We start from the raw sequence: 56,532 nt of genomic DNA, 5'->3' as shown, positions 1-56,532 counted from the left end.
TTGATCTGTGCTGCCGCAGCGGCAGTGGTGTTCATCGTCGCCGCCGCGCGATTCTCCTCGACCTCGAGGAAGGTCCTCGCGATCGTCGTCGCGGCGTCGGCGATGATCATCAGCGTCGGTTACGCGTTGGTCGTGGGATCCGCGCTGCTGCAATCGAATACCGACGAACCGATCTCGCCTCGCTACCATCCGTGCGAAGCGTTCTTCTGACAGGGCTTCATCATGACAGACGTTTGTATCGACCCGGCCACCGCGCAACAGGCCGGGGTGGACATCTCCACCAACAGCAATGAATCCCGAACCCGGCTCGAGCAACAATTCGATGAGATCGAACCGGCGCGGCAAGCGAACGAAGGCTGGCAGAGCGGACCGGCGCTCGTCGATTTCGCGTCGGCGCGGAAACAGGACATCCTGTCCAGCCTGGCGGAACTCGAGAGCATCGGAAAGAAGATCGTCGAGGTCGTCAGCGCGCGAACCAGCGTCGACGAACGGTATGCGGCCAGTCTCGGTCGAATCGGGAAGGCCGTGGACTCCATGTCCGAATAGCAGTGGTCGCGCGATCCTCGGCCTGCTCGGCTCTCACCCCGGCATTGCCGGCTTGTTGTTCAAATTCAGCGGCTCGGTCCGCGGGAATGTCACCGGCAGGGCCGTCAAGGCCCGGTGGAACGGTCCCGGCCGCCAGCTCGGCGCATCCGTCGCGAGCTCGATTTCGGGGAGGGCGTCGAGGAGTTGGTCGATCGCTTCCTGGGCGATCAGATACGCGATCGACTGCGCGGGGCAGGCGTGCGGGCCGATGCCCCAGGCCAGGTGCGATCGGTTGCCCGTCATATCGTCGCTGCGAATCACGGGGTCGTTGTTGCAGGCGGCCATGCTGATGACAACCGGCTGATTGGCGGGTAGCCAGACGTCGTCGATCAGCATGGGCTGGCGGGGGTAGGTGATCAGGAGGTTCGCCAGCGGCGGGTCGTTGAACAACACCTCGTCGACCGCGTCGCGGGAGGAGAGATTGCCGCCGAGCACACTGCCGCCGAATCGGTTGTCGGTGAGGACCAGCAGCAACGTGTTGGCGATGAGGTTCAGCTCGAATTCGATTCCGGTGCCGTAGATCTGGGAGACGTGGTGGGAGACCTCGGTGTCGTCGAGGGCGGCCGGGTGTTGTTGCAGTACCGAGGTGATGTCGTTGCTCGGGGTGGCTCGTTTGAGGCGCACCAGACTCATCAGCGCCTCGCCGAGGATGCGGTTGCCCTGTTCGGCGTCGACGCCTTCGAGCAGTTTGGCCGTTCCGGCCGCGACCTGCGCGCCGATCTCCGGCGGGCAACCGAGCATCACGTTCACGAGTTCGAATGCGAGGGGGTAGATGTACTGGGTGATCAGTTCCGCCTTGCCGTCCTGGCAGAAGCTGTTGATCAGGGGAAGCGTGGCCTTCTCGACCGCCGCGCGCAACGAGTGCAGGTCGACGGCGTCGATACCGGCGGTAATGGCCTCACGGTAGCGGTGGAAATCGGCACCGGAACTTCTGCTGGCCATCGGGCGCCATTCCAGCAGCGGAAGGATCGGGCAATCCGAGGGCACGGTCTGCTGCCACACGCGCGGGTCTGCGGGAAAGTGTTCGGGGTCGTTGAGAATTCGCACCGCGGTGCGGTAGCCGATCACCAGCGTCGCGGGCACGCCCGGCGCCAGTTCGACGGGCGCGAGCGAGCCGTATCGGCTGCGCATTTCGCGGTAGACGCGGTGCGGGTCGTCGGAGAAATCCGGGGTGAACAGCGGGACTCGCGGGCCGTCGGAACTCGTCGGAGAGCCGTGGGCAACGGGACACATCGTCGGGCGGGTCGGGAACTGTGACGTAGTCATCAACCACTCCAGTTGTCGTATCGCACGCTGCGTCGAACTGCATGACGCGATGTCGCGCGCGTCGAAGGCTGCGGTAGTCGCACCGGACGACCCTGGCCGGGACGACCATCGGCAGCACGATGATCATTCGTGGTAAAGCGTTGGTGCGTCAGACGCCGAGGGCGCCCAGCGAATCGTTGTCGTCGATGGCCGTGGTGATGCGCCGTAACAGGGTCAGGCAGGTTTCGTTCGACTGCATCTTGGGCTGATAACTCGCACGCCCGATGGTGAAAGCCCATGCGGCGTAGGCGAACAGCGACTGCTGCCGGTAGAGCAACCAGGCGTCCTCGAAGGCCGGGGGCTTGCCGCCGGCCTCTCCCAGTTCGTCCAGGTAGGCCGCCAGCAGGTCCCTGTCCCATAGTCGGCGGTCTTCCGGCTCGCATCCGGAATTGACGGTGTAGGCGAAATCGTGTGCCCATCCGCCCCGCATCACGACCTGCCAGTCCACGAAACCCATGCGGCCGGCGCTCGTGCGGTAGGTCTGCCCGATGTGGGGATCGCCGTGCAGCAGTGTCGGCGGAACCTCTTCGGTCGCGATGGTGACCGCCCGCTCGACGCCGGCCCACAGCCGTTCGCTGCTGCCGTGCAGGGCGGGCGGAACAACCTCTTCCGCGCGGCGCAGGCCCACTTCGCACCGCTTCTTCATATCGATCGCGGACAGATACACGTCGAGCATGTACGCCGGGGTGTTGAGGACGTCGATCGCCTCGGATTCCCAGAAGGTGCCGTGCAGGCGGGCGAGATTGCGGACCAGATCCTCGGCTTGCTCGCGGGTGATCGAGGCGGTGGGTTCGCTGAAGACGGCGCCGCGAGTCGCGGCGATGTCCTCCATCAGGGCGATCGACCGCCACGAGGCCGGGTCGGACGCGCCCCAGTATCCGATCGGCGCCTCGATGTCGACGGCGGGGCGGAAGTCGCGGAAGAACCGGGTTTCCCCGTCGATCATCTTTCCGCCGCCCAGCAGGATCCGCTGGCTGAAACTGGTGGTGGTCTTGGCGAACAAGCGGGTCGGCAACTGCGCCCGGGTCCCCACATCGTTGTATTCGACCGTGATCGCCACCCTCGTCGAGGTGCCGCTGCTGCCGTTGGACGTCTCGAAGCCCGACACCTCGGCGCCGGGAACATCGCGGCACAGCACCGCGGTCAGCCATTCGGGGGTGATCTTGTCACCGGAGATCGGCACGTCGGCGAGGGAGCGCAATCTGGGTCCGTGAATCTTCTCGCCCAGCATCCGGGTTCCGACGGTGACAGAACGACCGAGCAACCAGAGCTTGTGATTCACGCACGTATCTCGATTCCACTGTAAGACAACGATTATCCGAGCGATCCGACGCCTCCACCGATCGCGGCGCCAGAGGCACAGTACCTTACATCAGTCGAAAGCGTTGTAAGACAATGAATTACCGAAGCCGTCGTTACTCATCAGTACATACGGACGAGTCGGGTTTGAGATGCGGCTCCTCTCCCGCGACGGAGCGCACGCCAGGAAGCGATCATGCGGAGCCGGAGTTGCCGGCGCCGACCTGATCGGATTCGGATTTCCGGTCGCCTGCCACCCCGAGCAGAGTTGCGAAGAGGAGGGGCGCGAGTGTCTGATAACCGATCCAGAGTTCGCCGGCCGCCCTGTTCCCCTGCCATGCCAGCAGCAGCGCGACGAGGGTGACAACCGTCCAGCCGGTGTCGTAGCCGATCATGAGCCGCATAATTGTGCTCATCGGGCGGCTGCGCAGGTATGCGAATTCACCGGCGCCTGCGATGAGCAGGGCTGCGGCGCAGGCGATCATGAGCCAGGTGGCGACACCGAGTCGATGACTCAGCGATTCGGCGCCGATGATGTAGACGGCGGCGAGCACTATTTTGACGGTGCCGTCGGCAACGACTCCCAGGGCATGCCCGGTGACGGGCGTAAACGACGTGCGGATCATTGGTTCCTCTCCGAATACAGCACCGGCGACGACATTCGGCCTCAGGAGACCGGCTCGATGCGAAAGACGGCGCAGCGGCCCGCCGCGTCCGCGAAGCTGTCCGGCGAGCCGGATTCGACCAGACCATTCCTGACGAAAGCTTGTGCACCCCTGGGATTTTGCACAGGAAACGCACGCAGCATGGGTTGGCGCTGCGGTTCGGGCACTTCGATCAGATTCACGACCCGGGATTTCCGGCCGCGAGCGAGCACACCGCGTCCTGCCGCGCGGGCATTCTCGACCCATTCGGCGTTCGGATAGGCCTGCACGAGGTACCGGTCGCCGTCGAGCTGTATCGGGGCGACGGGCGTGGTCCGGGGAATTCCCGTCGAACGACCCGCAACGGTGAGCAGGTGGATGGGGCCGAACGGCAGGCCGATGCGATGGGCGGTGACGACGATGCGATTGCGGAAGTCGCGTCGCGAGGGTGACCGATGCGGATTGTCCTTCCGGCGGATGCCGTCGTCGGCCGCGGCGAATCCGACCACCGCGACGATCACCAGAACGAATGCGGCTACGGCGCAACCGGTTCGGGTGAAATGGAACAGTTCCCAGCGTCGCAGGATATCGGCGTAATTCGCCGGCGGGGTGCCTACCGCCCACCGTTTGATCTGCTGATTGATCGGCACGTTCCCGAATCGCGTCACCAGGAAGGAGAGCAACACCAGCACCGTCGCGCTCGCGGCGATCCGACGCTGCCCTCCCCGCGATCGCACCGCGAGCACCAAGGTACCGAGCACCGCCAGCGCCATCAGCGATTGCATGACCGGGCCGTTGACTCGCATGAGCGCGACATGGAACGTGAACCGAACATCAAGGGGCACTTCACGAAACGCGTACAGCACATTGACGGCGCCGTAGCCGAACGCTCCGGCCAGCAGACCGGGGAACAGGAGTGCGGCTCCCCGGACAAGTTTCGACAGCATCGAGACTCCCATCTGAGTATCGCAACATCGAGTTGCGATATCGTCAGCATGCCCGCCCGTCCGCGATATCGCAACTAGGAGTTGCAATGAGTTCGTCTGCGCCTCTGGGACGTGGACCGAAGGTCCGCGCCGCCGTGCTCGCCGCCACCGTCGACGAGCTGAGCGAACGCGGATACGCCGCGTTCACGATCGACAACGTCGCCCAGCGCACCGGAGTGCACAAGACCACCGTCTACCGGCGATGGCCCGACCGCGACAGCCTGATCGCCGAGGCGCTGGCCGAGAGTGTCGCGGCGGAAATCCCCATTCCCGATACCGGTTCGGTCGACGAGGATCTCCGCGCGCTGGCGCGCAGCCTCGTCGCCTGGGCCGACAGCGCCTCCGGGCGAGCCATTCTGGCCGTGCTGGTGTCCACCGCCGCGGGCCTGCCCGCACCCCCGAACTCGGCACGCCATGTCTTCCGCGATCGGATTCGGCAAACGCTGCCGGTGGTGACGCGCGCGATCGCTCGTGGGGAGCTACCCGAAGGCACCGATCCGGCGGAGATGATCAAAACGCTGGTGGCGCCGATCTACTTCCGCGTTCTGATCACCGGAGAGCGGGTGGACGACGGCACCGCGGACGCCGCCGCGAAGGTGGCTCTGACGGCCGCGCGTGCCGCGCTGTTCACCTGAACGGGCGAGTGGGTCGCGCCCCGCTCACTCGTCGATGGTCCCCGGCATCGTCTTGTCGCGCGCGGATGTCGTAATGCCCCATGCGGCGAGCCGCAGATGGTGCTCGCCGTTGTGCCAGTGCGTGATCGAGGCGTTCGGCACCGGCGGCATATCAGCCGGTGGCGTCGCACCCACACCGGCCAGGACGTGTGCTGCGGTGACGACGATCGCGTCGTGGGCGACGATCAGAATCCGCTCGGCGGTGGTCCGGTCGAGTTCGGTGAGCAGATCGCGCATCCGCAGCGCGACATCTGCCGGCGATTCCCCACCCGGCGGCCGATAGAACCATTCGCCGAGGCGGGCGCGGCGCTCGAACTCCTGCGGCGCTCGGCGTCGAATGGCTTGCGGCGGAAAGAGTTCGAAGATTCCCATCTCGCGGTCACGGCAGCGTTCGTCGGTCACCATGGGTAAGGCGCCGGCGCCTTCGGCAGTGCGCGCCATCGCCGCCCAGGTCTGTTGCGCGCGCAGATACGGTGAGCACACCACCAGCTGCGGCGCTCGCTCCGGGTCCAGCCCGGCCAGCCAGCGTCCGAGCCCGGCGGCTTGCTCGTACCCTGTGGGCGAGAGCTCGACATCGCAGTCGCTGCCGGGGAAGGGCTCGTCGGCGCCGGCGCTGAACGCGGCATTGGCTCGGCTTTCGCCGTGGCGGATGATCCAGAGGTCGCGCAGGCGATACTGCGGCGGGATCCCGGCCGAGCGGTCTCCCGGAGCCGCACTCGTCGGGTCCGGACCCCTTGCCGTCATCCGATCCTCCCTGTTTCGGTCCCCTACTTCGACCAGGATGCGCGTGCTCGGCGCGCCGAGTTCGATGGTTCTACACGAGCCGTTTCAGCGGGTTGCTCCGATCGAGAAGACGATCTCGATCAAACGGGTGAAGCGGGCGGTCAGGTCGGCGGCCGATTCTTCGGGATGTGCTCGCGCCCAGGCCATTACCGCGTCGACCGCGGCGGTCCAGATGCCGGCGAGGGCTTCGATATCGCGTTCGTCGGTGTCGCCCAGGGCGTCGAGGAACCGGCGTACGCCCGAGTCGGCGTGTGCGGCGATCCGGTGGCGGTAGCCGTGTACCAGGTCCGCCACCGCACCGGTCGGCGGTGCGGTCGGGTCGTGGATGATCCGCCAGGCGGTGCGATCCGGGCCGAGGGTGTCGAAGAGGCCGCGCAAGGCGTTGCCTGGCATCGCGAAAGGTGCTGTGGCGGGGTTCATTTCGTCGTCGAGGCGCTCCAGGAGCGGGTCGGCCAGCGCGGTCAGGCACTCCGCGTAGAGCTGTTCCTTCGAGGTGAAGTGCTGGTAGACCAGGGCCTTGGAGATGCCCGCGCGCCCGGCGATGGACACCATCGACACTGCGGCGAATCCGCGTTCGGCGAACTCCCGCATGGCGGCGATCAGGATCTCCTCGCGACGGTCCTGCGCGGGCATGCCCTTGGTTCCGAGTCTGGCGGCCGTTGACATGCGCCCGAACTTACCCTACGGTCACTTTCAATGAAGTGACCGTAGGGTCATATAATCGTTCCGGAGAGTGCCTGCGATGACCCTGTGGGAACAGATCAACCAGCCGGTGACCTACGCGGTTCCGTTCTTCGTGCTCGCGATGGTCCTGGAGATCGCCGCCCTGCGCGGTCACGCCGAGGGCCGCGCCGGCTACGACGTGATCGACGCGCGGACCAGCCTGACCATGGGCTTCGTCTCACTCTTCGTCAGCGGTGCCGCGAAATTCGCCGCACTCATCGGCTATGCCGTGCTGTACGTGCACGCCCCCTGGCACGTCGACCCGCGCAACCCGCTGTCGTGGGTGGCAGTCATGCTCGCGGTGGATCTGCTCTGGTACGCCTATCACCGCCTCGCGCATCGAGTCCGGGTGGTCTGGGCGGCGCATCAGGTGCACCACAACAGCCGGTACTTCAACTACGCGACCGCACTGCGCCAGAAGTGGAATCCGTGGTTCGAACTGTTGGCCTGGGTTCCGCTGCCGCTCCTGGGTGTGCCGCCGTGGATGATCTTCACGGCCTGGTCGTTCAACCTCGTCTACCAGTTCTGGGTGCACACCGAGACCATCGGAAAACTCCCTCGCTGGTTCGAATTCGTCTTCAACACCCCCTCCCATCACCGCGTGCACCATGCCAGCGATCGGGAGTATCTGGACCGTAATTACGGTGGCATCCTGATTCTGTGGGACCGCATGTTCGGCACCTTCCGCGCGGAGACCTTCCGCCCCACCTACGGACTCACGAAGAACATCGACAGCTCGAACGTCCTCACGCTCCAGTACTACGAATTCGGCGCCTTGTGGCGGGATCTGCGCTCCACCAAGCGAATTCGCGAATGGGCCGGATATTTGTTCGGGCCGCCCGGATGGGAACCTGGCACCGCACGCACGGGCGAGATCGGCGATCGAATTCCCGAAGCCTGACCGCATCGGCATCGTATTCCGGGCGACAACCATCTGCCCGAGCGCGGCCGGCAGCCGCGTCGATGACGCTCCTGTTACAAATCGGCTCTTGCCACGGCAGCCGAATGTTAACGGCGGGAGAGAAATCCCAGCACGCTGATTACGCGGCAGGGCATCCGCCTTCCGAAATTCCACGTATTCGGATGCCGGGTGCGTCGAGACATGTTGCCGCACAACCGATTATCAGCGCTGAATCACGATCGTAGACGGTGAAGACCCGGCAACGTCGTATTACTCCGGATGTGACCATCACGAAACACCTGGGGCGTGAACTGAACCCATCGGTGAATCACCTCGATTCCTCACCGGTCCTCGTCACATCCCCAGGAGACAAGCATGTCCGCACCCACCGAAACCACCTCCGAGATCGACAAGGCGATCGAGGAGAACATCGCGAAATCGCTGTCCGAGATTCCGCATCCGGCGCTGCCGAAAGGCACCAATATCTATGGCGCCACCAAAATCTTTCCCGACTATCAGGCCGAGGCCGGGGAAACATACTTCACCCTGGTGCACGGGATCGCGCACGAGTCGTCGGTGAGTTTCGTGGCCGTCCTGCAGGCGACTCGGGCGCTGCGCAAGGGGTTCGAGTCGGCGATCTACTTCTATGGGCCGGGTGCGATCAACTGCATCGCCAACCGCGGATTCCCGACCACCGGGGACAGCGGTTTTCCGGGTGAGCAGAACATCAACGACGCGCTGTCGACCTTCATCAAGGAGGGCGGCAAGGTATTCGCCTGCCGCTTCGGTCTGGCTCTGCACGGGGCCCGCGAGGAGGACCTGATCGAGGGGGTCATTCCCGCGCATCCGCTGGATGTGCAGGATGCGCTGATCTACTACGCACGCAAGGGCGCGATCATCAACTCCACCTATCAGGTGTAGGCGGTCGGCATGACCGAGGTATCCACGCGAGTAGACCTGGCGCTACTCGGTATTCGCGTCGATGTGCCGGTGCAGCGCCGTTCCGGAGCCGGGCCCAGCGACGACGGTCATGTGTCGTTCGGGGGTGCCGGCGCTGCCATTCCCATCCGATCCGACAGCCCCTACACGCTGAGCGGGGATCGTCTGCTGCGCGACGGCACCGATCTCGGCGTCATCGTCGAGCCGGTGCGGCGGCCCAGGTTCTACGACCTGCGCACCGCCGAGGGCATCGGCTACGAGCAGATCGCGAGGCTGCACGGCACGGATGTGCTCGCGACGACGGTGGTCCAGACGTGCATTCGATACGGCGAGGACCAACGTTGCCGATTCTGCGCGATCGAGGCGTCGCTGGCGGCGGGCACGACCGTCGCGGTCAAGCGGCCCGAGCACCTTGCCGAGGTCGCGGCCGCCGCGGTCCGGCTCGACGGGGTGCGGCAGATGGTGATGACCACCGGCACCACCGCCGGAAAGGACCGTGGCGCACGACATCTCGCGCGCTGTGTGCGGGCGGTGAAGCGCACCGTGCCGCAGCTGCCGATTCAGGTGCAGTGTGAGCCACCCGGGGATCTGTCGGTCCTCGCGGAGCTGCGGGCGGCGGGAGCGGAATCCATCGGCATTCATGTCGAATCGCTGGACGATCGGGTCCGTGCGCGCTGGATGCCGGGCAAATCGACGTTGCCGCTCGCGGATTACCGGGCGGCGTGGACCGAGGCGGTGCGGGTGTTCGGGCGCAACCAGGTGTCGACCTATCTCCTGGTAGGGCTCGGCGAGGATCCCGACGAACTGGTCGGTGGGGCACGGGAATTGATCGCGATGGGTGTGTACCCCTTCATCGTTCCCTTCCGGCCGCTCGCCGGAACCCTCGCCGTCGACGTCGACAACGCGAGCGCACCCTCACCGGCGCTGCTCGAGGACGTAACGCGAAGGGTCGCAACCGAACTGCGGCGCGCTGGGATGCGCGGCGCCGATCAGGCGGCCGGGTGCGCGGCATGCGGCGCGTGCAGTGTGCTGCGCACCGCGGGAGGCTGAGATGACGACGATCGACACGCCGCGCTGGTGGCTCGACGGATCTGTGGCATCCGGCAGGCCGTCTCCCGATTACTGTGTGCTGTCCGGGCATCCGAACCCGAAGGAACCGCCCGGCGGCTTCCTGATTCGCCCGGCGGATTCCCGGCAGCTGGCCGCCTATCGAACGCTGCGGCGCGAGAGCTTCGTGGTCGAACAGGGCCTGTTCCAGGGTAGCGATGCCGACGATATCGACGATCATCCGCGCACCGTCGTGCTGGTCGCACTGGCGTCGGACGGCACTGTGCTGGGTGGTGTGCGCCTGGCGCCCGCCACCGCCGAGGATCTCGGCTGGTGGGCCGGCAGCCGGCTGGTCGTGGACTGTGGCCGCCGCACGCGCGGGGTGGGCAATGCCCTCGTACGCGCGGCCTGCGCCTACGCGGAGAGCAACAACGTGCTGCGCTTCGAGGCGACGGTGCAGCACCGATACGCCGCGCTGTTCACCCACCTCGGCTGGATTCCGCTGGGAGACACCACGTTCGGCGGCGCACCGCACGTTCGCGTGCGCTGGCCCATCGACCGCATCGACCGGCTCACGCGCTCGACCAAGGCGATGCTGGGCCCGCTGCTGACCACCCTCGGGAATGATCCATCTACCCTGGGCGGCAGACACTTCCGCGGCGATGACGGTGCGCCGGTGCCGGGCAGCGATCTCGTCGCCGCATGTGACGCCATCTTCGCCTCGATGGTCGAACGCGATCCGGAATGGGCGGGCTGGTGCGCGGCCCTGGTGAATCTCAACGATCTGTCCGCGATGGGCGCCGAACCCGTGGGGTTGCTCGACGCGGTCGCGGCACCGACCCGTTCGCTGCTCACCCGCATCCTGCGCGGCCTGGCGCGGGCCGCCGACACTTGGGGTGTGCCCGTATTGGGCGGGCATACCCAGATCGGCCCGGCCGCACTGGCAGTGACCGCATTGGGTCGCACCGCCCGGCCCGTTCCCGGTGGCGGGGGCCGGGCAGGCCACGAACTTCGGCTCACCGCGGATCTCGGTGGCCGCTGGCGCGCCGGATATACGGGGCAGCAATGGGATTCATCTTCCTACCGCACCGGAGACGAGCTGCGGGCGCTGGGCCGGTTCGTCGCCGACACCGCGCCGGCGGCCGCGAAGGATGTCAGCATGGCCGGGATCGCCGGTACGGCGGGCATGCTGGCCGAAGCATCGGGTGTCGGCGCGGTGCTCGACGTGGCCCGGATGCCGCGTCCGGCGAATACCGCGCCGGCCGAATGGATCACCTGCTTCCCCGGCTTCGCCATGCTCACCGCCGACCGCCCCGGATCCGCGACCGGCCCCACCGGACCCGCCACCTCCGCGGTATGCGGCGTCCTCACCTCCGAACCCGGCGTGCGTTTGCGCTGGCCGGACGGAACCACCACCACAGCGGTGCCCGGCACCGTGACCGGATTGGGTATCTCATGACCGAATTGACCATCTCCGTGGCGGCCGCCGAATTCGGCCGCGATATGGAAGCCTGCTACGACACCATCTCGGCACTGATCGAGCAGGCTCGTGCTCGCGGTAGCCGGCTGCTGGTCCTGCCCGAGGCATGTCTCGGCGGCTATCTGCCCAGCCTGGGCGGCGGCGCCGAGAACGACGAGGCCCGGCAACGCCGGTTGCGCAGCCTGCCGCCCGCCCTCGCCCTGGACGGGCCGGAGTTGGCGCGGATCGCCGCCATGGCGGGTGATCTCGTCGTCACCCTCGGCTTCTGCGAGGCCGACGGCGAGCTGCGCTACAACGGCGCGGTGACCCTGTCCGGCGACGGCATCCTCGGCTCCTACCGCAAAGTGCATCAGCCGCTGGGCGAAAACCTCTGCTACGCCGCCGGTTCGGAGTATCACGCCTTCGACACTCCGATCGGGCGGATGGGGATGCAGATCTGCTACGACAAGGCCTTCCCCGAGGCCGCGCGCGCCCTGGCGTTGGACGGCGCGGAGATCATCACCTCGCTGTCGGCGTGGCCGACCGCCCGCACCGCTACCGCAGAACGGCTCGAGGACGACCGCTGGACCCAGCGCTTCGACATCTTCGACCGCGCCCGGGCCGTCGAGAACCAGGTGGTGTGGATCGCTTCCAACCAGGCCGGCACCTTCGGCTCACTGCGGTTCGTGTGCAGCGCCAAGATCGTCGGGCCGGGCGGCGACATACTCGCCACCACCGGCACCGCGCCGGGACTGGCGACCGCCACGGTCGATGTCGGCCGGGCACTCGGGCTGGCCCGCGGCGGCGGCATGTACAACCTGCGGGACCGGCGGCCGGAAGTCTACGACAGCGTGGTCGCGCGCCACGGGGTCGTCGGACAGCCGTCGCTGCCGGAGGAATTGGCGGCCGCACATGCCTGAGATGACCCCGCCGTCCGTACCCGCCGCGACTCCCGGAGGAAAACCGTGACTCCGCAACCCTTTTCGATCGAACACCACGAGGTGGTGGTGATCGGCGCCGGGCAGGCCGGGCTGTCCATCAGCTGGCATCTGACCGCGCACGGGATCGATCATCTCGTGCTCGAACGCGACACCATCGCGCACGAATGGCGCGACACCCGCTGGGACAATTTCACGCTCGTCACTCCCAATTGGCAGTGCGTGCTGCCCGGATACGGTTACACCGGCCCGCAGCCGCACGGTTTCATGACCCGTGACGAGGTCTATGCCTGGGTGCGCGGTTACGCCGACACCTTCGATCCGCCGGTGCGCGAAGGGGTGGCCGTCACCGCGGTGACTGTGGCCGCGGGCGGCGGGTTCGATATCGAAACGACCGGTGGGCCGGTGCATTCCGATCAGGTCGTGGTCGCCGTCGGCGGATATCACATCCCGACCGTGCCGCGCTTCGCCGAACGGCTGCCCGGCTCGATCCGGCAGGTGCACTCCGCCGAATACCACAGTGCCGCAGATCTTCCCGAGGGAGCCGTTCTCGTCGTCGGCACCGGACAGTCCGGTGCCCAGATCGCGGAGGACCTGCACCTGGCCGGTCGCGAAGTCCATCTGGCGGTGGGCAGCGCGCCTAGAGTGGCCCGCTTCTACCGTGGACGCGACTGTGTGGCATGGCTGCAGGATATGGGCCACTACGACATTCCCATCGAGGATCAGCCCGGCGGGCTGGGCAAGCGCGAGAACACCAACCACTACGTGACCGGCCGCGACGGCGGGCGCGATATCGACCTGCGCCGCTTCGCACTCGAGGGGATGCAGCTCTACGGGCGGATGACCGATATCTCTAGCGGCACAGCGCGTTTCGACCCGTCGCTGGAATCCTCGCTCGACGCCGCGGATGCCATTGCCGAGAGCATCAAGGATTCCATCGACGACTACATCGATCGTGCGGGTATCGACGCGCCCACCGAACCGCGCTACCGGCCGGTGTGGCGTCCCGAGCACGAAGTGACCGAAATCGACCTGACCGCAAGCGGAATCACGTCGGTGGTGTGGTCGGTCGGTTTCCGGACCGACTACCGGTGGCTGCGCGTCGGGGTATTCGACGGCGAGGGCCATCCCTGCCACAATCGCGGTGTCACCTCCGTCGAGGGCCTGTACTTCCTCGGCCTGCCCTGGCTGCACACGTGGGGATCGGGCCGGTTCGCCGCCGTCGCCCGCGATGCCGAATATCTCGCGGATCGGATCACTGTCACCGCCCGCGCGACCGCCGCCGCCTGAACCGGATTCTCATGGCCGTCACCCGGATCGCCGCCGTCGCCGCTCATTTCGGCACCGGCATCGCCCGCGCCCTCGACAAGATCACCGGCATCGTCGACCGGCTCGCCGCCGACGGCGTCGACCTGCTCGTGCTGCCCGACGCGACGCTCGGCGGCTATATCGGCGACCTCCGCAACCCGGATCCCGCCACCGGGCCGGAGGCCATCGATCCCGAGGGTCCGGAGATCCAGCTGCTGTGCCGGCTGGCCGGGGCCATGACCATCTGCGTCGGCTATGCCGAACACTGTGACGGCACGCGCTACAACGCGGCGGTCTGTCTGACCGGCGACGGCGTACTCGGCCGCCATCGCAAGGTCCACCAACCCGCCGGTGAACACCTGGCCTATTCCGCCGGGGATCGCTTCTGCGCCTTCGACACCCCGGTCGGCCGCCTCGGCATGCTGATCGACTACGACAAGACGTTCCCCGAATCCGCGCGCACCCTGGCCCTCGACGGTGCGCGCACGATCGCGGCGCTGTCCGCGTGGCCGGCCAGTGTCACCGACCGCGCCTCCCGGATGCCCAACGACCGCCAATCGCGTCTGTTCGATCTCTACGACCAGGCTCGCGCGGCCGAGAATCAGGTCGTGCTCGCGTCCTCCAATCAGACCGGCATCACCGGATCGCTGCGGTTCCTCGGCCAGGCCAAGGTGGTGGGCCCGGGTGGCGACATCCTGGCCAAGACCTGGTCCAAGGGCGGCCTCGCGGTGGCCGATATCGACGTCGACGCGGAGGTGGAGCGGGCGCGCCGGGTGCTGCGGCATCTCGCGGAACGCCGCGTCGACGCCTACCACAATCTGATGACCGGTAAAGGCGGTTACTGATGCGCATCGCACTGCTCACCTACTCGACCAAGCCGCGAGGCGGGGTGGTCCACACACTGAATCTCGCCGAGGCGCTCGCGCGTCTCGGTGCGGAGGTCACGGTGTGGACGTTGGGCCGGGGCGGCGACGCGGGATTCTTCCGCCCGGTGGATCCAACTGTGACGGTACGTGTGGTGCCCTTCGAAGCCATCGACGGCGAAGCGGTCGGGACGCGAATTCTGCGTTCCATCAGTGTTTTACGCGCCGCGTTCACTCCCGTGGACTACGACATCGTCCATGCCCAGGACTGCATCAGCGCCAACGCGGTCGGCCGATGCGTTCGCACCATCCATCACCTCGATACCTTCACCACACCCGAACTGGCCCGCTGCCACGACCGTGCCATCACCGACCCCTATGCGCATATCTGCGTCTCCGCCGCGGTCGCCGCGGAGGTTCACGCCGGCTGGAATCTGCGCCCCGTCGTGATCCCCAACGGCGTCGAGTACGACCGATTCGCCTCCGCCGCAAGCGATTCGGTCACCGCATCGACCGCCCGTCGCAGCTGGCAGCGATGCCTCGGTCCCTACATTCTGGCCCTGGGTGGCATCGAACCTCGCAAGGGCAGTATCGATCTGCTGGAGGCTTTCGCGCTGCTCCGCCGCGACCACGCCCAGCTGCGCCTCGTCTTCGCGGGCGGTGAAACCCTCTTCGACTACCGCGAGTACCGGGCTCGATTCGACGCGCGCGCAACCGAACTGGGCATCCGGCCCGTCATCCTCGGCACGGTCGCCCACGACGCGCTGCCCGCACTCGTCGCCGGAGCCGCGCTGGTTCCGTTCTTCTCCACCAAGGAGGGGTTCGGACTGGCGGCCATGGAGGCCTTGGCCGCAGGGGTTCCGGTGGTCGCTCGCGAGCTTCCGGTGCTTCGGGAGGTCTTCGGCGACGCGATCTCCTACGCCACCGATCCGACCGGAATGGCGGCAACGATGGCACAGAACCTGCGGCGCGACACGGCGCGCATCGACCGTGGCAGGGCACTCGCACACCGATATGATTGGGAGACAGCGGCTCTCGCGCACATGGAGTTCTACCGGGCCCATCTCCGAAGTCCGCGGGTTCGAGCGGATTCCGATGCCATCGTGCCCGAGCCGACCGCGGAACCCTTCGCCCGGCAGGGTTGATCGGACCGGGATGTCGCTCGGGCGGACTCAGCCCAGCGCTGCGCTCGCCGCCCGCAATTCGTCCAACGCCGAGAGAACATGCCGCGCCAGTTCGTCCGAGGCGTCCCGCTCCCCGTCGGTCCATTCGGCGAACCCGCGTTTGAAGGCGAGAACTCCCAGCTCACTGGCGAGGGCCGCGGTCGGATCCGGTACACCGCGCGCGATGAGCGCCTCGGTCATCGCGGCGGCCAGCCCGACGCTCTTGAGGGCGTCGCGCTCCTGTAGTTCGGCGCTGGCGGCGACGGCCGCCTTCAGACGGGGTGCGAGCTCGCGGTTCATGGGACCCATTGCCGCCGAGGCGCGTTCGAGGCCGGCGCCGACCGCCTCGAGGGGTGTGGCACGTTCGGGCGCTTCGGCGATGCCCTCGGCCAGTAGCCGGCTCAGCGTCTCCTGGCCGGCCACGAGCAGTTCACGCTTGTCCGGGAAGTGCCGGAAGAAGGTGCTTTTCGTGACACCGGCGCGTTCGGCGATCTGCGCGACCGTCGTCGCGTCGTATCCCTGCTCGGTGAACAGGTCGACCGCGGCGACGACAAGGCGTTCTCGTGCGCCCGGTTCCCATCGACCCATGGGTTCATCATAAGTGATGGGACAAGAGTCCCGTCACCGTGGTAGCGTGACGGGACAAAGGTCCCATCACTGGAGGAGTTATCCATGCGCGTCTTCGTCACCGGCGGCACCGGACTGATCGGTTCCGCGGTGGTCGCCGAACTGCTCGGCAACGGCCACACCGTGCTCGCACTCGCCCGCTCCGACGCGTCCGCTGCCGCCGCCGAGGCCGCCGGCGCCGAAGCACTGCGCGGCGGCCTCGCCGACCTCGACGTCCTGCGGGCCGGTGCCGCTCAGGCCGACGGAGTGATCCACCTGGCGTTCGGCAACGACTTCAGCAGCGCCGATGCCCTCGCCGCCACCGTCGCCGAGGAAAGTGCGGCCCTGGCGACGATGGGCGAGGAACTCGTCGGCAGCGACCGCCCCTTCGTCACGGTCTCCGGGACGCCCAGCGTGGCGGGCCGGGCATCCACCGAGACCGATCCCGTATCGACCGACGGGCCCGTGGGTGGCCGCGGGCGGGCGGTCACGGCCGTTCTGGATTTAGCCGCGCGCGGGGTCCGGAGCACGGCCGTGCGGATGCCGCGCACGGTGCACAACCAGGGCACCGGCGGATTCGCCGGCCTGCTGACCAACATCGCCCGCCGGACCGGGGTCTCCGGCTACCCGGGCGACGGCACCCAGCGCTGGCCGGCCGTCCACGCACTCGACGCGGCACTCCTGTTCCGCCTCGCCCTGGAAAGGGCGGAACCCGGTACCGCCTGGCACGCCGTCGCCGACGAGGGCGACCGAGTGCGAGACATCGCGGAGGTCATCGGGCGGCAGCTGAACCTGCCCGTCGAGTCCGTTCCCGCGGATACCTACGGCCCGCTCGGCCCGATCTTCGCGGCCGACCAGCCCTCGTCCAGCACACACACCCGCGAGGTGCTCGGCTGGGAGCCGACGCACCCCGGCCTGCTGGAGGACCTGACGAATATCCGCCCGTGATCGATTGCGGGCGCGGCGACAGTGTCGGTTACCGTGCCAGGGTGAACGCCCGCATGCGCCCGCTCGGTGTGGTCGTGATGGGGGTTTCCGGCACCGGGAAATCGACGGTCGGTCGTCTCCTGGCCGACCGGCTCGGTATTCCGTTCGCGGATGCGGACGACCTCCACTCGGCCGCCAATATCGCGAAGATGTCCGCCGGGATTCCGCTCACGGATGAGGATCGCGCGCCCTGGCTCGCCGCGGTCGGGGGGTGGTTGCGCGAGCGGATGGCCGAGCAGACCGGCGGTGTGATCGCGTGCTCAGCACTGCGGCGGCGGTATCGCGATACCGTGCGGGCCGCCGTGACCGAGGTGATCTTCGTGCATGTGATCGCCGATCGCGACGAATTGGTGGCTCGAATGTCTCGCCGCAGGGGCCATTACATGCCTGTGTCCCTTGTCGATTCGCAATTGCGCACGCTCGAGCCGCTGGACGCCGACGAACGCGGAGCCGTGCTTCACACCGATCGGACTCCGGAGGTCCTCGCGGACGAGGCCGCCGCGCTGGTGCGGTCGATGTCTCGGTGATCGGGAGGTTTGCCCTGGCCCGCTGCCGGGAGTTCTAGCTTCGACCCGTGCCGCGCAACCAGACCTTTCCGCATCTGCTCGCTCCCGGAACCATCGGGCCGATGACCGTCCCCAACCGCGTCGTTCTGCCCGCGATGGATATGAACCTCTGCGAAGACGGGGAGATCGAGCAGGGCGATATCGATCATTTCGTCGCTCGGGCGGCCGGTGGGACGGGGCTGATCATCACCGGGTGCTGTGCGGTCGCCTACCCGGTGGGCTGTGCGAGCACCAAGGAACCCGGGCTGTCCGAGGACCGGTTCATTCCTGGGCTCCGGGCGCTCGCGGACGCCGTCCACGCCGCGGGCAGCAAGTTGTGTGTGCAGATGACCCACCACGGCAAGATCGCCCGGATCGATACCGTGCAGGGGCGCCCGCTGCTGGTTCCGTCGGCGCCGAGCGGCTCCGCGGATCTGTCGGCGCTGGCCGACAACACTCCGGAAGAACTGCAGAAGCTGGCCGCCGTCACGGGCGGTAAGCAGGCCACCTATCGCGAGGCCACGCAGGACGATATCGATTGGGTGGTGCGTTGTTTCGCGGAGGCCGCGCGACGGGTGCGGGCGGCCGGCGGTGACGCGGTCGAAATTCATTGCGCACACGGGTACATACTCGGCGGCTTCCTGAGCCGGGCGGACAACAAGCGGACCGATGAATACGGTGGCTCGCTGGCGAACCGGGCGCGCCTGGCGGTCGAGGTGATTCGCGCGGTCAAGGCCGAGGTCGGCGATTCGCTGGCGATTCTGGTGCGGATCGCGGGCCGTGAATTCGGTGAGGACGACGCGCTGACCACCGAGGAGGCGAAGCAGGCTTCGGCGCTGTTCGAGGCGGCCGGTGCCGACGCGATTCATGTCACGGGCTGGGGACGTAACCCGTTCTCCAATTTCACCGATGGGCCGCTACCGGACCACGTGGGCGCCTATACGGAACTGGCGGGCGAGGTGAAGAAGGCCGTCTCCATTCCGGTGATCGCGGTCGGCCGGGTGCTGCCGGAGATCGGCGACAAGGTCATCGCCGAGGGGAAGGCGGATTTCGCGGCGATGGGGCGGCAATTGCTCGCCGATCCGGACCTGGTGAACAAGCTGCGCGCCGGGACACCGCAGAACGTCCGGCCGTGCATCAATTGCTATGTGTGCGTGCAGGAGAACTTCTGGGACGACACCCCGTTGTGTGCGGTGAACCCCGCACTCGGCAACGAGAAACTCCTTCCGCTGGTTCGCAGCACGACCGCGAAACATGTCGTCGTGGTCGGAGCCGGTCCCGGCGGGCTCGAGACCGCCCGCCTCGCCGCCGAACGCGGCCACCGAGTCACGGTGCTGGACAAGGCCGATCGCCTCGGCGGCACCCTCTGGTTCTCCAGCCTCACCACGCCCGACAACGAACGGCTGCTGAACTGGCTGAAGGTTCAGGTCCAGCGACTCGGCATCGACATCCGTCTGAAGACCGAGGCGACCGTGCCGTCGATCACGGCGCTGAATCCCGACGTGGTCGTGGTGGCCACCGGGGCGGTGCGGGATCGCCCGGCAGTTCCCGGCAGCGATCTGCCGCACGTGCACACCGGTGACACGTTGCGCGCCTTGATGACCGGTGTGGGCGATGTTTCGCGGGTGCCACCGTTGCTGCGTACCGTCGCGAAGCTGGGCAAGATTTCCGGGGTGACGAAGAGTCCCGCCGCGATCCGGTCGGTGACGCGCCACTTCCTGCCGATGGGCAAGAATGTGGTGGTGATCGGGGGTTCGCTTGTCGGACTGGAACTTTCGGAGTTCCTGGCCGAACGCGGGCGCGCCGTGACGCTCCTCGAGGAAGGCCGACAGCTCGGTGTGCCGATGGCGATGCCGCGGCGGTGGACGGCCGTTCGGCATGCGGGCGAGGCGGGCGTCACCATTCACCGGCACGCGACCGTACTGCGAATCACCGAGCAGCACGTCGAGTTTCGCGTCGGCGAGCAGATATCGACCGCGCCGGCGGACATGGTCGTGGTGGCCTCCGGGGTCTCGGCGCAAGCACCCCTGGCCGATGCGCTGGCCGGGGTGGTTCCCGAAGTGCATGTCGTGGGTGATGCCGGTTCCGTCGATTACATCGAGGGCGCGATCCACTCGGCATGGAAGGTCGCGGCCGCGCTGTAATTCAGACGCGCAGGAGTTTCCTCATCCCCCACCGCATTCCGCGTCCCAGCACCACCAGGAAGACTGCGACCACAGCCGAACCGAAGGCACAGCGCAGCCAGTACGCGGCGCCGATCGGGGCCTCCCCCATGGCCGCGTGCAGGCCGTTCTGCCACGCGGCGGCGCGCACGACGACCGCTGTCACCACGAAGCCGCAGATCAGCAGGATCGGTACGCGGTGGCGGCCGAAGCGTTCGTCGATGTCGATTCGCCAACGGCTCAGCGTCCAGCGCAGCAGGCCGGACACTCCGATGGCGAGCGCCACCGGCACGCCGGTCAGGATGGCCTGGGATACGGAGGTACGTGGCAGCACGGCCGGCAGCAGCGACATCACGACGGCGAAGGTGACGGCGACGACCGTATCGATGCGCGGACGCACGTGGAGAGACCGGTGCCGGCGGGGCTTCATCGTCGCGTTCGCGCCCGGGGTTGTGCTCTGCATCGTCACGGCGGTTACCCGGCGGCACCGGCTTCCGCGACGGCAGCGGTGGCCGGGAGCCGAGCCGGCCGCAGGCGCCGCCACGCCACGATGCCGACGATCGCCGCCGAAACCGCTCCCACTGCGGCGGGACCACCGACATGGAGCAGCTGATCGCTGAGCCGTTCGCCCGACAGCTGCGTGCCGAACAGGAACTCCGGATCCGGCGTCGCGTAATTCTGCCGCCGGGAATTCAGGTCGACCCCCGTGGTGGCGACCGTGGCCAGGACGTCGCAGCGGGCGCGGGCGGCGGCGTCGGTGCGCGTATCGCAGGCGGCGTGCATGCGGCGCTGCAGGGTGGCGTCGATGGCCTGGCGTGCCCACGGCTGCAGCGGTTGCTGCCGCTGTTCGGCGTAGCGCAGCATGTCGTAGCCCAGGTCGTGCGCCTTGCACGCCTCGGTGAACTCGGCGGGAAGCTGGATCGGCGACGAGCAGTCACCGTCGGGATCGACCAGGATCCCGTCCTCGACCACCGGCCGATAGCCCGCCTCGGCCGCGAAATCAGTGGGCAGGGCCACCGACCACGGGTGGTCGCCGACCAGATCGGCCACGGCGGCCCGAGCCGGCAGATTCTCCACGCCCGGCTTCGCCACCGCCGCCGAGGCGGGCATGGCGGGCGCGAAGGCCAGCGGAACCATGGCGGTCATCGCCGCCAGCAGCACCGAAACGACCACCTGGCGAACCTTGCCCAGGCGTCGTGGCCGGCGATCTCGGGCGGGTGCGGTGGACGTCGATTCCGGCAGGGCGCGCGGTTCGGCCGAACCCGGTGATGCGTCGGTCATGGATGCCGAAGGTAACCGATTCAGCTGAGAAAGACCGACTCGTGGGCCTCAATCCCACATCAGCCCGATCCAGATGTGGTCCCGTGCGCGGGTCAGCGCCACCATGGTCTGTCGTGCCGCCAGCTCCGCCCGGTCGCGCTCGCTGCCGCGCAACCGGTCGACGGGCGTCGTCGGCGCGTCGGTGAGGTGGAACACCGCGGCGAAGTCCATCCCCTTGGCGCGATGGACGGTTCCCACCTTCACCGCATCGTGCTGGGTGCCGTCGTAGTGTTCGAGGGAGACGGACGGGATCTTCTTGCGGCGCAGTGCTGCTCGGATTCTCTCGGCCTGGCGGTTGGTGTCGGTGATCACGGCGATGTCGGAGTGTGGATATCCGGAAGCGGCCAGGGCGGCGACCACCGTCTCCTCGGCCCGCGACCGCGAGAAGGTCTCCGCGCGGGCCGTACCACCCGCCAACACGACCTCGCTGTCACGCAGGACGAATCCGGGGGCGCCGTCCAGGTCGTCGACCGTATTCGTCGCGTCGACCCGCTTGGCGTAGTCGTGCACGGCGGCGCGATTGCGGTAGTTGGTGCGCAGCACCGCGCCGCGGCCGACGATCGGGATGCCGGCATCGGAGAGGCGCCAGCCGCCGGGATAGACCTGTTGCTGACCGTCGCCGACCAGCAGCAGCGGTGAGGTCGAGGTGCCGCCGGCGATCTGGTGGACGAGTTTGAGTTCCATCAGGGTGAAGTCCTGAACCTCGTCGACCACCACCAGGTCGTAGGGCGCGTCCAGCGGCGCCGCGCGCAGTTCGTCGATCGCCAGATCGATCACATCGTTGAAATCCACCGTCGCGAGGTCCTGCAGCGCCGCCTGATACGGCAGGTAGAGGTGCGTCCAGACGAGCTCGCGTTGCGTCTTGTCCAGACGCAAGCGGTTTCGGCCCACCCGGTCGATTTTCAGGTACAGGTCGCGGTCGATGCCCTGGCCCTTGATGACCCGATGCAGTTCGTCCTTCCAATAGCTCGGATTCGGTTCTATGGGTTCGAGGTGGCGGCGGGCGTTGCGCCAGGCGTGATAGAAGGCGTTGTCGCCGCTACCCAGGCGGCAGCCGATATCGCGACTGCGGAGGAAATGAGTGGTCCAGGAGTGGAGCCCGGTGAATTCCACCCGCTCACCCGCGTGCGGGGCGAGGCGCCGGAATCCCGATTCGTGATAGGTCGGCAGCGTTCGCACGAAACTGGTGAAGAGCTGCCGCCCGGCGCCTTCCTTGGACAACCGCGCCATGCGGTGCAGGGCGACGACGGTCTTTCCGGTTCCGGCGGGACCGCTGAATCTCGCGGGCCCGTTGTAGTTGCGGTAGACGAGGTCGAGTTGGGCCGGATCGAGGAATGTCATCCATTCGCTGAACGGTCGCTTCAACGCCCGTGCTCGTTCTTCTTCCCGCAGCGTCGTCGCGTCGAAAAGCCCTTCGGCGGGCGCGGTTTCGGGCCCGGCGCCGCTGTCTGCGGACAGCAGCGCGAACCAGGTGTTGCGTTCGGCCACAGTCATCGCGATCTGCCGGGCACTGCGGCTGGACAGGCTCGCTTCGGCGAACAGCCGTGCGGCGATGGTCGTCGGGTCGACCGCGACGTAGCGGGCCTCGGCCGGCGTGTCGGCCGCCTCGTCCATCAGCAGCAATACCTCGATCATATGCGGCACGTACCGGGTGCGGCCGGCGGTGAGATTCGCGAACGTCTCCTCCGCACGCCAGCGGATCCGGCGTAGTTCCGCGGCGGCCGGCACCACGTCGGTGCGGACCAGAGCGAAGACACCGCCCGGGCCGACGGCGTAGGCGTCGAAGCGATCCGAACGGCTGTTCTCGCGTTCCACGAGCACATGCCAGCCGTTGCGCATCAGCGGCACCGACAGGAATCGTCGCCAGGCCGGCGTGAGGACGGTCAGTTCGCCGAGCTGTTGCGCCACGCGCTGACGCCGCCGCTCGAAATGAATATCGGGCATCTCGGACCCCCTTGCCGGCGTAGCCGGGCGGGTCCTTCGGTGGAGCCGCCACACCCCTGGCTACCAAAACCTCTGTCTATCAAGGTATTACATTGGACAAGGGAGCGCAGAGGATATGGTGCGGCGAATGTCGGCGGGAGCGGTCACACCGGCTGATCTCGTTCGGCGGCATCGAGATCCGGCGCCCACGCGACGCCGTTGATGTGACTGCCGCCGTCGACGAACAAGGTGTTCCCGGTGAGATAACGCGATCCGTCGGAGGCGAGGAAGACCACCACGGGCGCGATGTCGTCGTACGGATCTCCGATGCGTCCCATCGGGTTCGCCGCATCCGCCATCGCTTCCATCTCGGGATGTTCCCCCAGGACGCGCTGGAAGCTGCGACTCTTGGCGGCCGGGCAGACCGCGTTCACCGTGACGCCGGTGGGAGCCCATTCGCGGGCGGCGGTGCGGGTCAGGGCGCGCAATGCCTCTTTCGCGGCGTTGTATTCGAGCGAACCCATATGAGCGTTGACGCCGTTGAGGCTGCACATGTTGACGACTCGCCCCCACCCACGGCTCTGCATATACGGAAACGCGGCGCGCATCGCCCAGAACGGCCCGTAGTAGCCGAGGGCGATGCCGTGGGCGAGTTGTTCGTCGGACTTGTTCTCGACGCGGCCGATCGTTCCGCCGCCCCAGGCGTTGTTGACCAGGATGTCGATGGATCCGTAGTCGGAAATCGCTGCCCCTACCGCGTTTTCGACGTCGGCGCGGTCGCGGATGTCGGCCGCGACGAACCGGCCGCCGATCTCGTCGGCAACCGCGCGACCCGATATCTCGTCGAGGTCGGTGATCACCACCCGTGCGCCTTCGTCGGCGAAGCGGCGGGCGATTCCCGCTCCGATGCCGGCGGCGGCACCCGTCACCAGGGCGACCTTGCCGGCGAGTTGGCCGCTCATCGCGCCACCCCTTCGATTCCGGCGGTCAGCAGATCGCGGGCCGCGGGATCGCCGTCGACCGTGCGGGTGGTGCGGGCGGTGATCTGCCAGCGGCCGTCGATCCGGCGCAGGGTGAAGTGGTTGGCGCCGGTGCGGGCCACGACATTGCGGCCGTTGTGCTGGACCACGAGGATCGATTCGCAGACCGCGACCGCGTCGTCACCGTCGACGGTGGCCACCGCCGGACCGTGGAAATGCAGGCAGCCACGCTCGATCAGGCCCTGATGAGCCTCGGAGGCGACCATGGCGGCGACATCGGCGCGACCGCGCATCTGCCAGTCCTCGACGTCGTAGGTGCCGTCGGCGGACCACAGGTCGGCGGCGGCGACGTTGCCCGCGTCGACCAGCGGGCCGTACGAGGCGATCAACCGCTCGATCGCGCGTTCGTCCTCGACGCGGGCGAGACGTCGGTGCAGTTCGGCCAATTCGGTCACGGCGAAATCCTTCCGATGGGCAGGCGGCCGGACATCGCCGCGACGTCGGCGGTCCGGTCCACTCGCATCGAGTAATAGCGCGGACTACGCAGAGGTGGTGGCACCGTTCCGCCCATCGGGACCGGATCCGGACCGGCCGATCGGTTCCGGTGGCACGGATCACTACGCTTCGGACGCCCTGATTCGACCGGACCGCACCGATGTAGCCTGTCCAGCCGGTGGCGATGGCGGCCCCGGGCCCGTCACGCCGCTTCCCGCATCACCCTCTTCACGTCTCGGAGGTCTGCCATGACGACGTTGTCCTCGCCGCGTCCGGACGGTCCGGCGGCATCGCCGAACCGCTACGAGCGCTTCGTCGCGTTGGGCGACAGCCAGACCGAGGGGCTGTGGGACGGTGACGACGGCAGCGGCTTGCGCGGCTGGGCCGATCGGCTGGCCGAGCGCCTGGTTCAGGACAATCCGGAGATCCGGTACGCGAATCTGGCGGTGCGTGGTCGCCGCCTCGCCGAGATCCGCGACGAACAGCTCGACGCCGCTCTGGCGATGGAACCGGATCTGGTCGGCATCTGCGCGGGCATGAACGACGTCACGGCGCCCGGCACCGATCTCGTGGCCGCACTGGACCTGATGGAGGAGCTGTACGCGAAGCTGACCGCCTGCGGCGCAACGGTTGTGACGACGACCTTCCCGGACGTGCGCCGGATCGTGCCACTGGCCGCCCGCTACATCGGACCCCGCGTCGACCTGATCAACGATCGAATTCGCCTGTGCGCGAGCCGATACGGACTGCGCCTGGTGGATCTGTTCGGGGCTGCCTCGATGGTCGATCTGCGCATGTGGAGCCCGGACCGGCTGCACGGCTCCGAACTGGGCCACGAACGGTTCGCACTGGCCGCCGCGGAGGCACTCGGCCTCGACGGCGCCGACCACAGCTGGGCACATCCGCCGGACGGCTCCGAGCGGTTCCGCGCGGCCGGCGCGGGCGGCGAACTCGCCTGGGTCGCAGCGACATTGCGTCCGTGGGTCTGGCGGCGGCTGCGCGGCGTGTCGACCGGTGCGGGCCGACCGGCGAAACGCCCGGAACTGCTGCCGGTCACGCCCGGCGGAATGCCCTGAGAAGCCGGACAATTCGCCGCGGCCGAGTTTGTCCGCTTCGCCGGAAACCGAATTTTTCCTCGGGTCGGATCCCCCGCAGCCCCCGTCGATGCGGTAAACAATTCGGGTGGACAGTGACGGTCGACAGGACCGACGCGGGCTGAAACTCCTCACCGACCGCAGCGCCGAGCCGGGCGGATTCGTCGCGTCGGCATTCGAGCCGATCCGGCTGACCCAGGCGCGTCGCTGGGCCGAACTGTCCGTCGCCGAACTCGCGGACGCGGCAGGTCTGTCCGCCGCGGTCGTCGAACAGTACGAGATCGGCGCCGTGCAGCCCGATCCGGACGTTCCGGCCGACCTGGCCCGGGTCTTGAAGGTCCCCGTCGAGTACTTCGCCACCGGGCGCCCGCTGTGCCGGATCGACGCCGCGGACGTGCATTTCGACGATCCCGGTTCCGCGTCGGCGTCGGATCGCGCGAAGGCGGTGGTGTTCGCGGAGTACATCTGGGAGTTGGCGTACACGCTGGGCTGCCGGATGCGGTTTCCGGCGCTCGACCTGCCCGCCCTCGAGCAGGGACTATCACCCGCCGACGCCGCGCGCCTGATTCGCGACCACTGGGGAATCGCTCCGGGTCCGCTGGCGCATCTCGGCGCGACCCTCGAGTCGCGCGGCATCGTGGTGGCTCTGGCGCCGGCGACGAGCGCGGCCATGGCCCGGGTCGGCACCTACGCCACGCACACCTGGGGCCGCTCGCTGATCGTGGTGGCCGCACGGCATACGCAATGCGTATACGGCTACCGGTTCGCCTGTGCGCGCGCACTCGGTCATCTGCTGCTGCACCCCTGCCCGCTGCCGGGAGATCGAACTCAGGCGCTGGAGGCCGACCGGTTCGCCGCCGAACTGCTCGTTCCCGCCGAGGAGATGGACCGGCTGTGCCCGTCGCCGATTCACTTCCCCAGCCCGGCGGCGCTCGCGCGCCAGTGGGGTGTGCCAACCGAGGTGATCAGGCGGATCGTGCGGGACCGGACGCCTCGGATGCGCAGCATCGAAGCGACCCGGACCCTGCACCACGACCGCGAGCCGGTCGCCGAATATCCCGGCGAGGGCCCCGGCCTGCTCGCGGAGGCCGTGGTGCACGCGCACAACGCGGGGTTCGGGCGTACCGAACTCACCGACGAATTGCGGTGGAACTCATGGCTTCTCGCGGAAGTCCTCGGCGAGGCGCAGATCGGCCCGCACCTGTCGGTCGTGCACTAGCGGCTCAGCCCCGCACTTCCCGCATCACCTTCGCGAACCCCTCCATCGCCGGCTCCAGCACGGTGACATAGGAAAAGCCGTACCGTTCCCGGCGTTCGCGCATCTGATCGGCCATCTCGGCGGGCGTGCCGATCAGCAGGGTCGGCGCGTCCAGGACCTCGTCGACGCTCAAATGATCCATCTGCGCGGCGATCTCGGTGGCGGCGGCCTTGCGGTCGGTCGTTTCGACGACCTGCTGGACGAGGATGTTGAATTCCGGATCGCGGTCGTACTCGGTGACGAAACGCCGTGCCGCGGCGACGCGTTCGTCGACCGTCTCGGCACTGGACAGGCGCATCGAGCCGTCGGTGGCGCCGGGGACGGGTTCGCCGCCGGTGAAGGCGATGATGTCGGCGTGGCGGGCGGCCAGCCGCAGCATGCGGTTACCGCTGCCGCCCAGCAGGATGGTGGGCCGCGGTTCGGGCAGCAGCCGATGGAGTTCGGTCAGGGTCTTCTCGAGGTGGTCGACCCGGGTTCGGGGGGTGCCGAATTCGATCCCGGCTTCCTCGAACTCGTCTCGCACGTAACCGGTTCCGAGACCGAGTTCGAGCCGGCCGCCGGTGAGCTGGGCGGTGCTCACCACGTCGCGGGCCAGCAGGACCGGGTTCCAGAACGCGGCGTTCAGGACGAAGGTGCCCACTCGCGGGCGTTCGGCGGCCTGCGCGGCGGCGAGCACCGACGGGAAGGGCGCCGGAAGTTCCAGGTGATCGGGGACCAGCAGCACGTCGTAGCCGAGGGATTCGGCCCGTCGGCATTTGGCGGCCCACTCGTCGGCGGTCCCGGGGCTGAGGAAATTGACTCCGAAGCGGAATTCGCGCACCCCACGACTCTATAGACGGCTACTCGGCCATCGCATGGTCGCGTTCGACCACGCTGGTCGGCACCTTCGGCAGCGCGCTCGGATGCTCGGTGCGCAGCCAGGCCAGCAGTTCCTCGCGCACCGCGCAGCGCAGCGTCCACACGTCGTCGGCGTTGCGGGCCGACATGGAGGCGCGCACCTGGATGCCGAAGGGGGTGCTGTCGGTGACCAGCAGATTCCAGTTGCGGCCGTCCCAATCGTCACGGGTGCGCAGATAGTCGCGCAGATGTTCGCGTAGTTCGGCGACCGGCGTGCTGGTGTCCAGATAGAGGAAGACCGTGCCGGTGATCTGCGGGCCGCCCTTGGACCAGTTCTCGTACGGTTTCGAATTGAAGTACGAGACCGGCATGGTGAGGCGGCGGTCGTCCCAGATGCGGACCGTGAGGAACGACAGCGTGATCTCCTCCACCGTGCCCCACTCCCCCTCGACCACGACGGTGTCGCCGATCTTCACCGAATCACCGAACGCGATCTGCAGGCCCGCCACGAGATTGCCCAGCGTCGACTGCGCGGCGACACCGGCGATCACGCCGATGATGCCTGCCGAGGCCAGCAGCGAGGTCCCGAGGGTCCGCAGATTCGGGAACAACAGCAGGATCGCGACCGCGGCGGTGGTAATCGCCAGCACCGTGGTGATGATGCGCCGGACCAGGGTCAGCTGCGTATGCAGCCGCCGCACCTTGGCGATGTCGAGGGTGCGGTGCGCGTACTTGTCCAGCGTGTTCTCGGCGACCGCGTCGACGGCGCGCATCACCACCCAGGCGGCGGACAGGATCGCCACCGCGGCGAGGATGTTGAGCACGACGGCGTCGTGGCGCAGGTGGATCTCTGCCAGCGGATAGGTGAAATGCAGGGCGATCGTCGCCAGAAACACCTGCAACGGCAAGTGGACGCGACGCAGTAGACCGGGCAGTCGGTTAGCGGGATGCTTCTGCGCGGCGTGATTCAACAGGCGGTCGACCACCGCGCCGAGCGCGATGGTGGCCGCGAGCGTCGCGGCGAATACCACCAGCGGTCGAAGTACCTCCTCCAAGGCTTCCAACTCCTTGCGATGGCTGTATCTCGGGCTTGCTGTCTCTCGGGTTTCCAGCCACGCTACCGAGCGAAACCGGAGGTCGCCGCCGCTCACAGCTGTGCGAAATCCGACACTTTCGCGACCTGCGCCGACGCGGTGAATAGTGTTTCACCGCAAGGCTTCCGGGTATTTTCCTCGCTCCTCCGGGGATCACTCCAGGCTGACACGCACCGCATGCGCCGGGTGATACGCGCCGGGTCCGTCGCGGGGCGTAGCCGTGGATACGCCCGCGGGCGCAGGCACGATTCCCCGAACCGTCCTACGCTGGGTGCATCGTGATTTCGTTCTCCCGGTGAGGCGGTTGCCATGACCGATTTCGACCCCGCGGTGTTCGGGTCGCCGAGCGTCCGCGTCGGCACGGCCGAACGTGAACAGGCCGCGGCCGCGCTCGGCGACCATTTCGCGGCCGGGCGCCTCGAGCTCGACGAATACGACGAGCGCGTGAGCCGCGCCTATGCCGCGAAAACGGCCGCCGACCTGATCGTCCTGTTCGCCGACCTGCCGCGTCCGCAACCAGCCCCGCCGGCCCGTCCGCAGCGCGAGCAGCGGCGGCCACGACCGATGTTCCCGGTCCTGCTGCTGGCCGCCGTGGTGGTCGGGGTGGTGATCGTCGCCACCACACATATGATTCCGTTCTTCGTCTTCCCGGCGCTGTTCTTCCTGTTCATCCACCACCGCCGCGGATACGGCCCGCCCGGATACGGCCCCCGGCGGCACTACCGGGTGTGAACGCACCGCACGGAGCCGGTTCGCGCGGACATGCGCAAGATCGGTCAAGCGCGAGATAACCCGCGCCGACCACACTGAACGGTGTGACGACCGGACGTGACCGATTACGGGAACTGCTCGATTCCGTTCTCGACGAGAACAACACCACGCTCAGCGCGATGGCGCAGGGGGCCTTCGTCTCGCCCTATCACTTCTCCCGGCAATTCTCGCGCGGCACCGGCGAGTCGCCGGTGGCGATGCGGCGGCGGGTGCTGCTGGAACGCGCCGCCTGGCAGTTGAGTGGTGGGGCGGCGGTGACTGACGTCGCCTTCGCCGCCGGGTACGACTCGGTCGAGGGGTTCAGCCGGGCCTACAGCCGCGCCTACGGACATCCGCCCAGCGCTACGCCGGCCGCATCCCGCACCCGTTGGCTTCCCGCGGTGAACGGGATCCATTTCCACCCGCCGATGTCGCTGTGGGTGGAGGGCGAACCGAAAGGCAGACACGATATGGATCCGACGTCGCTGCTGCTGCACCACGACGTGGAGGACACGCGCGAACTCCTCGACAGGGCGAAGAGCCTGGACGACGATCGGTACCGGCGGCAGCGTTCGACGGCGGCGGTGCTGTCGTGGGACGGACCGGACGCATCCATCGCGACCGTCCTCGCGACCCTGGTGTGGACCAAACAGGTGTGGCTGGCCTCGATCGAAGGCACCGATCAACCCGACCGCGGCTGCGACGACCTCCCCGAGCTGACGCGGCGATTCGAGCAGGTGGTGCCGCGATGGCTGGATACCGTCCGCGACATCGACCGCCGCGGCGGCTGGGACGACACCCTGATCGACGCCCTGTGCGAGCCGCCGGAGAGTTTCGTCCTCGGCTCCGTGATCGCCCACGTTCTCACCTATTCGGCCTACCGGCGACTGCTGGTACGCCAATGGATCGACAGCGAATTTCCTGATCAGACAACAGAACACGACAACGGCGACCCGATCATGTGGTTGCGCAAGAGAGGATGACCATGCCCCGCACCGTCTACTACACCGCCACCACCCTGGACGGATTCATCGCCACACCGGACCATCGGCTGGACTGGCTGGTGACCCGGCAGGTCGACAACAAGGGACCGATGGGTTATGACACGTTCATCGCCGATATCGGCGCCATCGCCATGGGCGCCAACACCTATCGGTGGATCCTCGACAATCATCCCGATATGGAATGGCCGTACGCGATGCCCGCGTGGGTCCTCACCCACCGCGACTTCGACCCGCGCACCGACGGGGCCGACGTGCGGTACACCCAGCAGCCGGTCACCGTCGTGCACAAGGAGATGACCGAGGCCGCGGCGGGCAAGAGCATCTGGATCGTCGGCGGCGGCGAGCTGGCGGGGCAGTTCGCCGACCACGGTTTGCTGGACGAGGTGTGTGTATCGATCGCGCCGATCACGCTCGGGGCGGGACAGCCGCTGCTGCCCCGCCGAGTCGAGCTGAAGCTCACCGAACTGGCCCAGAACGGCGAATTCGCCTGCGCCCGTTACACTCTCGTCCGCTAGCCGCGACCGCGCGCCGAGACCGTTCGCGTCAGGCGCCGGGCGGCGGGGGCAAGGGACGGCCGTCGGGGCCGGTCGGCGGCGGGCACGGCTGACCGTCGGCGCCGGTGGGCGGGGGCAGCGGCTTGCCGTCCACACCCCGCGGCGGCGGCAGCGGGCGACCGTCCGGGCCGATCGGCGGCGGCGGGCAGCCGTTCTGCGCGGCCGACGGTTCGACGGCCTGATGCTGTACCGGTGCGAGCGGAGCCGCCGCCTGCGCGGCCGTCAGGCCGAAGCCCGCGATCGCGGCGGCGGCGAGAAGTGCGGCAGTAGTGCGAATCATGCCGATTCCTTGTCTCGAAAGGTGTTGTCCGTCATGGGTTTGGACGCTCCCGAGACGCGACGGTTCCACCGAACCGGAGATGTGAGTCAGCTCACAGTCGGGCGGCGGTGAGGACCATGGTGGCGTACGGCATCGTGAAGCCGCCGCCCATCGCGTCGATGGCCGCGCCGACGCCGGCGAGCACCTGATCCACCACCTCCGCCGGAGCTCGCGTCAGCGTGCCCTGGGTGGGCATCTGGTCCAGCCACTCGTCGCGGGTGTAGCGACGCTCCCAATCGAAGCGCCATCGCTGCACCTCGCCGAATCCGCCGGCATCGCGAATCCCGTCGGCGGAGTTGACGAGTATCGGCTCGTAGGGATCCACTGCCCGGTCGGGGTGGGCCGGCGGACGGAACGGCGAATCCGGGAGCAGCCGGCGGTAGACCTCGGCGAAGGCCTCGGCCACGGCGGGCGGCAACTCGAAGACGTGCCAGAACAACGCCAGCAGACCGGCGGGACGCAATGCCTGCGCCGCCGTGCGCGCACCCTCGATCGGATCGATCCAATGCCACGCGGTCCCGGACACCACGGCGTCGAAGACGCGCCCGGCCGGATCCCACTCCTCGAACCGGGCCACCTCCACGTCCAGACCGTCACGGCGCGCGAAGTCGGCCATCCGGGCATCGGGTTCGACACCCAGCACGGTGCATCCCGCGGCCCGGAACTGCCGCGCTTCGATGCCGGTTCCGCAGCCGGCGTTCAGGTAGCTCCGGCCCGGGCTCGCGGCGACGATGCGGTCGATCATGGCTTGCGGATAGGGCGGGCGGGTGCGGTCGTAGCGGGCCGGATCGATGCCGAAGGATTCGCCGGTCGACCGGCGCTGGTCGGGCGTGATCGCCGGTGCGGGCGGTTCGGTGGAGGACATGCGCCCACGCTAGGACCAGCCGGCGCGATCGTCAACCAACAGTTGACAAAGAGAGGATTGTCAATGTGTGATTGACGTGAACTCGCGGGTTCCAACTCGTTGCCTGCGCTGCTCACCGTCCCCACGCGAGGGTTATTCGCGTCGTCGCCAGAAAATCCGCGGTCAGTTCGCGCAGGGCCAGGAACTGCCCGCCCGTCCCGTATTTCCTGCGCAGACTGCCGAAGTCGGTGAACGCGGCCGCGGCGGCGATCTGATTGGAGTCGGGGATGCGGGTCGGGAACAGCCGCGGCAGCGTGCGATTGGCCTGCAGGATCTCCAGGGTGGTGCGGTGGACCGCCGAGGAACGCCGGTACTTGGTGACCACGACCCCGAGCTCCTCCAGCGGGTCGCCCCAGCGCGCGGCGAGGTGGCGCAGATGCGCCTGCACCGGCGGAATTCCATAGGTGGACATGATGTCCGGGATGGTGGGGATCATGTACCCGTCGGACAGCCGCAGACCGTTCTGGGTGATCGGGCCGAGATTCGGCGGGCAGTCGACGAGGACATAGTCGTAGTCCTCGAGCACCCCCGACAGCGCCCGGGCCAGCACCGTGGTGGGCTCGCCGTGGCGCAGTGCGGGCATCTCGTCCTGCAGCGCAATCAGTTTCGGCGAGGCGGGCAGCAGATCGACGGTGGTGACGGCGTGCATGGGCGACACCTCGTGCTGGATCAGCGGGCGCACATCGGGCGCGGGCCGCCCGGCCAGCGCGGCGGCGAAGATCGCGGCCAGGGTCTGGCCGGCGGAATCCAGTTCCACCGAGCGGTTTTCGCCGACCATCATCGCGGTGAGATTGGCCTGCGGATCCAGATCGATCAGCAGGACTCGCTTGTCGAATTCGGCGGACAGAATTTCGGCCAGCGCGGCGGTGGTGGTGGTCTTGCCCACCCCGCCCTTCAAGTTGAAGGTCGCCACCACGTACGGGCGCGAGCGGCCCGGCGTGCGCTCGCCCTCCCAGATCCGTTGCGGCCGTTCCAGCCGCAGCACCCGGCCGGCCCGGGTACGGCCCAGCCAATCGAAACCGTCCTCGTCGCCCGTCGCCGCGTTCGCCGGCTGCGCAGCGTCGACCGGACCCACGACCTCGACCGATTCCGTGCGCTGTCCGGATAATGTCTCGCTTCGTAACTCCACCAGCCCGAGAGCCTCCATTCGCACAACCGTCGGCACGGTGCGCTACACCTTAATGATCGACACGCGCTGCGGCACTGCGCGACACCGGCCCGCGAGGCGGATATTCGACGACTTTTCCTGCGATATTGCACGTTCGGCGCGGTGGGCGGCGAAGATACCAGAGTGCGAACGAAATTCTCCTCCGAACTCGCGGCGCTCACCGAAGAGCTCGCTCATATGGCTCGGTTGGCACACGAGGCGGCCGAACGCGCCGCGGTGGCGATCGAGAACGCCGATCTGACCGCTGCCTACGAGGTGTTCGCGCTGGAGGAGAGAATCCAGGCCGAGCACGCCAAATGCGAGGACCGGTCGGTGATTCTGCTCGCCCTGGAGGCGCCGGTCGCGCGGGATCTGCGCAACGTGGTGACCGCCATTCAGATCGCGGAGGATCTGTCCGGCATCGCGGGCGGGCTCAGCCGGGTGGCCGACGGTGTGGTGCGGAAATTCCCGGAACCCGTGGCGCCCGAGGACATCACGCATCAACTCTCGGCGATGGCCGCGGCGCTGGTCGACCTCACCGCGGCAGCCATCGCGGTGATCTCGGCCCAGCAGGTGGAACCGGACACCACGCTGATCCCGCCGGATCCGGCGATCGAGCAGCTCCAGCAGCAACTGTTGCGGGCGGTCGCCGACGACGGCTGGCAGCACGGCAATGCGATGGCGGTCGAAACGGCCCTGCTGGCACACCATTTCGAGCGCTGCGCCGCACACTGCGTGCGGATCGGGCGGCTGATCCGGTTCTTCCACACCGGCGTACCGCTGTCGGCGCAGAACGACGAGGAGTGAGCCGAACTCACACCTGTGCAGGAGCGCGTGAGACTCGAGGCAGTCCCCGGCGATTTCCTACTCAGCCTGCGAGGTTCTCGGCGAGAGATACGCCGGCAAAACCGCATTCACCAACCAGACTCCGTTGCCGGTGCGGTAGAACGACTGCCCGTCGCGATGCATCCGCTCGGCCGCGACGTCGAAGACCACCGGGCGCCCGTGCCTACCGCCCACCGCGCGTGCGGTTTCCAGATCCGCCGACAGGTGGACCGCATGCCGGCGCATCGGACGCAGCCCCTCGGCCATGATCACATCGACCAGATGCTCGGCCGTGCCGTGGAAGAGGATCGGCGGCGGTTCGACCGCGGTGTAGCCGAGCTCGACCGGAATGGAATGTCCTTGCCGGGCGCGGATCGATGTGCCGCTCTCGTCGAATTCGTAGCGCTGCTTGTTGTTTCGGGCGACCACCGCGTCCAGGTCGGCACGAGTGATCGTCGTTCCGGCAGCGTTCGCCTGCCGCAGCAGGACCTCCACCGGCACCCAGCCGGCCGCGTCCGGTTCCAGGCCGATTCCCTGCGGATCGTGCCGCAGCCATTTCGACAGGCGCTTCGACAAGCGCACCAGTTCTCGATCGTTCATAGTTCATCACCACAATGGCATGCCACCGCGAACCGGCACCAGCGAATTCCGTCCGGCGGGCTCCCGTCGTGCTCGGTGGCGGCCTCCGTGGTCACGCGCACCACCGTCTCCGACCGCGTCGCTCCCCCCAAGGCGCTCCGAGCCCACCCAGTAACCTGGGCGCATGACAGCTGTTGCAGATCGTTCACTCGGCCCGGAACTGGCACGTACCGAGAACATCGGCCCCGACACCGATGTCCTCGTGGTCGGACTTCTGTCCACCGACGACGGGCCCGTGATCGCCGCGGCCGACGTTTTCGACGGGGTGCTCGATGCCGGCACCCGGGAGCAGTTGCTGGCCTCGCTGCTGGCCGTCGGCGCGAAGGGCAAGGCCGAGGAGCTGACCCGGATCCCGGCACCGGACGGGCTCGGCGCGACCAGTGTGCTCGCGGTCGGACTCGGCGGACAGGACGCGCTGGATGCCGAGCAGATCCGCAAATCCGCCGGTGTGGCCGCCCGCTCGCTCGCCGGCACCGCCACGGCCGTCACCACGCTGTCCGGACTGGATCTGGGCGCCGCCGCCGAGGGCTTCTACCTCGGCGCCTACACCTTCACCACGTTCAAGTCCGACAAGTCCGCGCCCAAGCCGGCCGAACAACCGCTGCAGCGGGTCGAATTCCTGGTTCCCACAGCCGATTCCGGCGAGGAGGAACTGTTCCGCGCCCAGGCCGTCGCCGAGGCGGTCGCGACCGCGCGCGATTTCGTCAACACTCCCCCGAACGCGCTCTTTCCGGCTGAATTCGCCGAGCGCGCAGCCGAATTGGCACGGGCGGCCGGACTCGAGGTGGAGATCCTCGACGAGAAGCAGTTGGAGGCGGCCGGTTACGGCGGGATCGTCGGCGTCGGCAAGGGCTCCTCGCGCCCGCCGCGGCTGATCCGCATCACCTACTCCGGCGGGGACACGAAGGTCGCCCTGATCGGTAAGGGCATCACCTTCGACACCGGCGGCATCTCGATCAAGCCGGCGGCCAATATGGAGAATATGACCTCCGATATGGGTGGCGCCGCGGCGGTCATCGCGACCACCCTGGTGGCGGCGCGGCTCGGGCTCCCGATCACGGTCACCGCGACGGTGCCGATGGCCGAGAACATGCCCTCGGCAACCGCGCAGCGTCCCGGTGATGTGCTCACCCAGTACGGCGGCACCACGATCGAGGTCATCAACACCGACGCCGAGGGCCGGCTGATCCTCGCCGACGCGATCGTGCGAGCGGGCGAGGACGATCCGGACTACCTGATCGACGTCGCGACGCTGACCGGCGCGCAGATGGTCGCACTCGGCACCCGCACCCCCGGCGTGATGGGCACCGAGGAGTTCCGCGACCGGGTCGCGCGGCTGTCGCAGGAGGTCGGCGAGAACGGCTGGCCGATGCCGCTGCCCAGCGAATTGCGCGCCGACCTGAATTCGAAGGTCGCCGATATGGCCAACGTGTCCCCGCACCGCTGGGGCGGCATGCTGGTCGCCGGAACCTATCTGAAGGAATTCGTGCCCGAGGGTGTGCAGTGGGCGCATCTGGATGTGGCGGGTCCGGCCTACAACACCGGCGGGCCGTTCGGCTACATCGGCAAGGGCGGCACCGGCGTTCCCGTGCGCACGCTGGTCGCCGTATTGACCGATATCGCGGGCTGATAAGCGGCACAACGGCATTCGAGAACCCGGCGGCACGCTCGGACGTGGCCGTCCGGGGTCTCGGTCGGTGCGTGACCATCGCCGCGGGTATCGAGTTGCGGACGCTTACTCCGCGGACAGATCCCGCAGATCGGCCTCCAGCGCGCGCTTGCGCTCGATGCGTTTGCGGGCGTCGTAGTCGCGCATGCGCTGCGGGTAACCGGTGCGGCCCACGTCGTAGACGGGAATCCCCAGGCGGGTCGACAATTGGCGTGCGCCGCGCTCGCCCACGACCCGGCGCGTCCATTCCCCATCGGCGGCGATAAGTATCGCTGTGACATCGGTCACTGTCGTCTTGGGTTCGATATACGCCTCGACGCCCACGTGGGTGCGCACCCAGTCGGCCAGATACCGGATATCGGAGGCGTCGGCGCCTCTACCCGCGCGGCCGCCGCGGAAACGATCGAGCAACCCCACGGCCGCCTACCTCCTGTTCGCCTGTCGGGTGCGTGCGCTCCCGATCCATCGATAGTGCCAGCTGTCGGGCATTTCGGGCGGATGCCCAGGTCCGCCATGGACACCGTGTCCCGACCCGGCGGTTTCGCGCGGGGTGTCGAATCAGACACGCCGAGCCCGACGATCGTCATCGAGGCAGCTCTCCGCAGCGGCACGGATGCTGTGATGTCGCCATGGGCCCGCCGACCGCCCGCCCTGTGGTACGTATCGCAACGGCGAGTGCAAGGATGGAGAACCGGAACAAGAACCGCACGGATCTCCGGTGCCACAGGAATGTTCGGTGGCAGTCGGGTGCTCGCCGCGACCGCGGCGCGCCCCCGCCGAGAGACGAACTGTTGTGAACCCGTCGAGCAGTTAGAGGAGTCAACGGACATGGCCTTCTCCGTCCAGATGCCAGCTCTTGGTGAGAGCGTCACCGAGGGCACTGTGACCAGGTGGCTGAAGCAGGAAGGAGACACGGTCGAGGTCGACGAGCCCCTGCTCGAAGTGTCCACCGACAAGGTCGACACCGAAATCCCGTCCCCCGCAGCGGGTGTACTCACCAAGATCGTGGCCCAGGAAGACGACGTCGTCGAGGTCGGCGGCGAACTGGGCGTGATCGGCGATGCCGGTGAGGAATCCGCGCCGGCGCCCGCCCCGGCCCAGGAAGCACCTGCGCAGCAGGCACCCGCGGAATCCGCGCCCGCGCAGGAAGCGCCCGCCCAGCAGGCCCCCGCGCAGCAGCCCGCGCCCGCCGCACAGTCCAGCGGCGCTGCCGACGGCACCTCGGTGAAGATGCCGGAACTCGGCGAATCCGTCACCGAGGGCACCGTCACCCGCTGGCTCAAGCAGGTCGGTGACCAGGTCGAGGTCGACGAGCCGCTGCTCGAGGTCTCCACCGACAAGGTCGACACCGAAATCCCGTCGCCGGTGGCCGGCACGCTGCTCGAGATCAGCGCGAACGAGGACGACGTGGTGTCGGTCGGCGGTCAGCTCGGCGTGATCGGCAGCGGTTCGCCCGCCGCCGCGCAGTCCGCGCCCGCCCCGGCTCCGGCGCCCGCGCAGCAGCAGGCACCCGCCCAGGAAGCGCCCGCCCAGCAGGCCCCCGCACAGCAGGCACCGCAGCAGGCTCCGGCCCAGCAGCAGGCTCCGGCCAAGCAGGAAGCGCCCGCGCAGCAGGCCCCGGCGCAGCAAGCTCCGGCCCAGGCCGCGCCGTCGACCGCGTCCGGCAACGGCGAATCGCCCTACGTCACCCCGCTGGTCCGCAAGCTGGCCCAGGAGAACAACGTCGATCTGTCGACGCTGAAGGGTTCCGGCGTCGGCGGCCGCATCCGTAAGCAGGACGTGCTCGCCGCGGCGGAGGCCACCAAGGCACCGGCCGCTCCGCAGCCCGCCGCCGCTCCGGCCGCCGCTGCCGCCCCGGCCGCGCCGTCGGCTCCGGCCGGCGCCCGTCCGCAACTGCAGGCACTGCGCGGCACGGTCCAGAAGGCCAACCGCATCCGGCAGATCACGGCCACCAAAACCCGCGAATCGCTGCAGACCACCGCGCAGCTGACCCAGACCCACGAGGTCGACGTCACCAAGATCGCGGCGCTGCGGGCCAAGGCCAAGAGCGCATTCGCCGACCGCGAGGGCGTCAACCTGACGTTCCTGCCGTTCTTCGCGAAGGCCGCCGTGGAGGCGCTGGGCGTGCACCCCAACGTCAACGCCTCCTACAACGAGGACACCAAGGAGATCACCTACCACTCCTCGGTGCACCTGGGCATCGCGGTCGACACCGAGCAGGGTCTGCTGTCGCCGGTGATCCACAACGCCAGTGACCTGTCGCTGGCCGGACTGGCCCGGGCCATCGCCGATATCGCCAACCGGGCCCGCACCGGCGGGCTCAAGCCCGACGAACTGGCGGGCGGCACGTTCACCATCACCAACATCGGCAGCCAGGGCGCCCTGTTCGACACCCCGATCCTGGTTCCGCCGCAGGCGGCGATGCTGGGCACGGGTGCGATCGTCAAGCGCCCGATGGTGATCTCCGACAACGGCAGCGAGTTCATCGGCATCCGCTCGATGTGCTACCTGCCGCTGACCTACGATCATCGCCTCATCGACGGCGCCGACGCCGGCCGCTTCCTGACCACCATCAGGCACCGGCTGGAGGAGGCCGCGTTCGAGGCCGATCTCGGTCTGTAAATCGCTGGGCGACACGACGATTCGGTGACGACATGAAGGTTGTGATCGCCGGTTCGTCCGGACTCGTCGGGACGGCGCTGGTCGCCGCGCTGCGTCGAGACGGGCACGAGGTGGCTCGCCTGGTGCGCCGTCCCGCCGCGGCCGAGGACGAGTTCAGCTGGGATCCGGTGCGGGCACAGGTGCCCGCACCGGCCCTGCGAGCGGCGGATGCCGTGGTCAACCTCTGCGGCGCCGGACTCGGCGCGCGGCGCTGGAACGGCAGCTACAAGCAGCAGTTGCGCGACAGCCGCATCGGCCCGACCGATGTGCTGGCCACCGCGGTCGCCGCCGCCGGAGTGCCGACGCTGGTGAACGCCAGCGGCGTGCATTTCTACGGCGGCGACACCGGCGACCGGGTGATCACCGAATCCGATTCCGCCGGAACGGGTTTCCTGGCGACGCTGTGCCGGGACTGGGAGGCCGCCACCCAGCCCGCGGTCGACGCCGGGGTGCGGGTGGTGCAGGTGCGCAGCGCGGTGGTGCTCTCGCGTCACGGCGGCATGCTCGCCCTGCTGCGGCCGCTGTATTCGATCGGACTGGGCGGGCGCCTGGGCAGCGGGCGTCAGTATCAGCCGTGGATCTCACTCGACGACGAGGTCGCCGGCATCTCGTTCGTGCTCACGAATCCGTCGGTGCACGGACCGGTCAACATGGTCGGCCCGGCGCCGGTGACCAATGCCGAATTCAATCGGGCGCTGGCGCGGGCGCTGCATCGTCCGGCTCCGTTCATCGTGCCCGCCGTCGCATTGCAGGCCGCGGTCGGCGAACTGGCCCAGGAGGCGATCCTGCGCGGCCCGCGCGCGATTCCCACCGTGCTCGAGGAGGCGGGCTACACCTTCCGCCACGAAACCATCGGGCAGGCGCTGGCCTCGGTGATCGGCGACAACCGCTGATCGACCACGGTCCGCGCTGGTGTTCTCCGGCCACGTCGCCGTACGCTCGAATGGCGTAATCGGCTCGGTTGCTGTCCGGCGCCTCGTCGGAAGTCGCACAACGCAAGGCGGACAGCGGGTCATCGCGCGAAGAAGGTGACCGGTGTGGCACAGACGGCTCCCCAGGCTTCTCCCGGGCCGCGGACGCGCTCGCCTCTCGTCCCGGCGGCGGCCCGGCAGGCCCTGCTGCGCAATGGTGTCCACCTCGTGCCCGCCGCCGTCACCACGTCGTGGCTCGGCGTGGACGAACGAGCATGGGCCCGTTTCCACGCCCACTGGGACGCGCTGCGCCCGGACGAGTACGCCTCCGAGCGGGGCACCCGCAGACTGCGGCGCTACGGCCTGTTCTCCTTCTCGGCGGCGACCGGGCAGTTCCGTCGGCTCCCGCAGGAATACTTCGTGCAGCCGGAGGCCACCAATCCGCTCTATGTCGGCAGGGACCGCATCTTCGAGCCCCTGACGGATTCGTTCGTCGCCGCGCCGGTTTTCCGCGCTGTGCTGCGGCTGCTCGGGCGATTCGCGACGACGCTGGACGACCCGCCGGAGTGGACCGTGAAGGTGCACCCCTTCCGAGTCGTCGCCGCCGCGAACGCGCGGGGGCTGCCCACGCCGGAGGGCCGGCACCGCGACGGTGTCACGCTGGTCGCGTCGCTGCTGGTCGGTCGGCGAAACGCCACCGGCGGGGTGAGTTCGGTCTTCGACACCGACGGCAGGCAGTTGATGACGGCGACGCTCGGCGAGCCCGGAGATCTGCTGCTGGGCGACGACCGCCGCACTCTGCACAGCGTGTCGCCCCTGTCTCCGGTGGATCCGAGCCGGCCGGCCTACCGCGATGTCCTGGTCGTGACGTTCGCTCCGGGACCGCACAGGAGGTGAGGCGATGGCACCGCCACGGTCAGCGACGGATACGAAGATCATGCCGATCGTCGTCGGACTGGCCTTCGCCTTCACCATCACGGTGGTGGACCCGCTGGTGCTCAACCTCAACCTGCCGCAGGTGAGCCGCGCTCTCCACGTTCCGCCGCATCTGATCGGGCTCTTGGGTGGAACCGCGACGCTGGTGATGGCCGCCGCGGTCCTCGCCGCGGGCAACCTCGGCGACGCGTTCGGACTCGAGCGGCTGCTCACACTGGGGCTGATCGTCGTCACGGTCGCCGACCTGTTGTCCTTCTTCTCGCCCGGTTTCGGCTTCCTGCTGGCGATGCGGGCTCTGGCCGGACTCGGCATGGCCGCGCTGCTGGGCGGGCCCCTGGCCCTGCTGAAAACGTCGGTGCCGGAGAGCAAGCGGGCGGCGGCCATCGGCATGCTCATGGGCGTCGAAATGGTCCTGTGTGGTGTCACCCCCGCGCTCACGGGCTGGGTGGTCACCACCGCCGGCTGGCGGTTCCTGTTCCTGCTCACTCCGCTGCTGGCCGCGGTCTCGCTCGTGCTGACCGTGCGCTATGTGCCGGAGGCCGCTCGCACCGAGCGCCGACGGCTCGACGTCGGCGGGATCAGCCTGTTCGGGATGACACTGACGACACTGGTCATCGGCCTGGCGGCAGCGCAGAACGGGATCACCCGCCCACAGACCTGGCTGACTCTGGCGATCAGCGCCACCGCCGCCCTGCTCTTCGTCCGGCACGAACGCCGGGCACCCGAGCCCGCGCTGGACCTGGCCCTGTTCCGCAGCTCCGGATTCTGTCTGGCGTTGACGGCGGCCCTCACGCTGAATCTGCTCGCCGCCGGGCTGGGTTTCGTCCTCGGGCAATTCGGCAGTACGGTGCTGGCCTTGTCGCCCGAAGCCATCGGCCTGCTGTATCTGCCCGGCACCCTGCTGATCGCCGGCGCCGTCGTCTTCGCGGGCCGCGTGGTCGGGAAGACCACTCCGTGGACGGTGATGGTCGCGGGCCTGCTGCTGCTGGCGGCGAGCGGATTCGTGCTGGCAGCCACCGCGAGCCCCACGATGGCGCTGTGGCTGCTGGTGGCGGTCGTCTGGCTGGGCAACCTGGGATCTCTGGTCACGTCGGTCTCGGTGTCGGAGGCGGTTCTCGCCGAAGCGCCACCCGGGCACTCCGGCACGGTCGCCTCCACCCAGCTGGCGTTCGGCATGATCGGCTGCGCGTTCGGGCCCACCGTCTATCTGCTGCTGTTCCAGTTCTTCTTCCGGCAGGCATGGTCGGCCGACGCCGAGGCACGCGGCATGGCGGTGACGCGGGCCGAACAGGCCGTCGACGCGGTACGCAGCGGCATGGCGCTCAGTCCGGGCACTACCTACGATCCGAATCTGCTGCGGCAGACCAGCGGACTGGAGTTGGGACTCGACGTCGCCGGCGGGTTGCGGCTGACCATGTCGACCGTCAGCGTCCTACCGCTCGTGGTCGCGATGGTGACCTGTCTGCTACCCCTGCGCCGAAGTCGCAGAGATAGACGCCCGTCGCCCCCACGCGTGTGACCGAGCCGGCTCGCCGCCACCGCTGGTTGCCGATAGTTTGAGGCGGTGACCGATATCCAGTCGGGTGGACCGCGCATTCGCGATGCCGAGGAACGCGACATCCCCACGATCCTCGCCATCCACAACGACGCCGTGGCCGAGACGACCGCCATCTGGGACACCAACCCGGTCGACCTCGACGATCGCCTGCGCTGGTGGCGCGACCGGGTGGCCGCCGGATACCCGGTGCTCGTCGCCATCATCGACGGTCAGGTGGCCGGCTATGCCAGCTACGCGCAGTGGCGGCCCAAATCCGGTTATCGGTACTGCGTGGAGAATTCGGTGTACGTCTCGGAGCGGTTCCAGCGCCGCGGCGCGGCGACCGCGCTGCTGACGGCACTGCTGGGACGGGCCGAGGAGTCCGGGCGGGTGCACACCGTGATCGCGGCGATCGAAACATCCAACAAGACCTCGATTCTGCTGCACGAGAAGTTCGGCTTCCGGATCGTCGGCCAGCTGCCCGAAGTGGGGCACAAGTTCGGCGGCTGGATGGATCTGACCTTGATGCAGCGCACGCTGCCGGGCCCGATTTCGGCGGGCGTAGAGTCGTTCGAGTGACCTCCGTCGACACCCCGACATCGAACAGCGGCACGGCACACACCGCCGCGCCGGCCACTTCGTCCCCCGATTCCCTGGTACGGGAATCAGGCGGTCGCAAATTGCTCCGCATCGAGGCCCGCAACGCGCAGACCCCGATCGAACGCAAGCCGAAGTGGATCCGCACCCGCGCCACCATGGGCCCCGAGTACTCCGAACTCAAGGGCCTGGTCAAACGCGAAGGGCTGCACACGGTCTGCGAGGAAGCGGGCTGTCCCAACATCTTCGAATGCTGGGAGGATCGCGAGGCCACCTTCCTCATCGGCGGCGAACAGTGCACCCGGCGCTGCGATTTCTGCCAGATCGACACCGGTAAGCCCGCCGCGCTCGACCGCGACGAACCGCGCCGGGTGGCCGAGAGCGTGCAGGCGATGGGCCTGCGGTACTCGACGATCACCGGCGTCGCGCGCGACGACCTCGAAGACGGCGGCGCCTGGCTGTACGCCGAAACCGTGCGCGCCATCAAGCGACTCAACCCGCATACCGGCGTGGAGTTGCTGATCCCCGATTTCAACGCCGATCCCGATCAGCTGGCCGAGGTGTTCTCCTCGCGGCCGGAGGTGCTGGCGCACAACGTGGAGACCGTGCCGCGCATCTTCAAGCGGATCCGCCCGGCATTCCGCTACGAACGGTCGCTGGCGGTGCTGACCGCGGCCCGCGAGGCCGGTCTGGTCACCAAGTCGAATCTGATCCTCGGTATGGGCGAGACGCCCGAAGAGGTCACCCAGGCGATGCGTGATCTGCACGAGGCCGGCTGCGACATCCTCACCATCACCCAGTACCTGCGGCCCTCGCCGCGCCACCATCCGGTGGACCGCTGGGTGAAGCCGGAGGAATTCGTCGAACATTCCCGCGTCGCAACCGAACTCGGCTTCGCCGGCGTGATGGCCGGGCCGCTGGTGCGCTCCTCCTACCGCGCCGGCCGGTTGTACGCGCAGGCGATGGCGCATCACGGCCGGGAGATCGCACCGGAGATGGCGCATCTGGCCCAGGAGGGCTCGGCGAGCCAGGAGGCGAGTTCGGTGCTCGCCCGATTCGGCAGCTGAACGACCCCAGCCACCCCGCAGCGACCGGCCGAATTCCCGTTCGGCCGGTCGTTCGTTGCATACGGGGTGCGGATTCACCACGGATGGGGTGCGGATCCCCGGAACGGGTGACACAGCCGCGCGCCGGTGGGAAGCTCGAAGCAACCGCACGTGTCGACTCCGGGAAGTGAAGAGACATGGCCGAGAAAGCGAGCACCGCCGCCCGTAACAGTTCCGCCGGCAGAGTGATCGAGGCATCGCAGCCCGACGGTATCCGCAATGTGGTCCTGGTCGGGCACACCGGCTCCGGCAAGACCACCGTGGTGGAGGCACTGGCCATGGAGGCCGGGGCGCTCACCCGAGCCGGCCGCGTGGAGGACGGCACCTGTGTCTCGGACTACGACGATATCGAGCAGCGCCAACACCGTTCGGTGCAGTTGTCGGTGGTGCCGGTCGCCTGGAACGGCATCAAGGTCAATCTGATCGATACGCCAGGATATGCCGATTTCGTCGGCGAACTACGGGCCGGTCTGCGAGCTGCGGATGCGGCCCTTTTCGTGGTCTCGGCCGCCGCGGGCGCCGACGGTGTCGACGGGCAGACGCTGGCGCTGTGGGAGGAGTGCGCGCGGGTCGGGATGCCGCGGGCCCTGGTGATCACCCATCTGGACGCGGCCCGCGCCGATTTCGACCTGATGGCCCAGACCTGCGCGGATCTGCTCGGTGACGGCGATACCGACGCCATCCTGCCGCTGCAGCTGCCGGTGTACGGCCCGAAGGGCGCCGACGGGCACCGCCCGGTCACCGGAGTCGTCGACCTGCTGACCGAGCAGGTCTTCGACTGTTCCGGCGGCGCCCACACCCGCACCGACGCCACCGCCGAACAGACCGCGCAGATCGAGACCGCGCGCAACCGGCTCATCGAGGGCATCATCGCCGAGAGCGAAGACGAAACCCTGATGGACCGCTATCTCGAGGGCGAACGGATCGACCTCACCACCTTGATCGCGGATCTGGAACGCGCGGTGGCGCGCGACCGCTTCCATCCCATCCTGATCGCGGCGCCCCCGCCCGAGGGCACCCGCGAGGGCCTGGGCATGGTCGAGATTCTCGAGCTGATCACGCGCGGCTTCCCCACCCCCGCCGAACACGCGGTCGCGGCGCGCTGCCCGAGCAACGGTGCCGCGCCGCAGCCACTGTCCTGTGATCCGGGCGCGCCGCTGGCCGCCGAGGTGATCCGCACCGCCTCCGACCCGTATGTGGGCCGAGTGTCGCTGGTGCGCGTCTTCGCCGGCACCCTGCACGCCGACGACACCGTGCACATCTGCGGGCACAACGACGGCAACGGGCACGATGTCGACGAACGAGTCGGCGCGGTGACGGCGCCGTTCGGTAAACAACAGTTCCCGATCGGCCAGGCCATCGCCGGCGATATCGCCTACGTCACCAAACTGGGGCACGCCGAGACCGGAGATACGGTGTCGGCCAAGGATTCTCCGCTGCTGATCGAGCCGTGGCCGCTGCCCGAACCGCTGCTGCCGGTGGCGGTGCGCGCCCACGGCAAGGCCGACGAGGACAAGCTGTCGCAGGGCCTGGCCCGCCTGGTCGCCGAGGATCCGACGGTGCGCCTGGAGCAGAATCCGCGCACTCATCAGCTGGTGCTGTGGTGCCTGGGCGAGGCACATCGCGATGTCGCGCTGGAACGGCTGCGGTCCCGGTTCGGCGTGCAGGTCGATGTCGACGAGTATCGGGTGGCGTTGCGAGAAACGTTCGCGGGCAAGGCCTCCGGGCACGGGCGGCATGTGAAGCAGTCCGGCGGCCACGGCCAGTACGCGATCTGCGATATCGAGGTGGAACCGCTGCCGGAGGGTTCCGGGATCGAATTCGTCGACAAGGTGGTCGGCGGCGCGGTACCACGCCAGTTCATCGGCTCGGTGGAGAAGGGCGTGCGCGCGCAGGCCGAGCGCGGCGTCGCCGCCGGATATCCGCTCGTCGATGTGCGGGTGACCCTGCTCGACGGCAAGGCGCATTCGGTCGACTCCTCCGATGCCGCCTTCCAGACCGCGGGAGCGCTGGCCCTGCGGGAGGCGGCCGCCGCCGCCCGGATCGACCTGCTCGAACCGATCGCCGAGGTGCGGGTGACCGTCGCCGACGATTTCGTCGGTACCATCCTCGGAGATCTGGCCGGCCGCCGCGGCCGCGTACTGGGCACCGAACCGGCCGCCGCCGGGCGCACCGTCATCCGCGCCGAGGTCCCCGAACTGGAATTGAGCCGCTACGCCATCGACCTGCGCTCACTCTCGCGCGGCGCGGCCCAGTTCGACCGCAGCTATGTGCGGCACGAACCGATGCCGAGCCAGATCGCCGCGGACCTGCGCAGTCGCAGCGAAGCCACCGTCTGAGGCGAGCGTCGCGCTGTTCTGCGGCCCGTGCGGGGTATGTCCCGCTCGACCACTATCCTGAGAGGTATGGCAGCAGGTAAGGGCGGCACACCGTCGAAGGAAGCGAAGGCCGCGGCGAAGGCGGCGCGCAAGCAGGCGTCGAAGGAGCGGCGTCAGCAGCTCTGGCAGACGTTCCAGATGGTGCGCAAAGAGGACAAACTGCTGCTGCCGCTGATGATCGGCGCACTGGTCGGCATCACCGTGGTGCTGTTCCTCGTCGGCTTCCTGTTCAACATGCAGTGGTTCCTGCTGCCGGTCGGCATTCTGCTGGGCGCGCTGGTCGCCTTCATCATCTTCGGACGCCGGGTGCAGAAGAACGTCTACGCCAAGGCCGAGGGTCAGGCGGGTGCGGCCTGGTGGGTGCTGGACAACCTGCAGGGTAAGTGGCGCGCTACCCAGGCCGTCGCCGCCACCACCCAGCTCGACGCCGTCCACCGCGTGATCGGCCTGCCCGGTGTGGTCCTGGTGGCCGAGGGGTCGCCGCAGCGGGTGAAATCGCTGCTGGCGCAGGAGAAGAAGAAGACCGCTCGCCTGGTCGGCGACACCCCGATCTACGACATCGTGATCGGCAACGAGGAGGGCCAGGTTCCGCTGAAGAACCTGCAGCGCCACCTCACCAAACTCCCCCGCAATATCGACGCCAAGCGGATGGACCTCATCGAGGGCCGCCTCACCGCACTGGCCACCCGCGGCGGACCGGCGCTGCCGAAGGGCCCGCTGCCGGCCGGCGCGAAGATGCGCGGAGTGCAGCGCACCATCCGCCGCCGCTGAATCGCGCACGCCGGGTTCTGTCGCACAGCTGAAGACCCTGATCGCCGCCATCCCGGATGTCCGGGGTGGCGGCGATTGCCGTGTAGGCCGACTCCCGCCGCATCTCCGTCAAACCCGGGACAGGACCACACCGCCTCCCATAGGTTCGTATATAGGACATCCGGCCACGAAAGTCGGGCAGGCGATCAGGAGGTGCGATGCCGTACTACCGGGCCGTCGGCGAATTCCCCCGGCAGCGTCATACCGCCTTCACCCTCGACGACGGCACGCCGACGTTCGAGGAGTTCATCGGGGAGGAGGGGTTCTCGGGCACCGGTTCGCTGCTCTATCACCGCCGCGTGCCGTCGGCGCTGGTCGACGCGCGCGAGTGGGATCTCGGCGATCAGTCCCTCACCGCGAACATCCCGCTGCTGCCCCGGCATTTTCATCTGCCCGACCTTTTTCACGACGTCACCGGCCGCGACGCGGTCCGGCACCGCCGCCCGGTTCTCGCCAATGCCGATGTCCGCATCTCCTACGTCGTGGCCGACGAGCCCTCTCCGCTCTACAGCAACGGCATCGGCGACGAGGTGATCTTCGTCGAGGCGGGCGCGGCCACCCTCGAGAGCGTGTTCGGCCGGGTGGACGTGCGACAGGGCGACAATGTCGTCATACCGCGGGTCACCATCCATCGCTGGCTGCCGCACACCGACGCGGGCCCGTTACGGCTGCTGTGCGTCGAGGCGTCCGGGCACGTGCAACCGCCGGACAAGCACCGCACGCGCTACGGCCAATTCCTCGAGGGCTCCCCGATCACCGAGCGCGACCTGCGCGGACCGGCCGGACCGTTGCCGGCCCCCGGCGAGCTGGTCGACGCCGACACCGAGGTCTACGTCAAACATCGCACCGCCTCGGGCCTGCACGGCACGGTGGTCGTCTACGACCATCACCCGTTCGACGTGGTCGGCTGGGACGGGCACCTGTATCCGTACGCGCTGAACTATCGCGACTTCTCCCCCGTCGTCGGCGCGGTGCTGCAACCCCCGCCGACCTACCAGGTGCTGCAGGGCCCGGGCTTCGTGGTGTGCAATTTCGTCCCGCGCCCATTGGAATTCGCGCCCGGGGCGATCAAGGTGCCCTACTACCACTCGAACGTCGACTCCGATGAGGTGATGTTCTACTTCGCCGGAGAGACCGCCGCGCGCAAGGGTTCCGGCATCCGGACCGGATCGGTGAGCCTGCATCCCGCCGCGTACACCCACGGCCCCCGGCGCCAGGCCTATCTCGACTCCCCCGGTTTCACCGAACCGAACGAGATGGCGTTCATGGTCGATACCTTCCGCCCGCTGGAGGTCGCCGAAGGCGGCACCGCGAGCGATGTGCCCGGCTATCCGTGGAGCTGGTCGGACAAACGGTATGCCGGTCGGCCACAACAGAAGAGAGGCCATCGTGAGTGAGCCGTTCGAGCGGATCCCGGTGATCCTGCACAGCGAGGAGCAGCCCACGGTCCGCGAGACCTATGGATTCACCGGCGGTCACGGGATCGTACTGGAGGGGCAGCTGCTGCGACCGCCCGGCGAACGACGTTCGGGCGGAACGGTTTTCCTGTTCCAACATCCGACCTCGACGCTGAATCTGCTGCCGATGCCGACCGCGCTCGCCGCCCGCGGACATCACGTGCTGTGCGGGGCGAGCCGCTACCCGAAGAACGATTCCGCGCTGGTGATGGAGAAGGTGGTCCTCGACCTCGGCGCGTGGGTGCGCTGGGCGCGGGAGGTCGCCGGCTACGACCGCGTGATCCTGGTCGGCTGGTCCGGCGGCGGATCGCTGTCGCTGCTCTATCAGGCCGAGGCATTGGATCCGAGCATTACGCACACGCCCGCGGGAGATCCGGTAGATGTTGTGGGAGCGGGACTTTCACCGGCCGACGGGGTGGTGTTCATCGCGGCTCATCTGTCGCGGGCCGAGACGCTCACCGAATGGCTCGATCCGTCGGTGATCGACGAAACCGCTCCGCACCGCCGCGACGCCACCTGGGACATCTATGCCGACGACGCCCCCCAGCGGCCGCCCTACAGCCCCGAATACGTCGCCGGATTCCGCGAGGCACAGCGCGCCCGCAACCGCCGTATCTCGGAATGGGCGCTCGCGCGCCTGGCCGACCTGCGCGCCGCCGGCGGGCCCGAACAGGAACAGCCTTTCCTGGTCCACCGCACGATGTGCGATGTGCGCTGGCTCGATCCTGCCGTCGACCCCAACGACCGCCGCCCGAACTGGTGTTATCTCGGCGATCCGCGCACCGCGAACGTCGGACCGGTCGGCCTCGCCCGCTATACGACCCTGCGGTCGTGGCTGAGCCAGTGGAGTCTGGACCATTCGGTGGCGGGCGGGGCGCGCAATGCCGCGCGGATCACGAAGGGCCCGGTGCTGCAGATCGAGAATTCCGCCGACGACGCGGTGCCGGCCACCCACAACCCGATCGTGCGCGACGCGCTCGCCACCCCGGACCGCACCTATCGCGTAATCCCCGGCGCCACACACTATTACGTCGGCCAACCGGACCATCTGCGCGCCTGTCTCGAATACGTCGAGCAGTGGGCCGCCGAGCGTGAGCTGATCGAGGGACCGCCCACGTAGGATTTCTGCCATGCCGGCGCCCGACACCTCGCAGACTCTGAGCCGCGGACTCGATGTGCTGAAGTTGCTCGCCAGCAGCCCCCATGCCCGCACCCCCGCACAACTGGCGCAGGAGCTGGGCCTTTCCCGCACGATCATCTACCGCCTGGTCGGCACGCTGGTCGAACATGGACTGGTGCGCCGCGCCGAGGACGGCACGGTCAGCGTCTCCGCGGGCGCGCTCGTGCTGACCCAGCACGTCCTCGGCTCGGTGCGCGAGGCCACCCGCGAGATCCTCGAGGATCTGGCCCGCGAGGTGGAGGCGACGGCGCATTTCTGCGTCGCCGACGGCGACGACGTCCTCGCGGTCGCGGTCGTCGAACCACCGTTCACCACCTTCCACGTCGCCTATCGGGTCGGCGCGCGCACCGGGCGCGGACAGGGCGCCCTCGGTGAGGCGATCGAGGCGTCGCGGCGCGGTGAGAGCGGCATCTTCGAGAGCGAGGGCAAGCTGGTGCCCGGCGCGCACGGCGTCGTCGCCTCGCTGCCCGGACTACCCGGTCCTCCGGCCGCGGTCGGCGTGGTCACCCTGGTCGGGCAGGAAACCCCGGCGATGGCCGATGCCGTACGCCGAGCCGCCCAGCGATTGCATTCGGCGCTGGGGTAGCCGCTCCGCCCGGCACGTCGCAGCGGACATCCAGCGCCTTGCGTCCCCGCAACTTGGCTACGCTTGTCCGATAATCGGAAACTGCTTCACAACATACGATCGCCGCGCTAGCCTGCTCACACTTCGATCAGTCGTCAGGAGCAGCCGTGTCCGACTACACCTCCACCGCCCGCGCCGACGGCGCTCAGGCTCCGACCACGTTCCCGCCCCGCCGCCTCTGGATCGGCGGCGGCTGGCGCGACGCGAGCGGCGGCGCGACCTACCGCTCCGAGAATCCGACCACCCTCGAGCACATCTGCGATATCGCCGACGCGTCGGCCGAGGACGTCGACGACGCGGTCCGCGCGGCGCAGTCGGCCTTCGACAGCAGCGGCTGGAGGCAGATGGGCGGCGCCGAACGCGGGCGAATCCTGTTCCGCGCAGCGGATCTCATCGAGGCCGACACGCAGTACCTGTCCGCGCTCGAGACCCTCGAGGTCGGAAAGCTGTACAAGGACGGCGTTTTCGGCGACATTCCGGCCACCCTGGCCACGTTCCGCTACTACGCGGGATACGCCGACAAACTGCACGGCTCGACCGTGCAGCTGCCCGATTACGCCGGCCGGCACCGGCTCAACTACACCCTGCGCGAGCCCCTGGGTGTCGTCGGCGCGATCACACCGTGGAACAACCCCATCGTGGTCGCCGGATGGAAGATCGCCCCGGCACTGGCGGCGGGCAACACCGTGGTGATCAAGCCGCCGGAGGATGCGGCGCTGTCGATCCTGCGGCTGGCCGAAATCCTCGCCGAGGCCGGGGTGCCGGACGGGGTGTTCAACGTCGTGCCCGGCCGCGGCGAGACCGCCGGCGCCGCCCTCGCCCGCCACCCCGGCCTGGCCAAGCTGACCTTCACCGGCAGCCCCGAGGTGGGCGCCCTCATGAACACCCACGCCGGCGGCCAGTTCCGCAAGGTCACCCTCGAACTGGGCGGGAAGAATCCGCAGATCGTCTTTCCCGATGCCGACCTCGACCGCGCACTGCCGTTTGTCGCGGTCGGCAATTTCCTGCACCAAGGCCAGGTGTGCGCGGCCGGCACCCGCGTCTACGTCCACGACAGCCTGGTCGACGAGGTCACGCGGCGGCTGGCCGAACACGCCGAATCGCTCACCCTGGGCGACCCGTTCGACGCCGAGGTCTCCATGGGACCGGTGGTGAACCGGCAGCAGCACGAGCGCATCGGCGGCTATCTCGGACTGGGCGTCGCCGAGGGCGCGGAACTGGTGACCGGCGGTTCACTCGCCGAGCGGCCCGGCTATTTCGTCGAGCCGACCGTCTTTCTCGGCCGCCACGACCAGCGCATCGCGCGCGAGGAGATCTTCGGCCCGGTGGCCACGATCATTCCCTTCTCCGACACCGCCGATGTGCCGGCGCTGGCCAACGACACCCACTTCGGGCTCAACGCGATCATCTACACCGAGGACCTGCACACCGCGCAGACCACCGCGCGTGATCTGCGCGTCGGCAATGTGTGGATCAACGCCTTCGGCATCCCCGACATGACCACGCCGTGGGGTGGGCGGGCCGGCAGCGGCATCGGCCGCGAACTCGGCCCCGCCGGCATCGAGGCCTATACCGAGGAGAAGACGGTGCAGATGATGTTCTGAGCCGCCCGCCCTCAGGCTCGTTCTTCGAGCGCGGCGAGCATCCCGGCATCCAGCCGGACATCTCGCGCCGCCACATTCTGTTCGAGATGGCCGATGCTGCGAGTCCCCGGAATCAGCAGGATGTGCGGATCGCGGGCCAGCAACCACGCCAGCCCCACCTGGCTCGGCGTCACCCCGAGGCGGCCGGCGATATCGCGCACCACGTCGTCGCCGGCCACCTTGGGCCGATCCGGAAATCCCGAGCCGAGCGGAAAGTAGGGCACGAAAGCGATTCCCCGCGAAGAACATTCGGCGAGCAGCGGTTCCTCGTCGCGTTCCAGCAGGTTGTACAGATTCTGCACGCACGCGATCCCGGCGGGAGCGGCGCGCCCGAGTTGTTCGACGGTGACACTGCTCAGTCCGATCGCCCCGATCTTGCCCTCGTCCCGCAACGAGATCAGCTCGGCCAGCTGGTCGTCGAGATCCACGATCTGATCACCGGTCGCCACGATTCCGGGCGGACCGTCGACCCGGCGCAGGTTCACCACCGCCAACTGCTCGGCGCCCAGCGCCCGCAGATCCGCTTCGACCGCGGCCCGTAGCTGCTCGGGCTTCTGCGCCGGCACGAGACCATCGCCCGTATGCACGGCGCCGACCTTGTCGACCAGCAGCAGATCGTCCGGATACGGATGCAGAGCTTCCCTGAGCAGCGCGTTCACCGAGCCGTTGCCGTAGAAACCGGCCGTGTCGATGTGGCTCACGCCGAGTTCCACCGCTCGCCGCACAACCGCTACCCCGTCCGCGCCGGACTCCAGCTGCATCGCTCCGTAGCCGATCCGGCCGACCGCACGTCCCGCCAGTTCGCCGTCACGCGGTTGCGTCATGACCGTCATTCGGGTCTCCCTTGTTATCCTGGCATCAAACGGAGGATCCTCCGCTTAAGACCAGAGTAGTACAGAAACGGAGGACCCTCCACTTTGTCCGGACAGCCGCGTGGACGCCGCGATGCCCAGCGCAACCGCCAACTGCTCCTCGATGCCGCTCTCACCGCGTTCACGGGCGAAGAAGGCACGGTCAGCCTGGAAGCGATCGCCAAATCCGCCGGGGTGGGTATCGGCACGCTCTATCGGCACTTCCCGTCGCGGGAAGCGCTCATCGAGGCCGTATACCGCAGCGAACTGGAACAGCTGTGCGACCAGGCGGCGAATCTGCTCGCCGACCACGCCCCGGAGGACGCACTGCGCATCTGGCTCGGCCGCTACGCCGACTTCGTGGCCACCAAACGCGGGATGGCCGAGGCGCTGCGCGAGGTCATCGCCTCCGGGGCGGTGACCTCGGCGCAGACCCGCGAAAGACTCAGTGCGGCAATCCGTTCCGTCCTCGATGCCGGAATCTCGGCCGGCACGCTGCGCGACGACGTCCGGCCCGAGGACATCACAGCGGCGATGGCGGGCGCGACACTGGCCGGTATCGACCGCGAGCAGATCGACCGCCTTCTCGACCTGTTGCTCGACGGTGTGCGACGCGGCGCGGTCCGGCCGCCGGCCACGTAACCACTCACCGTCGTCGCGCGCCGACAGGCCCCTCCTGCCGGGCGGCGAACGATTGTTACCGAGCGCGGATCAGTGCCGTACCGGTCGCCCGGTCGTGCATACCGCGGCGATCCCCGTCGGTGAACAACGCGGGCACCACGAAGGTCAGCAGTACCTGACGCGCCACCGACCGCACGAATCCGACCGGCGCCGACGCATCGATCCGGACCGTGCGCATTCCCAGGAAGTACTGCCCCGGCGTGAACCCGAACAGCATGACCGTCACCACGCCGATCACGAACCAGATCAGGTAGGTGACGGTGTTGAGCGATCCGGCGCCGCGCACGATCAGCGCGGCGATCCCCATGGCGATGAAGTAGTCGACGAACAGCGCGGCGATGCGGCGCGACATGGGCGCCAGCGACCCCACACCCTCCTGCGGCAGGCCGAGCAGCTTGCCGGGGTAGTCGTCGGGCTGCGGCTCGCCGGGGTGGGCCGCATTCGGGCCGGACAGCCAGGAACCGGTAATTCGCGCCATGCTCCCAGCTTAGGCGTGGTGACGGTGAGGATTACGTCACACCCGGGCCCGCACCCGGCAGCCACGTAACACCGGCCGTCGGCCGCCGGTTACCCGCCGGCGGGTCCGCGTCACCCCGTCCGGCCGCCCGCGGCGACGGCAGCACGGCACCCCGCTGGGGCGATTTCCCAAAGCGGTTGCGGCCGGGAAACTCTCGCGGTCGCGCGCACCGATCGGCGACGATGCGCGGTCCTCGAATCGAGCGCCGGATGCCGTGGTGGCAGGATAACGGTGCTGGTCCGGCACCGCATCGTGAGCGACCCACCGCGCGGTGTTGCCCGGGGATGCCGCCGACCCGTCCAGCAGCACGTGTAACACTGGCGAAACACAGCCTTGATTGCGGGGAAACACCGCATCCATACCGTTCAGCGCTGAAACCCAGCAATCGGCACAGGCTGGGAACCGATCCGTAAGGAGTACTAAGTGGCGTTCAGCACGGCCGACGAGGTCATCAAGTACATCAAGGAGGAGGACGTCGAGTACGTCGACGTACGCTTCTCGGACCTTCCTGGCGTTCAGCAGCACTTCTCCATCCCGGCGAAGTCGTTCACCACCGACCTGGCCGAAGAGGGCCTGGCGTTCGACGGCTCCTCCGTGCGCGGTTTCCAGTCGATCGACGAGTCGGACATGCTGCTGCTGCCCGACTTCTCCACCGCCCGGATCGACCCGTTCCGTGCCGCGAAGACGCTGAACATGAACTTCTTCGTGCACGACCCGTTCACCCGTGAGGCCTACTCCCGCGACCCGCGCAACATCGCGCGCAAGGCGGAGGAGTACCTGCGTTCGACCGGTATCGCCGACACCGCGTTCTTCGGCCCCGAGGCCGAGTTCTACATCTTCGACGGCGTCCGCTACGACTCCGGCATGAACGGCGCGTTCTACGAGATCGAGTCCGTCTCCGGCTCGTGGAACACCGGCGAGGAGTTCAACCCGGACGGCACCCGCAACCTGGGCTACAAGGTCCGCAACAAGGGTGGCTACTTCCCCGTCGCCCCGTACGACCACTACGTCGACCTGCGCGACACGATCTCGACCAACCTGCAGAACGCGGGCTTCGAGCTCGAGCGCGGCCACCACGAGGTCGGCACCGCCGGTCAGGCCGAGATCAACTACCGCTTCGACACCCTGCTGTCGGCCGCGGACGACCTGCAGCTGTTCAAGTACATCGTGAAGAACACCGCGTGGCAGGAAGGCAAGTCGGTCACCTTCATGCCGAAGCCGCTGTTCGGTGACAACGGCTCGGGCATGCACGTGCACCAGTCGCTGTGGAAGGACGGCAAGCCGCTGTTCCACGACGAGGCCGGCTACGGTGGCCTGTCCGACCTGGCCCGCCACTACATCGGCGGCATCCTGCACCACGCGCCGTCGCTGCTGGCGTTCACCAACCCGACGGTGAACTCCTACCACCGTCTGGTGCCGGGCTACGAGGCCCCGATCAACCTGGTGTACTCGCAGCGCAACCGGTCCGCCGCGGTCCGCATCCCGGTCACCGGCAACAACCCGAAGGCCAAGCGCATCGAGTTCCGCGCGCCCGACTCCTCGGGTAACCCGTATCTGGCCTTCGCCGCCATGCTGATGGCCGGCCTGGACGGCATCAAGAAGAAGATCGAGCCGCAGGCCCCGGTCGACAAGGACCTCTACGAGCTCCCGCCGGAGGAGGCCAAGAACATCCCGCAGGCCCCCACCTCGCTGGCCTCGGTCATCGACCGCCTCGAGCAGGACCACGAGTACCTCACCGAGGGCAACGTCTTCACCGACGACCTCATCGAGACCTGGATCCAGCTCAAGCGTGACAACGAGATCGCGCCGGTGAACCTGCGTCCGCACCCCTACGAGTTCGAGCTGTACTACGACGTGTAAGTCGTTGTGAGGCTCTGACCTGCGACGGAACACCTATCCGTGGCCTTCTGTCC

Annotated in this window: 56 protein-coding genes (1 of these 56 only partly in view); 35 read left to right on the top strand and 21 right to left on the bottom strand. The window is 68.3% G+C overall.

Annotated features, from left to right (window positions below):
• Together A5789_RS25660 and A5789_RS25655 are read left to right on the top strand one after the other, a co-directional pair.
• Positions 1-210, top strand: the 3' portion of a protein-coding gene (locus tag A5789_RS25660; protein WP_064903090.1) for a hypothetical protein. The gene continues 186 nt to the left of window position 1, outside the view; only the last 210 of its 396 coding nucleotides appear in the window; its start codon lies off the left edge, out of view; the stop codon is at positions 208-210.
• Positions 211-222: 12 nt separating this feature from the next.
• Complete coding sequence (locus A5789_RS25655) at positions 223-546, top strand: hypothetical protein (RefSeq protein WP_155525767.1); 324 nt, start codon at positions 223-225, stop codon at positions 544-546.
• Positions 547-579: 33 nt separating this feature from the next.
• On the opposite strand, the gene A5789_RS25650 is transcribed toward A5789_RS25655, so the two are convergent.
• The 4 genes from A5789_RS25650 to A5789_RS38090 form a co-directional block, all read right to left on the bottom strand.
• Positions 580-1,851 (bottom strand): cytochrome P450, encoded by a 1,272-nt coding sequence (locus A5789_RS25650; RefSeq protein ID WP_063017816.1) that lies wholly within the window; start codon positions 1,849-1,851, stop codon positions 580-582.
• A 148-nt stretch (positions 1,852-1,999) separates the two neighbouring features.
• The gene (locus tag A5789_RS25645; protein ID WP_063017814.1) at positions 2,000-3,172 is read right to left on the bottom strand and encodes an aminoglycoside phosphotransferase family protein; all 1,173 of its coding nucleotides are present in this window, start codon (positions 3,170-3,172) and stop codon (positions 2,000-2,002) included.
• A 211-nt stretch (positions 3,173-3,383) separates the two neighbouring features.
• Positions 3,384-3,815, bottom strand: coding sequence for a hypothetical protein (locus A5789_RS25640; protein WP_064903094.1), 432 nt, complete (start codon positions 3,813-3,815; stop codon positions 3,384-3,386).
• Between the two features lie 41 nt (positions 3,816-3,856).
• Positions 3,857-4,780: a nitroreductase/quinone reductase family protein gene (locus A5789_RS38090; RefSeq protein ID WP_227462970.1), complete on the bottom strand. Its 924-nt coding sequence runs from the start codon at positions 4,778-4,780 to the stop codon at positions 3,857-3,859.
• Positions 4,781-4,866: 86 nt separating this feature from the next.
• Here A5789_RS38090 and A5789_RS25630 point away from each other — a divergent pair, with 86 nt between their 5' ends.
• Entirely contained in the window at positions 4,867-5,454 is a 588-nt protein-coding gene (locus A5789_RS25630; protein ID WP_063017810.1) for a TetR/AcrR family transcriptional regulator, read from the top strand.
• A 24-nt stretch (positions 5,455-5,478) separates the two neighbouring features.
• On the opposite strand, the gene A5789_RS25625 is transcribed toward A5789_RS25630, so the two are convergent.
• Both A5789_RS25625 and A5789_RS25620 read right to left on the bottom strand, forming a co-directional pair.
• Entirely contained in the window at positions 5,479-6,237 is a 759-nt protein-coding gene (locus A5789_RS25625) for a histidine phosphatase family protein (RefSeq protein WP_197516727.1), read from the bottom strand.
• Between the two features lie 84 nt (positions 6,238-6,321).
• Positions 6,322-6,942 (bottom strand): TetR/AcrR family transcriptional regulator, encoded by a 621-nt coding sequence (locus A5789_RS25620; protein WP_064903097.1) that lies wholly within the window; start codon positions 6,940-6,942, stop codon positions 6,322-6,324.
• A 76-nt stretch (positions 6,943-7,018) separates the two neighbouring features.
• Here A5789_RS25620 and A5789_RS25615 point away from each other — a divergent pair, with 76 nt between their 5' ends.
• From A5789_RS25615 to A5789_RS25580, 8 genes are all read left to right on the top strand, one after another.
• Positions 7,019-7,900, top strand: a complete 882-nt coding sequence (locus tag A5789_RS25615; protein WP_064903099.1) for a sterol desaturase family protein — start codon at positions 7,019-7,021, stop codon at positions 7,898-7,900.
• A gap of 375 nt (positions 7,901-8,275) precedes the next feature.
• The gene (locus A5789_RS25610) at positions 8,276-8,821 is read left to right on the top strand and encodes an MSMEG_0572/Sll0783 family nitrogen starvation response protein (RefSeq protein ID WP_030515292.1); all 546 of its coding nucleotides are present in this window, start codon (positions 8,276-8,278) and stop codon (positions 8,819-8,821) included.
• Between the two features lie 9 nt (positions 8,822-8,830).
• Positions 8,831-9,889: an MSMEG_0568 family radical SAM protein gene (locus A5789_RS25605; protein WP_064903100.1), complete on the top strand. Its 1,059-nt coding sequence runs from the start codon at positions 8,831-8,833 to the stop codon at positions 9,887-9,889.
• 1 nt (position 9,890) lies between these two features.
• The gene (locus tag A5789_RS25600) at positions 9,891-11,345 is read left to right on the top strand and encodes an MSMEG_0567/sll0787 family protein (protein ID WP_064903102.1); all 1,455 of its coding nucleotides are present in this window, start codon (positions 9,891-9,893) and stop codon (positions 11,343-11,345) included.
• Positions 11,342-12,265, top strand: coding sequence for a carbon-nitrogen hydrolase family protein (locus A5789_RS25595; protein WP_064903104.1), 924 nt, complete (start codon positions 11,342-11,344; stop codon positions 12,263-12,265). The genes A5789_RS25600 and A5789_RS25595 overlap by 4 nt, the downstream gene beginning before the upstream one ends.
• Positions 12,266-12,310: 45 nt before the next feature.
• Positions 12,311-13,573 (top strand): MSMEG_0569 family flavin-dependent oxidoreductase, encoded by a 1,263-nt coding sequence (locus A5789_RS25590; protein WP_227462969.1) that lies wholly within the window; start codon positions 12,311-12,313, stop codon positions 13,571-13,573.
• An 11-nt stretch (positions 13,574-13,584) separates the two neighbouring features.
• Positions 13,585-14,436 (top strand): carbon-nitrogen hydrolase family protein, encoded by an 852-nt coding sequence (locus A5789_RS25585; RefSeq protein ID WP_064927354.1) that lies wholly within the window; start codon positions 13,585-13,587, stop codon positions 14,434-14,436.
• Positions 14,436-15,599 (top strand): MSMEG_0565 family glycosyltransferase, encoded by a 1,164-nt coding sequence (locus tag A5789_RS25580; protein WP_082940955.1) that lies wholly within the window; start codon positions 14,436-14,438, stop codon positions 15,597-15,599. Before A5789_RS25585 ends, A5789_RS25580 begins: the two co-directional genes overlap by 1 nt.
• 27 nt (positions 15,600-15,626) lie before the next feature.
• Here the strand turns inward: A5789_RS25580 and A5789_RS25575 are convergent, their stop codons facing one another.
• The gene (locus tag A5789_RS25575; protein ID WP_064903106.1) at positions 15,627-16,205 is read right to left on the bottom strand and encodes a TetR/AcrR family transcriptional regulator; all 579 of its coding nucleotides are present in this window, start codon (positions 16,203-16,205) and stop codon (positions 15,627-15,629) included.
• Positions 16,206-16,289: 84 nt separating this feature from the next.
• Between A5789_RS25575 and A5789_RS25570 the strand changes: the two genes are divergently transcribed.
• From A5789_RS25570 to A5789_RS25560, 3 genes are read left to right on the top strand one after another with little or no spacing between them, the layout of a single operon-like run.
• Positions 16,290-17,171, top strand: a complete 882-nt coding sequence (locus tag A5789_RS25570) for an SDR family oxidoreductase (protein ID WP_063017793.1) — start codon at positions 16,290-16,292, stop codon at positions 17,169-17,171.
• Between the two features lie 53 nt (positions 17,172-17,224).
• On the top strand, positions 17,225-17,737 hold the full coding sequence (locus A5789_RS25565) for a gluconokinase (protein WP_064903201.1): 513 nt from the start codon (positions 17,225-17,227) through the stop codon (positions 17,735-17,737).
• 47 nt (positions 17,738-17,784) lie between these two features.
• Complete coding sequence (locus A5789_RS25560; protein ID WP_104362921.1) at positions 17,785-19,899, top strand: FAD-dependent oxidoreductase; 2,115 nt, start codon at positions 17,785-17,787, stop codon at positions 19,897-19,899.
• A gap of 1 nt (position 19,900) precedes the next feature.
• On the opposite strand, the gene A5789_RS25555 is transcribed toward A5789_RS25560, so the two are convergent.
• The 5 genes from A5789_RS25555 to A5789_RS25535 form a co-directional block, all read right to left on the bottom strand.
• Positions 19,901-20,380, bottom strand: a complete 480-nt coding sequence (locus A5789_RS25555; protein ID WP_155525766.1) for an alpha/beta-hydrolase N-terminal domain-containing protein — start codon at positions 20,378-20,380, stop codon at positions 19,901-19,903.
• Between the two features lie 11 nt (positions 20,381-20,391).
• A complete protein-coding gene (locus A5789_RS25550) occupies positions 20,392-21,198 on the bottom strand; it encodes a hypothetical protein (RefSeq protein WP_063017789.1) in 807 nt (268 codons plus the stop codon).
• Positions 21,199-21,246: 48 nt separating this feature from the next.
• Positions 21,247-23,181: a UvrD-helicase domain-containing protein gene (locus tag A5789_RS25545; RefSeq protein ID WP_064903110.1), complete on the bottom strand. Its 1,935-nt coding sequence runs from the start codon at positions 23,179-23,181 to the stop codon at positions 21,247-21,249.
• A gap of 143 nt (positions 23,182-23,324) precedes the next feature.
• The gene (locus tag A5789_RS25540; RefSeq protein ID WP_064903112.1) at positions 23,325-24,122 is read right to left on the bottom strand and encodes an SDR family NAD(P)-dependent oxidoreductase; all 798 of its coding nucleotides are present in this window, start codon (positions 24,120-24,122) and stop codon (positions 23,325-23,327) included.
• Positions 24,119-24,595, bottom strand: a complete 477-nt coding sequence (locus A5789_RS25535) for a nuclear transport factor 2 family protein (protein ID WP_064903114.1) — start codon at positions 24,593-24,595, stop codon at positions 24,119-24,121. Before A5789_RS25535 ends, A5789_RS25540 begins: the two co-directional genes overlap by 4 nt.
• Positions 24,596-24,883: 288 nt before the next feature.
• Between A5789_RS25535 and A5789_RS25530 the strand changes: the two genes are divergently transcribed.
• The gene (locus A5789_RS25530; RefSeq protein ID WP_064903116.1) at positions 24,884-25,711 is read left to right on the top strand and encodes an SGNH/GDSL hydrolase family protein; all 828 of its coding nucleotides are present in this window, start codon (positions 24,884-24,886) and stop codon (positions 25,709-25,711) included.
• A 106-nt stretch (positions 25,712-25,817) separates the two neighbouring features.
• Positions 25,818-26,948, top strand: coding sequence for a helix-turn-helix domain-containing protein (locus A5789_RS25525; protein ID WP_082940953.1), 1,131 nt, complete (start codon positions 25,818-25,820; stop codon positions 26,946-26,948).
• Positions 26,949-26,952: 4 nt separating this feature from the next.
• On the opposite strand, the gene A5789_RS25520 is transcribed toward A5789_RS25525, so the two are convergent.
• Both A5789_RS25520 and A5789_RS25515 read right to left on the bottom strand, forming a co-directional pair.
• A complete protein-coding gene (locus A5789_RS25520; RefSeq protein ID WP_064903118.1) occupies positions 26,953-27,807 on the bottom strand; it encodes a TIGR03621 family F420-dependent LLM class oxidoreductase in 855 nt (284 codons plus the stop codon).
• A gap of 19 nt (positions 27,808-27,826) precedes the next feature.
• Positions 27,827-28,879: a mechanosensitive ion channel family protein gene (locus A5789_RS25515; RefSeq protein ID WP_064903120.1), complete on the bottom strand. Its 1,053-nt coding sequence runs from the start codon at positions 28,877-28,879 to the stop codon at positions 27,827-27,829.
• A gap of 348 nt (positions 28,880-29,227) precedes the next feature.
• Between A5789_RS25515 and A5789_RS25510 the strand changes: the two genes are divergently transcribed.
• The 3 genes from A5789_RS25510 to A5789_RS25500 all read left to right on the top strand — a co-directional run bounded on the left by A5789_RS25510 (position 29,228) and on the right by A5789_RS25500 (position 31,187).
• On the top strand, positions 29,228-29,650 hold the full coding sequence (locus A5789_RS25510) for a DUF1707 domain-containing protein (RefSeq protein ID WP_051755959.1): 423 nt from the start codon (positions 29,228-29,230) through the stop codon (positions 29,648-29,650).
• 83 nt (positions 29,651-29,733) lie between these two features.
• Positions 29,734-30,651 (top strand): helix-turn-helix domain-containing protein, encoded by a 918-nt coding sequence (locus tag A5789_RS25505; protein ID WP_197516726.1) that lies wholly within the window; start codon positions 29,734-29,736, stop codon positions 30,649-30,651.
• 2 nt (positions 30,652-30,653) lie between these two features.
• A complete protein-coding gene (locus A5789_RS25500; RefSeq protein WP_063017830.1) occupies positions 30,654-31,187 on the top strand; it encodes a dihydrofolate reductase family protein in 534 nt (177 codons plus the stop codon).
• A gap of 28 nt (positions 31,188-31,215) precedes the next feature.
• Here A5789_RS25500 and A5789_RS25495 read toward each other — a convergent pair whose 3' ends face one another.
• The 3 genes from A5789_RS25495 to A5789_RS25485 form a co-directional block, all read right to left on the bottom strand.
• On the bottom strand, positions 31,216-31,506 hold the full coding sequence (locus A5789_RS25495; protein ID WP_064903124.1) for a hypothetical protein: 291 nt from the start codon (positions 31,504-31,506) through the stop codon (positions 31,216-31,218).
• Between the two features lie 91 nt (positions 31,507-31,597).
• Positions 31,598-32,410: a bifunctional 2-polyprenyl-6-hydroxyphenol methylase/3-demethylubiquinol 3-O-methyltransferase UbiG gene (locus A5789_RS25490; protein ID WP_064903126.1), complete on the bottom strand. Its 813-nt coding sequence runs from the start codon at positions 32,408-32,410 to the stop codon at positions 31,598-31,600.
• Positions 32,411-32,522: 112 nt separating this feature from the next.
• On the bottom strand, positions 32,523-33,365 hold the full coding sequence (locus A5789_RS25485) for a ParA family protein (RefSeq protein WP_063019568.1): 843 nt from the start codon (positions 33,363-33,365) through the stop codon (positions 32,523-32,525).
• Between the two features lie 375 nt (positions 33,366-33,740).
• On the opposite strand from A5789_RS25485, the gene A5789_RS25480 reads away from it, so the two are divergent.
• Positions 33,741-34,403, top strand: a complete 663-nt coding sequence (locus A5789_RS25480) for a phosphate uptake regulator PhoU (RefSeq protein WP_063019569.1) — start codon at positions 33,741-33,743, stop codon at positions 34,401-34,403.
• Between the two features lie 57 nt (positions 34,404-34,460).
• Here the strand turns inward: A5789_RS25480 and A5789_RS25475 are convergent, their stop codons facing one another.
• Positions 34,461-35,021: an RNA 2'-phosphotransferase gene (locus A5789_RS25475; RefSeq protein ID WP_064903128.1), complete on the bottom strand. Its 561-nt coding sequence runs from the start codon at positions 35,019-35,021 to the stop codon at positions 34,461-34,463.
• 163 nt (positions 35,022-35,184) lie between these two features.
• Here A5789_RS25475 and A5789_RS25470 point away from each other — a divergent pair, with 163 nt between their 5' ends.
• Complete coding sequence (locus A5789_RS25470; RefSeq protein ID WP_064903130.1) at positions 35,185-36,690, top strand: leucyl aminopeptidase; 1,506 nt, start codon at positions 35,185-35,187, stop codon at positions 36,688-36,690.
• A 105-nt stretch (positions 36,691-36,795) separates the two neighbouring features.
• On the opposite strand, the gene A5789_RS25465 is transcribed toward A5789_RS25470, so the two are convergent.
• A complete protein-coding gene (locus A5789_RS25465) occupies positions 36,796-37,146 on the bottom strand; it encodes a hypothetical protein (RefSeq protein ID WP_063019567.1) in 351 nt (116 codons plus the stop codon).
• A 411-nt stretch (positions 37,147-37,557) separates the two neighbouring features.
• Here A5789_RS25465 and sucB point away from each other — a divergent pair, with 411 nt between their 5' ends.
• From sucB to A5789_RS25405, 12 genes are all read left to right on the top strand, one after another.
• Entirely contained in the window at positions 37,558-39,351 is a 1,794-nt protein-coding gene (sucB, locus tag A5789_RS25460) for a 2-oxoglutarate dehydrogenase, E2 component, dihydrolipoamide succinyltransferase (protein WP_064903132.1), read from the top strand.
• 32 nt (positions 39,352-39,383) lie between these two features.
• The gene (locus tag A5789_RS25455; protein ID WP_064903134.1) at positions 39,384-40,283 is read left to right on the top strand and encodes a TIGR01777 family oxidoreductase; all 900 of its coding nucleotides are present in this window, start codon (positions 39,384-39,386) and stop codon (positions 40,281-40,283) included.
• 222 nt (positions 40,284-40,505) lie between these two features.
• Complete coding sequence (locus A5789_RS25450; protein WP_064903206.1) at positions 40,506-41,198, top strand: 2OG-Fe dioxygenase family protein; 693 nt, start codon at positions 40,506-40,508, stop codon at positions 41,196-41,198.
• 40 nt (positions 41,199-41,238) lie between these two features.
• Positions 41,239-42,756 carry an MFS transporter gene (locus A5789_RS25445; protein ID WP_228795089.1) on the top strand — a complete coding sequence of 506 codons (1,518 nt, stop codon included), beginning with the start codon at positions 41,239-41,241 and terminating at the stop codon, positions 42,754-42,756.
• Between the two features lie 45 nt (positions 42,757-42,801).
• A complete protein-coding gene (locus A5789_RS25440) occupies positions 42,802-43,353 on the top strand; it encodes a GNAT family N-acetyltransferase (protein ID WP_281207931.1) in 552 nt (183 codons plus the stop codon).
• Positions 43,350-44,438 carry a lipoyl synthase gene (gene lipA / locus A5789_RS25435; protein ID WP_369817514.1) on the top strand — a complete coding sequence of 363 codons (1,089 nt, stop codon included), beginning with the start codon at positions 43,350-43,352 and terminating at the stop codon, positions 44,436-44,438. The genes A5789_RS25440 and lipA overlap by 4 nt, the downstream gene beginning before the upstream one ends.
• A 176-nt stretch (positions 44,439-44,614) precedes the next feature.
• The gene (locus A5789_RS25430) at positions 44,615-46,816 is read left to right on the top strand and encodes an elongation factor G-like protein EF-G2 (protein ID WP_064903138.1); all 2,202 of its coding nucleotides are present in this window, start codon (positions 44,615-44,617) and stop codon (positions 46,814-46,816) included.
• A 66-nt stretch (positions 46,817-46,882) separates the two neighbouring features.
• Positions 46,883-47,626, top strand: a complete 744-nt coding sequence (locus tag A5789_RS25425) for a DUF4191 domain-containing protein (RefSeq protein ID WP_063011088.1) — start codon at positions 46,883-46,885, stop codon at positions 47,624-47,626.
• Between the two features lie 197 nt (positions 47,627-47,823).
• The gene (locus A5789_RS25420; RefSeq protein WP_064903140.1) at positions 47,824-49,062 is read left to right on the top strand and encodes a homogentisate 1,2-dioxygenase; all 1,239 of its coding nucleotides are present in this window, start codon (positions 47,824-47,826) and stop codon (positions 49,060-49,062) included.
• Positions 49,055-50,242 carry a S9 family peptidase gene (locus A5789_RS25415; RefSeq protein ID WP_227462968.1) on the top strand — a complete coding sequence of 396 codons (1,188 nt, stop codon included), beginning with the start codon at positions 49,055-49,057 and terminating at the stop codon, positions 50,240-50,242. Before A5789_RS25420 ends, A5789_RS25415 begins: the two co-directional genes overlap by 8 nt.
• Before the next feature lie 10 nt (positions 50,243-50,252).
• Entirely contained in the window at positions 50,253-50,888 is a 636-nt protein-coding gene (locus A5789_RS25410; protein WP_063910689.1) for an IclR family transcriptional regulator, read from the top strand.
• A gap of 146 nt (positions 50,889-51,034) precedes the next feature.
• Positions 51,035-52,531 (top strand): aldehyde dehydrogenase, encoded by a 1,497-nt coding sequence (locus tag A5789_RS25405; protein WP_082856762.1) that lies wholly within the window; start codon positions 51,035-51,037, stop codon positions 52,529-52,531.
• Between the two features lie 11 nt (positions 52,532-52,542).
• On the opposite strand, the gene A5789_RS25400 is transcribed toward A5789_RS25405, so the two are convergent.
• Positions 52,543-53,403 carry an aldo/keto reductase gene (locus A5789_RS25400; protein WP_064903144.1) on the bottom strand — a complete coding sequence of 287 codons (861 nt, stop codon included), beginning with the start codon at positions 53,401-53,403 and terminating at the stop codon, positions 52,543-52,545.
• An 84-nt stretch (positions 53,404-53,487) separates the two neighbouring features.
• Between A5789_RS25400 and A5789_RS25395 the strand changes: the two genes are divergently transcribed.
• Positions 53,488-54,063, top strand: a complete 576-nt coding sequence (locus tag A5789_RS25395) for a TetR/AcrR family transcriptional regulator (protein WP_064903146.1) — start codon at positions 53,488-53,490, stop codon at positions 54,061-54,063.
• A 55-nt stretch (positions 54,064-54,118) separates the two neighbouring features.
• Here the strand turns inward: A5789_RS25395 and A5789_RS25390 are convergent, their stop codons facing one another.
• Positions 54,119-54,580 carry an RDD family protein gene (locus tag A5789_RS25390; RefSeq protein WP_063011098.1) on the bottom strand — a complete coding sequence of 154 codons (462 nt, stop codon included), beginning with the start codon at positions 54,578-54,580 and terminating at the stop codon, positions 54,119-54,121.
• A 462-nt stretch (positions 54,581-55,042) separates the two neighbouring features.
• Here A5789_RS25390 and glnA point away from each other — a divergent pair, with 462 nt between their 5' ends.
• Positions 55,043-56,479 (top strand): type I glutamate--ammonia ligase, encoded by a 1,437-nt coding sequence (gene glnA, locus A5789_RS25385; protein ID WP_064903148.1) that lies wholly within the window; start codon positions 55,043-55,045, stop codon positions 56,477-56,479.
• Positions 56,480-56,532 lie beyond the last annotated feature (53 nt).

It is taken from the genome of Nocardia sp. 852002-51101_SCH5132738 (genome assembly GCF_001665695.1).
Lineage (GTDB): Bacteria > Actinomycetota > Actinomycetes > Mycobacteriales > Mycobacteriaceae > Nocardia > Nocardia nova.
This window is presented reverse-complemented; position numbering and strand designations above follow the sequence as displayed.

What these genes read in the sequence shown, in the direction of transcription:
- A5789_RS25550 (WP_063017789.1), bottom strand. Translation starts at nt 21,198, where the DNA reads ATGACCGACGCATCACCGGGTTCGGCCGAACCGCGCGCCCTGCCGGAA.
- A5789_RS25580 (WP_082940955.1), top strand. Translation starts at nt 14,436, where the DNA reads ATGCGCATCGCACTGCTCACCTACTCGACCAAGCCGCGAGGCGGGGTG.
- A5789_RS25615 (WP_064903099.1), top strand. Translation starts at nt 7,019, where the DNA reads ATGACCCTGTGGGAACAGATCAACCAGCCGGTGACCTACGCGGTTCCG.
- A5789_RS25575 (WP_064903106.1), bottom strand. Translation starts at nt 16,205, where the DNA reads ATGGGTCGATGGGAACCGGGCGCACGAGAACGCCTTGTCGTCGCCGCG.
- A5789_RS25455 (WP_064903134.1), top strand. Translation starts at nt 39,384, where the DNA reads ATGAAGGTTGTGATCGCCGGTTCGTCCGGACTCGTCGGGACGGCGCTG.
- A5789_RS25430 (WP_064903138.1), top strand. Translation starts at nt 44,615, where the DNA reads ATGGCCGAGAAAGCGAGCACCGCCGCCCGTAACAGTTCCGCCGGCAGA.
- sucB (WP_064903132.1), top strand. Translation starts at nt 37,558, where the DNA reads ATGGCCTTCTCCGTCCAGATGCCAGCTCTTGGTGAGAGCGTCACCGAG.
- A5789_RS25630 (WP_063017810.1), top strand. Translation starts at nt 4,867, where the DNA reads ATGAGTTCGTCTGCGCCTCTGGGACGTGGACCGAAGGTCCGCGCCGCC.
- A5789_RS25655 (WP_155525767.1), top strand. Translation starts at nt 223, where the DNA reads ATGACAGACGTTTGTATCGACCCGGCCACCGCGCAACAGGCCGGGGTG.
- A5789_RS25400 (WP_064903144.1), bottom strand. Translation starts at nt 53,403, where the DNA reads ATGACGGTCATGACGCAACCGCGTGACGGCGAACTGGCGGGACGTGCG.
- A5789_RS25510 (WP_051755959.1), top strand. Translation starts at nt 29,228, where the DNA reads ATGACCGATTTCGACCCCGCGGTGTTCGGGTCGCCGAGCGTCCGCGTC.
- A5789_RS25595 (WP_064903104.1), top strand. Translation starts at nt 11,342, where the DNA reads ATGACCGAATTGACCATCTCCGTGGCGGCCGCCGAATTCGGCCGCGAT.
- A5789_RS25500 (WP_063017830.1), top strand. Translation starts at nt 30,654, where the DNA reads ATGCCCCGCACCGTCTACTACACCGCCACCACCCTGGACGGATTCATC.
- A5789_RS25410 (WP_063910689.1), top strand. Translation starts at nt 50,253, where the DNA reads ATGCCGGCGCCCGACACCTCGCAGACTCTGAGCCGCGGACTCGATGTG.
- A5789_RS25565 (WP_064903201.1), top strand. Translation starts at nt 17,225, where the DNA reads ATGCGCCCGCTCGGTGTGGTCGTGATGGGGGTTTCCGGCACCGGGAAA.
- A5789_RS25530 (WP_064903116.1), top strand. Translation starts at nt 24,884, where the DNA reads ATGACGACGTTGTCCTCGCCGCGTCCGGACGGTCCGGCGGCATCGCCG.
- A5789_RS25495 (WP_064903124.1), bottom strand. Translation starts at nt 31,506, where the DNA reads ATGATTCGCACTACTGCCGCACTTCTCGCCGCCGCCGCGATCGCGGGC.
- A5789_RS25390 (WP_063011098.1), bottom strand. Translation starts at nt 54,580, where the DNA reads ATGGCGCGAATTACCGGTTCCTGGCTGTCCGGCCCGAATGCGGCCCAC.
- A5789_RS25420 (WP_064903140.1), top strand. Translation starts at nt 47,824, where the DNA reads ATGCCGTACTACCGGGCCGTCGGCGAATTCCCCCGGCAGCGTCATACC.
- A5789_RS25545 (WP_064903110.1), bottom strand. Translation starts at nt 23,181, where the DNA reads ATGCCCGATATTCATTTCGAGCGGCGGCGTCAGCGCGTGGCGCAACAG.
- A5789_RS25445 (WP_228795089.1), top strand. Translation starts at nt 41,239, where the DNA reads ATGCCGATCGTCGTCGGACTGGCCTTCGCCTTCACCATCACGGTGGTG.
- A5789_RS38090 (WP_227462970.1), bottom strand. Translation starts at nt 4,780, where the DNA reads ATGCTGTCGAAACTTGTCCGGGGAGCCGCACTCCTGTTCCCCGGTCTG.
- A5789_RS25605 (WP_064903100.1), top strand. Translation starts at nt 8,831, where the DNA reads ATGACCGAGGTATCCACGCGAGTAGACCTGGCGCTACTCGGTATTCGC.
- A5789_RS25475 (WP_064903128.1), bottom strand. Translation starts at nt 35,021, where the DNA reads ATGAACGATCGAGAACTGGTGCGCTTGTCGAAGCGCCTGTCGAAATGG.
- A5789_RS25470 (WP_064903130.1), top strand. Translation starts at nt 35,185, where the DNA reads ATGACAGCTGTTGCAGATCGTTCACTCGGCCCGGAACTGGCACGTACC.
- A5789_RS25570 (WP_063017793.1), top strand. Translation starts at nt 16,290, where the DNA reads ATGCGCGTCTTCGTCACCGGCGGCACCGGACTGATCGGTTCCGCGGTG.
- A5789_RS25610 (WP_030515292.1), top strand. Translation starts at nt 8,276, where the DNA reads ATGTCCGCACCCACCGAAACCACCTCCGAGATCGACAAGGCGATCGAG.
- A5789_RS25650 (WP_063017816.1), bottom strand. Translation starts at nt 1,851, where the DNA reads ATGACTACGTCACAGTTCCCGACCCGCCCGACGATGTGTCCCGTTGCC.
- A5789_RS25555 (WP_155525766.1), bottom strand. Translation starts at nt 20,380, where the DNA reads ATGCAGAGCACAACCCCGGGCGCGAACGCGACGATGAAGCCCCGCCGG.
- A5789_RS25425 (WP_063011088.1), top strand. Translation starts at nt 46,883, where the DNA reads ATGGCAGCAGGTAAGGGCGGCACACCGTCGAAGGAAGCGAAGGCCGCG.
- A5789_RS25585 (WP_064927354.1), top strand. Translation starts at nt 13,585, where the DNA reads ATGGCCGTCACCCGGATCGCCGCCGTCGCCGCTCATTTCGGCACCGGC.
- A5789_RS25540 (WP_064903112.1), bottom strand. Translation starts at nt 24,122, where the DNA reads ATGAGCGGCCAACTCGCCGGCAAGGTCGCCCTGGTGACGGGTGCCGCC.
- A5789_RS25625 (WP_197516727.1), bottom strand. Translation starts at nt 6,237, where the DNA reads ATGACGGCAAGGGGTCCGGACCCGACGAGTGCGGCTCCGGGAGACCGC.
- A5789_RS25490 (WP_064903126.1), bottom strand. Translation starts at nt 32,410, where the DNA reads ATGTCCTCCACCGAACCGCCCGCACCGGCGATCACGCCCGACCAGCGC.
- A5789_RS25640 (WP_064903094.1), bottom strand. Translation starts at nt 3,815, where the DNA reads ATGATCCGCACGTCGTTTACGCCCGTCACCGGGCATGCCCTGGGAGTC.
- A5789_RS25620 (WP_064903097.1), bottom strand. Translation starts at nt 6,942, where the DNA reads ATGTCAACGGCCGCCAGACTCGGAACCAAGGGCATGCCCGCGCAGGAC.
- A5789_RS25600 (WP_064903102.1), top strand. Translation starts at nt 9,891, where the DNA reads ATGACGACGATCGACACGCCGCGCTGGTGGCTCGACGGATCTGTGGCA.